Below are 54,712 nucleotides of genomic sequence, written 5' to 3'. Positions count from 1 at the left end.
GCGCGCGCATCGCCGGGCAGCCGATGTGGCTGGCCTCGGCGCTGGTGAAGATCGAGGGCGCCGCGCACCAGGTCCCGAACTTCGAGGCCGAGCGCAACCCGGCGACCGCGCACATGTTCATCATCAATCCGCTGTCGGGCCACGGCGTGGACAATCTGTTCGCGACCCATCCCTCGACGCAGAACCGCATCGCCGCGCTCCAGCGGCTTGCGGCTCAGCTCGGCGCACATGCGGCGCCCTCGGTCGGCGCCAACGAGAATTATCCGCCGCAGGGCCCGTGGGGCCGCTCGTCCTCGCGCGGGCCTTCCAATGGTCCTGCTCGCGGCCCTTGGGGCTGATGGAACCGATCAGGAATTGCGTCTGGCTTTGTGACCTGGCGCACACAGAATGGCCCTGGCCGGTGTTAACACGCAGGCGAGCCACTTCCTTCGAAAGGGGATGCGTGGCCGGCCTGCCGCCGGTCACGGTCGAAGATGACCAGAACTGCCGTACCATTGCTGATCGTCCTTTGCGTGCTCATCGGGCTGTCCACGCACATGGTCGTCAATTGCGGCGACGAGGATGATTCCGACATCTGCTCGGCTGTGATCGGCTTCTCGCCGCTGCGTGGCTCGCTGATCGCCTTTGCCTATGAAGGGCGCGGCCGGATCGCGATGCGCCATGGCGACTTCCGGCGGGCGATCGCCGATTTCGACGAGGCCATCCACCTCAATCCCAACCGCGCCTCGCTCTATCGCGATCGCGCGCTGGCGCGCCGGCAGAACGGCGATCTCGCGCTCGCCATCGAGGATTATGACGAGGCGATCGCGCATGATCCCAAGCTTGCCGCGCCCCTATCACCAGCGCGCCCTGGCGCTCGCCGCCCACCCGGCGACCCTCGACCGCGCCATCCTGAGCTACAACACGGCGATCCGCCCTCGACCCGTCGATGCGCAGGCCCGCCTCGACCGCGGCCCTTGCCTTCCTCGCCCGCGGCCAGGCCGACGGCCGCGCGGGCCAAGCTCGCCGAGCTCGCGAGCGCCGAGCCGGCCCAGGTGTCGGTGCCGAGAAGGTGAGGTCTCTATCCGCGAGTCCCGGAATCGTAGGGTGGGCAAAGGCGCACTTGCGCCGTGCCCACGATCTTTGCAATACGGCAACAGACGCGTGGGCACGCTTCGCTTTGCCCACCCTACGATGCTGAATGTGCGGGGCCACCTTCTCCCGCAAGGAGAGAAGGGAAGAACTCCGGCGCTACTTCGCCTTCTTCGCTTTTGCCTTCTTCGCCTTGGCCTTCTTCGCAGGCTTGTCTTCCTTCGGCTTCTCCGCCTTCACCGCAACCGGCGTGCTCGCGGCAACCCGCATCGACCTGGCGTAGCTGTCGGCGACGTTGTCGGCGGACATCTGCAGGCGCCTCGCGGCGGCGGTGGCCTGCTCCATGGTGGCCTTGGCCATCATCTTGAAGCGCTCGCCGGTCTCCTTGCCCTTGGCCTTGGCCGCAAGGCCGTTGAAGCGATCCCGCCGCTCCTTGGCGCGGGTCATCAGGCCCGTATGCAGCTGTCTGGCCAGTTGCCGGATCACGACATCCAGGTCGCGTCCGCCATGTTGTTCTATCCCCTTGAAAACAGTCTCGATGCGGGCGGGACTATGCAGATCGGGCCCCACCTTGGCAATTCCTCCCCACGCGTCATCCGCAGCTTCCGGTTAGCAAAACAAAAAAGCCGCGCTGTTGGCGCGGCTTTTGGGGTGTCTGAGGCAGACGCCTTATTTCAGCGAGGCGACCGGGCCGCTCGTGGCTGCCGGATCGGGATCGAAGCCGAACACGCCGACCAGATATTTGTAATAGTCCGGCATCTTCTCCTTGAGCGCCTCGCGCGACTTCGGGTCGTGGAATTCGCTTTTTCCCGCCAGGAAGATGCTGCCGGTCACGGCGAAGAATTCCATGGGATTCTTCATCGCATAGGATTCCTTGGGCAGGAGGTCCTTGGTCTTGGCCAGCGCATAATAGAGGATCACGCCCTTGTTGGCGTAGCCGTCCGGCAAGAGCCGGGCGTGATAGGCGTGCAGCAGCTCGTGCAGCAGCACAGCCTCCTTCTCGTAGCGCATCATGTCCGGTCGCAGCATGATGACGCCGAGGCCCGAATCGACCGCGAGGTCGACGGCGTTGGGATTGGTCCAGCGCTGCTTGTCATGGTCCCACACCGTCAGCGTCCGCGGCGCGCTGCGCTGGATGTCCGGGGTGACGCGGCCGTAGCAGGCGGTCGCGGCGCCCTCGTCGAGACAGGCGAGCTCGCTCGCGACGATCGGGACGGTGCGGAAGAAGCGCAGCACGCGCGGCGACAGGCCGGATGCTTCGACGACGTCGATCTGCTGCTTCACATTCTCGGTGAGCTTCTCGACGTCCTTGCGCTCGGAATTCTCCGTGAGGTCGAACATGTAGCCGCGGTAGCTCTGGAAGCCGGGCGGCAGCGGCTGCGCTGCGCCAGCGGCATCGAGCGAGCCGGCATGGGACGGATTGGCGAAAAGCGCGCCGACAATGGTTGCGGACAGCAGCAACGCAATGCGCATGATGAACCCCCTGATGTCACTTCGCCCGGCAGGATAGGCCACCGTTGTTTGCGAAAAGTGAGTGGGGCAACACTAAGGCACCGATGTTGAGGCGTGCTTAACCGCTGGTTGCAGATCGCGGCAGCTGATTAGGGCGGGGTTAACCAAGGCCGATACTGCGGGCGCAGGCTGTCATCCGTCACCCTGAGGTGGCCGCTTCTTCAGCGGCCCTCGAAGCGCGACGGCCCGGCTGCCGCATCGGGGCCGTGCATCCTTCGAGGCTCCCCCTGCGGTGCTCCGCACCGCAGGCCTCGCACCTTCAGCGACAACGGCTTCGCCGTTGCGCGGAGATGACGGGGCTGGCTGTCAGGTGTAGGTTGACGTTACCAAGCTTCAGACAGCCGGAAGGGAGGATGCCATGTATGCCGCCATCCGTCAGGCCAAGGCGAAAAGCGGGAGCGCGGAAGAACTGGCGCGCCGCATCAAGGACGGCGCCGTTCCGATCATCAGCGACGTCGACGGTTTCCGCGCCTATTACGTCGTCTATGCCGGCGACGACACGGTGACCGCGATCTCGATCTTCGACAAGTTCGAGCAGGCCGAGGAAGCGAACAGGCGCGCCATCGCCTGGATCGAGAAGGATCTGGGCCCGCTGCTGGCGGGGCATGCGAGTGCCGCCGCCGGGCCGGTGATCGTGCATACGCTGGCGTGAGGCGGGTCAGTCACGCCTCATTTTCCACTGTCATGCCCCGCGAAGGCGGGGCATCCAGTACTCCGCGGCGTCTCGGTTCAATCACAGCCGCTGCGGCGTACTGGATCGCCCGCCTTCGCGGGCGATGACAGCGGTGGGTGTAGCGGATGCCTTCCGCCAAACGCGAAGCAATGCCCGCGCGATTCCTGCCCTCACAACTCCCGCGCATTCGAGAACGCGAACGAACTCACCCGTCTGGTCGTCTCGTCCAAAATCAGCGTGCGCGTGATCGGCGGCTCGGCGCGCTGGGCGCAGTTTTCGCGCTCGCAGAGGCGGCAGTTGACGCCGATCGGCGTGCCCTCGGTCTTCTCGAGGTCCAGGCCGGCGGCGTAAGTGAGGCGCGCGGCGTGGCGGATCTCGCAGCCGAGGCCGATGGCAAAGCGCGGCTGCGGCAGCGGATGGGGTGCCACCGGCCGGCGCACCATCTGCGCAATCGAGAAATAACGCGTGCCGTCGGGAAGCTCGATCACCTGCTTGAGCAGGCGATCCGGCGTGTCGAAGGTCGAGTGCACGTTCCACAGGGGGCAAGTGCCGCCGAACTTCGAGAACGGGAATGTGCCGGACGAGAAGCGCTTGGAGACGTTGCCGGCATTGTCGACGCGCAAGAGGAAGAACGGAATGCCGCGCGCGTTCGGCCGCTGCAGCGTGGTGAGGCGGTGGCAGACCTGCTCGAAGCCGGAATTGAAGCGCTGCGCCAGCACGTGGATATCGTAGTTGAGCGCTTCGGCCGCCGCGAGGAACGCCGGGTAGGGCATCATCACGGCCGCCGCGAAGTAGTTGCCCAGCGTGATCCGGAACAGCCGGCGCGGCGCGTCGTCGAGCGGGCCGGCACGGCCGATGATGGTCTCAAGGGCTTGCGTGCATTCGCCAAGGCCGAGCTGGAAGGCGAGCTGGAACGCGCGGCCGGGCGGATCGACCAACTCCGAGATCAAGAGCTGGCGGCGGTGGCGGTCGAATCGCCGCAGCGTCTCGCGCATTACGTCCACAGGCATGATGCGGGTCTGGATCGAATGCTTTTCGCGCAAGCGCGCGGCGAGCGCGGCGTAGAGCCCTTCGGCCGGCACGTTCAATTCGTCGCGCAGCGTCTCCGCAGCCTGCTCCAGCTCCGGAAAATAATTGCGGTTGGCCTCGATCAGCTCGCGCACGCGCTCGACCGGATTGGCCTCGAAGCGCGTGCCGACGTCGCGGTCGGCCATCTGTGCGGCCGCCAGCGTCTCGCCCTGGCGCGCCTCGGTATAGGCCGCATAGAGCCGCTGCAGCGCGTGGGTGACGCCGGGGCAGAGCTCGGCGAGATCCCGCAGCTCCTGCTTGGGAACGTCGATCTGGCGGAACAGGGGATCGGAAAAAATCTCGTTCAGCTCGGCGAAGAAGCGGTCCTCGTCAGCGGTGGCGAGGTCGCGCAGGTCGAGATCATAGGTCTCGGCCAGCCGCAGCAGGATCTGCGCCGTCACCGGGCGCTGGTTGCGCTCGATCAGGTTGACGTAGCTCGGCGAGATCCCGAGCCCCTCGGCGATCTGGGTCTGCGACAGCCCCAATTGCTGCCTGATCCTCCGGAACCGCGGCCCGACGAACAGTTTCTTCCCGGATTCGGCGGGCATTTCTCAGGTCTCCATGCACGAAGGTCAGTTTTGTTGACCTATATTTACAAAATTTACAAAATAACATCTATTACATGTTCTGATGTTACATGACATCACCATTCGAATACAAGGCCTCTGTACGAACTTCCCTTTCTCGCGTTTAGCTCATGACACGCATTTCGCAATGCACTGTCAAAAATGTCGATGGCGAAGCCGAAGGCTCCGTCATCATCGAGAAGGATCAGGCACATGAATTACCAGCCCCGCGGCATTAGCGCTCTCGAGCGTCCGGCGTCCTATCAGAGCGAGATCGAGGCAGCCCAGGCGCTGCTTCAGACCAAGCCGACCTGGAACGGGGTGACGGCCGAGGCCGTCGCGCGCATGCGCCTGCAGAACCGCTTCAAGACCGGTCTCGACGTCGCCCGCTACACCGCGGCGCTGATGCGCGCCGACATGGCGGCCTATGACAAGGATCCGACCAAGTACACCCAGTCGCTGGGCTGCTGGCACGGCTTCATCGCCCAGCAGAAGCTGATCTCGGTCAAGAAGCATTTCGGCGGCAAGACCGATCGCACCTACCTCTATCTCTCCGGCTGGATGATCGCGGCGCTGCGCTCCGAGTTCGGCCCGCTGCCCGACCAGTCGATGCACGAGAAGACCTCTGTGCCGGCGCTGATCGAGGAGCTCTACACCTTCCTGCGTCAGGCGGATTCCCGCGAGCTCAACGACATCTTCCGCCTGCTCGACAAGGCGCGCAAGGAAGGCGACAAGACCCGTGAGAAGGAGCTGATCGAGAAGATCGACAACTTCCAGACCCATGTCGTGCCCGTCATCGCGGACATCGATGCCGGCTTCGGCAACGCGGAGGCGACCTATCTGCTCGCCAAGAAGATGATCGAGGCGGGAGCCTGCGCGCTCCAGATCGAGAACCAGGTTTCCGACGAGAAGCAGTGCGGCCACCAGGACGGCAAGGTCACCGTGCCGCACGACGTCTTTCTCGCCAAGATCCGCGCCTGCCGCCACGCCTTCCTCGAGCTCGGCGTCGAAGACGGCATCGTCGTAACCCGCACCGACTCGCTCGGCGCCGGCCTGACGCAGCAGATCGCCGTCAGCCACAAGCCCGGCGACATAGGCGACCAGTACAACAGCTTCCTCGACTGCGAGGAAATCACCGCTGAGAACGCCCGCAACGGCGACGTCATCATCAACCGCAACGGCAAGATGATGCGTCCGAAGCGGCTGCCCTCGAACCTCTACCAGTTCCGCCCGGGCACCGGTGCCGACCGCTGCGTGCTCGATTGCATCACCTCGCTGCAGAACGGCGCCGACCTGCTCTGGATCGAGACCGAGAAGCCGCATATCGAGCAGATCGCCAGCATGGTCGACCGCATCCGCAAGGTAGTGCCGAACGCCAAGCTCGCCTACAACAACTCGCCGTCGTTCAACTGGACCCTCAACTTCCGTTGGCAGGTCTACGACGCGATGAAGGAAGCGGGCCAGGACGTCAGCAAGTACAACCGTGCCGAGCTGATGAAGGCGGAGTACGACGACACCCCGCTGGCGAAGGAAGCCGACGAGCGCATCCGCACCTTCCAGGCGGATTCGGCCAAGCGCGCCGGCATCTTCCACCACCTGATCACGCTGCCGACCTATCACACGGCCGCGCTCTCGACCGACAATCTCGCCCGCGAGTATTTCGGCGAGCAGGGCATGCTGGGCTACGTCAAGAACGTCCAGCGCGCCGAGATCCGTCAGGGCATCGCCTGCGTGAAGCACCAGAACATGGCCGGCTCCGACATCGGCGACGACCACAAGGAGTACTTCGCGGGTGAGGCCGCCCTCAAGGCGGGCGGCGCCCACAACACGATGAACCAGTTCGGCTAACGCACCACGCGCTTCGAGAGGAGACTGACAATGACCAAAGGCAGCAATTTCTGGGTGATCGGCGGCGAGTTCGGCTCGATGAACTTCCACAAGCTCGTGGAAGGTTCGGCCCAGGTCAAAGGCCCCTTCAAGACCCGCAAGGAAGCCGAGGACTGCTGGCGCGAGGTCTCGGAAGAGAGCCGCCACAAGGCCGGCGTCCGCTTCTCGATCGTGGAAGAGCCCTCGCGCGTCTCGGCCTAAAGCATGATCCGGAAAAGTGCGAAGCGGTTTTCCGGAAAGATCATGCGTAAACAACAACCTGAAGCGCGATGACGATTCATCCAAATCTCAGCGCTTAAGAGCCCGGCCGCCAAGCTGAATTAAGAAGACGTCCAAGGACGGATGGTCCCATCCAGGCTCTGCCTGGGTGGGATCGTCTGTTTTTGGCACAATCAGTCGGCTGTGGGCGCCGTAAGTATCTGGAATTGTGGACCCTTTGCGGACGGTTTGGTTGCTGATAGGTTAACGTCAGCAATTCAGGACGAGGCCGACAATGTCAGAGCCCGAGACCAGCGTGACCCATCCCAGCCAGCCGCGCCCGGTGCGGCTGCGCGATGCGCTGCTGCGTGCGCGGATCGAGGCCGCCGACCGGACCGGCGTCGTCGTCGACCTCCGCGACGCCGAGGTGGCGCGGCTGGAGATCCTGAACGACGCGCTCGATCCGCTGTTCGCGCAGGTGCCCGACCAGATCGACCTGTTCGACCGCGGCATCAGCCAGGGCGAGACGCCCAGGCTCTGGATCGACGTGGTCGCGCACATCGTGATGGGGCGCGACAAGCGGCAGTACCGCTTCGTGCAGGACACGCGCTTCGGCCGCATCGTGCTCGCCGAATCGCACGACACCGCCGTGATCGTCGAGGCCGTCACCGACTATGTCGCGCGCCGCATGATCGAGCGCGAGCGCGCGATGGTGGTCCCGCCCGAGCCGGCGCCCGAGGTCGCGGAGATGCCGCGGCGGCCTTCGCGCGTCTGGCCGTTCGTGTTCGGCTTCATCCTCGGCGCCGCCGCGCTGTTCGGCCTCGCCGTGGTGGCGGTCTTGCGGAGCTGGTGAGGACGCACGCGCGAGCGCGCAAATCTCTCAGTTCGTCATTCCGGGATGCGTGCGAAGCACGCAGGCCCGGAATCCATAACCACTATCGTGAGTATGGATTCCGGGCTCGCGCTTACGCGCGCCCCGGAATGACAGTGACCTCAAATCAACCTCGCATGCTTGACCTGCTGGATCTGAAACCCAGCCCCGAGGCCCCGCACCGTCTGCTCGCAGCGCCAGCCGGCATTGTCCCTTTCGATCGTGAAGAGATTATACGCCGCCGCCGGATAGCGCCCATGCGCGAGCGCGGAGGCCGAGGGTACGCCGAGCGCGGGAATGTTGCCGTTGGGGCCGTCGAACCACATTGTCGAATGAATGTGGTCGTGCCCGTGCAGGATCAGCTCGACGCCGTGGCGCTTCACGAGCGCGAGCAGCTCGGCCGAATCGGTCATCCGCTTCTGGCGTGCGGCCGACTTCAGCGGATGATGCACCAGCAACACGCGGAAGACATCCTCGGCCGCGAGCCGCTTGAGCACCTCCGCGAGCGCGGCGAGCTGATCGCGCCCGAGCGTGCCGGTCGCCATCAACGGCAAGGTCGGCACCGCCGTCGACAGGCTGATCAGCGCGAGCGGCCCGCGCCGGCGCACGTTCGGAAAGCCGATGCGGCCGTCGTCGCCGGCAAGATAGGGCGCAAAGGTCTCGCCGAAGCGATGAAAGGTGGCGCGGACATAGGCGTCGTGATTGCCGGGAATCGTGGTGACGCGGTCCGGCGGCCCGACATCATCGAGCCAAGCGCGGGCAGGCGCGAACTCGGCTTCCAGTGCGAGGTTGACGAGATCGCCCGTCACCGCGATGTGGTCGGGCGCCTGCGCCTTCATGTCGGCGACGATGGCGTCGAGCACCTCGCGGCGCTGGTATTTGTGGCGGTTGCGCGTCCAGTTGACGTAACCGAGCACGCGCTTGCCCGCGAGCTCGACCAGCCGCGGCTTCGGCAATGGCGGCAGATGCGGGTCGGACAGGTGGGCGAGCGTGAAGGGGGCCAGCGTGTTGCAAGTCATGGCGCGCGATTGCCTCGCTATTCGTCCGCTGTAATGGCAAGGTCGCGGCCAGCGCGCAAGCCAAGCCTGGCAATCAAGCCTGACAAGCAAATCCTGAAGCGGAGCGTCAAGGAAGCCTGATGGGAGAACCTCTCGACCGGATGCGACGGAAATTCGAGCCGCTGCTGCGGCACGTCTTCCACACCTATTTCCTGTTCGTCCGCGGCATGACCCTCGGCGTCCGCGCCGTGGTGCTGGATGCCGAGAACAGGGTGTTCCTGGTCAGGCACAGCTATGTCAGCGGCTGGCATCTGCCCGGCGGCGGCGTCGACTATGGCGAGACCATGGAGCAGGCGATGCGGCGCGAGCTCAAGGAGGAGGGGGACATCGATCTCACCGGAGGGGCCGTGCTGCACGGCATCTTCCTCAACAGCCACATCTCCCGCCGTGACCATGTCGCGGTCTATGTCGTCAGGCAGTTCAGGCAGGATCGTCTGCCCGAGCCCAATCGCGAAATCGCCGAATGTGGTTTCTTCGCGATCTCGGCGCTGCCCGAGAGCACCACGCCCGGCACGCGGCTGCGGCTTGCCGAAGTGCTGGACGGCAGGCCGCTGATGACGACGTGGCGTTAAGCTGATTCTGCGCTAGGCAGTTTGGCGATAGCCCGCTCGAACGCCGGGCTGGCTGCCTTCTTCGCCTGCAGCTCCAGCGCGAGCAGGCTCTGCTCCTGGATCAGCGCGCAGTTCTGCCGCTCCAGCCGGTGCAGCCGCGCCGTCATGTTGTGCATGAACGCGAACACCACCAGGAACAGCGCGCCGAACATCACGACGAACGGGAACACGACGCCGGTCAGGTGGCTGAGGAGATAGGCGAGACTTGGAAACAGCGCGAAGCCCGCGGGGATGATCGCGACCATGGACAGCATCAGGAAGTCGTAGAGATCGAACTTGCCTTGCAGCGTCTTCTTCAGCAGCACCAGCATGTAGACCAGCGCGAAGACGGAGATGACGACGACTGTCTCGATGCTCGGAAGGACGTTTGTCACGGCCGCCTCCTCAATCTGTTCGATGAAATCGTGAAGTCGCAAATCGAAAACGAACGCGTCATGGCGATCTCGTGAGGCGCGCGAGCAGGATGTAGCCGAGGACGCGGATCATGTAGCTCGCCGATTTCAGCCCGTCGATCGAGCTGGCGCCGGCCTCCCGCGCCCGCATCTCGACTGCGACCTCGTTGACCGTGAGGCCGGCGCGCATCGCCCAGGCCAGCGAGATCGGCTCCGGAAAATCCGTCGGATAGGCTTTTGCGAAGAAGGCGATGGCGGCGCGGTCGAGCAGCCGCATGCCGCTGGTCGGATCGGTGATGCGGCCGCCGGTGCTGAAGAGGCTGTTGAGCGCGAGCACGATCAGCCTGATGCCGGCGCGGCGCATCCGCGTCGAGCAGAAGCCGGCATGGTCGATGAAGCGGCTTCCGATGGTGATGCTGGCGGGGTCCTTGCGATAGGCGTTCAGCAGCGTCTCGATCGCGCGCGGATCGTGCTGTCCGTCGCCGTCGATCTGGATGCAGAAATCGAAGTTCTGACGCGCTGCATATTTGATGCCGGTCTGCACGGCGCCGCCGATGCCGAGATTCTGCGCGAGGCGGGCGACCGGCGAGTGACGGCTTGCGACCGCGGAGGTTGCATCCGTTGAGCCGTCGTCGACGACCAGCGTGTGGTAGCCGCGGCCGGTCGCGGCGATCTCGTTCAGGAGACCGCCGATCGAGGCCTCCTCGTTGAAGCAGGGGATGATGAGCAGGATTCGCGCTGCGCCAGCACCGCTGCGGCACGTGTCGGTTGAACCGACGCCCAAGCCCAAGCCCAAACCCATGCCGATGTCGGCCACGTCCGCCTCACCCCCAAAATCCCCACTCTTGCTATACTTGCCGGTGCTTTTCCTGTACAGGCGGCAGAGCCCTTTTCAAGCTGTGGCGGCTCGCCCGGCAGGCATCCATGAGAGCTGTTAGAGTATTTTTTTCGCTTTTGTTTCTGGCAATTCTGGCCAGCAATGTTCGGGCGATCTCGCACTGGAGCGAGAGCCGTGGCGTCTATGACGACATCTGCTATCTCCGGCAGGCGCATCTCTTCCAGCGTTTCGGCTGGACCGGCATCGATACCAGTCTCGCCCACGAAACCGACGGCTATCTCGCGGGCAAGTTGCGTAGCATCGATTTTCCGAATTGGAACGAGCCGACCCGGGCGCCCTGCCACACCGAGACCGCCGACGGCAGCAAATGGGTGATGACGCCGCCGCCGGGCACGGGTTTTGTGCTGGCGCTGTTTCCGGAAGGGTTCCAGGTCATTCCGCTCTATGTGCTGGCCAATGTCATCATCGCCGGCTTTGCGCTGTATGGACTATGGCGGGCGCGAGAGCCCGGGTCCTTGACGCTTGCAGCAGTGTTCGGCGCGCTCGCGATCTACTTCATGATCAATCCGACCAAGGCGAGCTATTCGATGGCGCCGACCATGGTCGTCTGCGCGTTGACAGGTCTGTTGACTGCAAGACTGTTCATTGGCGACAGAAGGCGTCTGCTGATGATCGCCATCGTCGGTCTTCTGCTCAGCCTGTCCGTGAGCTTCCGGATCGCCAACATCGTTCTTGCGGCCGGCTATTTCCTGTTCTTCGGCGTGTCGTTCCTGGTCTGGCGCACCCGCGAGAGCTTCGTGTCGGGCCTTGCGCTGGGTCTTGCATTCCTTGTCGGGCTGCTGCCGGTGTTCGCCGCGAACCTCGTCAATTCGGGTCATCCGCTGGTCTCGGCCTATGGCGGCCAGGATACCGCGGCACCATATCTCGATCCCGCGGTGCTGGCCGCCTATCTCCGCGACCCGCAGTTCCCGTTGATGGTGGTCGCCTGTGCCGGCACCGCGCTGCTGTGGCGTTTCGGTGACCATGCGGGCGTCAGGCAACTCGCGTTGCTCGTCGCCGGAAACCTGGCGCTGAATCTGGCATTCTTCGCCACGCATCCGGTCTTCACGCAGTATTACATCATCCCGATCCTGATGCTGTCCCTGTGGACGCTGCTGTTCGCCGCCGTCCTCACCCGCGGGCCGGCGCGGGGATTTATCGCCCAGAAGTCCGATGGACCGCGGCCGCGCGAGATGTTATCCCGCATCCCGCATTGACGCGTTTTCCGAACGCGAACAGGTCCACTTCGCTCGAAGACGCATGCCGACATGAATGATCTCTCGCTCTCCATCCTTCCAGAAGCCGCCGGCGACGCCCAGGCCATCGAGCGGCTGCATGAGCGCACTTTCGGCCCCGGCCGTTTCGTGCTCAGCGCCTATCGCATCCGCGAGCATGTCGATCATCTGCTCGACGTCTCCTTCACCGCGCGCATCGGCACGCTGCTGGTCGGCTCGGTCAGGCAGTTGCCGATCCTGATCGGCGAGACCAAGGCGCTGATGCTCGGGCCGCTCACCGTCGAGCCGCCGTTCCGCGACCGCGGCATCGGCCGTCAGTTGATGGAGCGCGCGTTGAAGGACGCGAAGGAGAAAGGCCACGCCATCGTGCTGCTGGTCGGCGACGAGGCCTATTACAGCCGCGTCGGCTTCAAGCCGGTGCCGAAGGGCCGCGTCATCATGCCGGGCCCGGTCGATGCCGCCCGCGTCCTGGTGTACGAGCTGGTTGAAGGTGCGTTCGAGGGCGTGTCGGGGACGGTCGTGCCCGATTGGAGCAAGGCGCGGGGGTAGCGGTGCGGGTCGAAAGGAATGTGTTCGCTACTGCTTGTTGCGATTTTTGCTCGCACCTCTGAGCGGCGGGGGCGATGACAGCGCACTCGCCGTCTCCGTCATCTGGATGCAGGTAAGTAGATCGACATAGCTCTGGGATCCCGCTGATACCGCCTCGCCCTCGCAGGCATCACGGACAGTGGACTTGGTCGTCGCCCACACCGTGCCGAGCTGTTGCTGCGCTGCCGTCTCGTCTAGCTCTCCATCTCTAAAACTGTCCCGGCTGCGCCGGCGGAGCCGGCCAATCAGACCTGACATTGTTGGGAGCGGCGCGATCGAACAGATCCTGTCGCAACACAAAGCCGCGTGCTGCCGAAGGGGCATCGAGCGCAAATGGCACCTTGGGTCTGGTTGTGCCGATCGTATTCTTCGGTGAAGCATGAGCTGCCGTTCCGGCAGATGCGGTGTCGGTCGTTGCGAGAGCGGCAACAGCAAGAATGAGGACGTACGATGCATTTGAGAACATATGAATTCTCCTGCGATCAAATCCACGTCCCGGGCAGAGGGCCACGGCATCTCGTGAAAGAGGTTGATTCAGATCAATATCGACGGACGCAGAAAATGCTCCCAGCGCGCCTCGCACCAGGCTCTCGGCGGTCCGCAGCGCTGGCCGGTCGCGATGCCGCAGAAGCGCAGTTTCGTACTTCGACTGTCTAGCCTCGTAGCCCGGATGGAGCGAAGCGCAATCCGGGAAACGTTTTGCTGCAGAGGTGCTGTCCCGGATTTCGCTTCGCTCCATCCAGGCTACAGCGCTCGCAATGACCTAGAACTTGAAGTTCGCGAACGCCCGGACGCCGATGCCGGGCATCAACACTTCGTCCTTGGTGTAGGACACCGAGTTGCGGATGCTCTCGTTGAGGAGATTGTTGCCGACGATGCCGGCCATCATCTCGCGCGCGCCGAACCAGTTGCGGTCGAGCTTGGTCTTGTAGCTGACCTCAGCCTTCAACAGGTTGTAGCCGGGTGTCGGCGTCTCCGCGACCGGGGCGATGTTGTTCTGCGCGAAGGCGTGCAGCAGGTTGACCCGCATCAGCCAGTTGTCGTCGCGCCAGAACACGCCGCCGCCCATGCGCAAGGGCGGAATGCGCGGCACGTTGGTGCCGTCGCTGAAGGTGGCGCGGACCACGTCGAGCTGGTTCTCGATGCCCCAGATGCCGCCCTGGAACGCGCCGACATCGAGCTGCGACTGGAATTCGCCGCCGCGGAAATTCGCATTGCGCTGCGAATAGACCGCCTGGTTCAGCTCGGCGCCGGGCGCACCGCAGGAGGCAAAATCGTTGTCGCACATCACGCCGGTGAGGCGGCGATAGATGAAATTGTCGAAATGCGTGTAGTAGGCGGTGGCTTCGAAGCGGAACGGCCCCGTCGCCTTGCGCACGCCGACCTCGATCGACTTCGCGGTCTCGATCTTCAGGTTCGGATTGCCGATGTCGAACGTCGCGGTTGCATCATGAGCGCCGCGCGAGAACAGCTCGGCCGGCTTCGGCGCGCGCTCGACATATTGCGCGGTGATGCTGCCGACCATGCCGCCCGGCAGGTCCTGCAACAGGCCGATGCTGCCGCTCTTCGGCGTGAACGACGGATTGCGCGCGATTGCCACCTGCGGCGTGCCGTCGGGCAGGTAGTCGGCCGGGAAATTCGGCGTCGTGCCGCGCAGCTCGACATGCTCGATGCGGCCGGCGATCTGGGCTCGCGTCGCATCCGTGAACTTGAACTCGTTGAAGGCGTAACCGGCAACGCGCGTGTTGTTGTTGGGGTCCCACAAGCCGTTGAACAGCGTGCCGGGATTGTCGGGGCTCGGTGCGGTCAATTCCTGGTGTCCGACCTGGAAGCCCAGTGCCGTCGTCACCTCGGCGAAGCGCGCGTTGAACGGCATCAGCTGCACCTCGGTGCGGATCTCCTGCTCCTTGTTGGTGAAGGTCTGCCGCACACCGTCGGTGTTGGGATCGGCGGGATCGGCGAGGCCGATCTCGTTGTGTCGATAATCCGTGGCGCCAGCCCAGAAGCGGATAGTGTCGATCGCGGTGGCATCGGGCCGGTACTCGCCCTTGACGTTGATCTTGGTCTGGTGACCGTCGATCCGCGTGTTGTGGTCGGCGCCGTCGATGCCGGGGATGTAGTAGAGCGAGTCGTTCTGCGTGATTGCCGCGCCGATATAGCCGCCCTGGAAGAAGTAGGAGCCGCCGATCGAGGCGCCGTCCGACCGCGTCGCCGAGTTGGGCTGGCGGCCGTTGGTAATGATGCGCGTCTGGTCGGTCAGGTAGGGATAGCTCGGAATGCCGTAGTCCGTGGTGCTGCGGCCATAGGCGTCGGCATGGAAGGCAAAATTGCCGCCGCCGGTGTCGAGCAGCACACCGCTTTCGACGCCGCGATCGACCGAGCTGAAGGCGCTGCGGGTCTCGGCGGTGACGCAGGGCGAGGTTCCGGCGGTTGCGAGCGGCGCCTTGGTCGGCAGGCCGTAGCTCTGGAACGAGGGAGCGCAGGACGGCAGCGCATCCGGAATCCGGTTGTTGGCAGCGCTGACGACGCCGCCGATCGAGGTCGAGCCGTAGCGCAGCGCGGCCGGCCCGCGCACCACCTCGACCTGGTTGGTCGCGAGCGTATCGATCGGGACGAAATGATCCTCGCCGAGATCGGAGGCGCCGCCGGAATTAGTGCCGTTCTCGACGATGCCGACGCGGTTGACGTCGAGACCCCGGATGATCGGCCGGCTGGAGGCGCCGGGCGCAAAGCTCGATCCGGTGATGCCCGGCTTGGAGAACAGCAAATCGCCGAGCTGGCCGCCGCCCTCGCGGCGGATCTCCTCGTTCGGCACCACGGTGACGGTGGCGAACTGGTTGGTCACAATAGGCAGAACACCCTGCTGAGGCGCGGCGGCCGTTCGCGGCTTCGCACCCGCGCGGTTCGTGTGGCGCGGCCGGGGGTGCGGGACGGCACCACCACTCTGCGCACGATGGGGCTCGGGGCCGTCACGGTGACGGACGGAAGCTCGGTGGCCACCGGCTTGTCCTGAGCCAGCGCCGGGGTGGCGGCGGCACCGAGCAGGAGCAGGCTCGCTCCGCCGAGGCGCTGCGCGCGTCGCAATTCAAATGACATGGTCCTGATTCCAGTCAGGCGCCGTCCGCGTGATGGTGTGCTGATCGGAGGCGGCCTGCCGTCGCGGCGCGACGGAATTCGACTTCAACGGCTCCCAGGCGATCGCCTGAAAGCGGCGAGCCCGGGTGTGATCAAGCGATGTTGGAAGTCAGGACGCGGGAGGGGCGCGGGGCTGGAACGCCGTGCGGGCCGATTCCAGATGGATGAATTCGGCGTCGAGGGTGCGGTAGAGCAGCTCGGTCGCCTGCGGCAGCTGCAACAGGGGCGGCGTCGCAAACACGACGGTGCCCGCCATCGCGACCACGGCGCAGATCGCGCAATTGTCCTCGCCCGGCTGCTCGCGGTCGGGGCTTCCGGGCGATTGCTTCTGGACCCCGGCGCGGTCGGTCGAAGCGACGGCCTTGCCGTTGTCGGTCTGCTGAAGCGAGGCTGCCGCAAGCGGCGTGGCCTGCGCGAACCAATGGCTGTGGCCGAAGGTCAGCGCGAGCTGCACCAGCATCGCGAACAACGCGAGCCGGGCGCCGTGCCTGATATTCGACCGGAACCACTTCATCTGCAGACGCCACCCCGCATCGCGAGCCGCCGATTTCGAGCGGTCGCGATGTTATAATGTAACATCGCCTGATCGGTGAGGGGATGTCAACGGTGAGCGGAGCCGCGCACGCAGGCGGCCGGCCCGATGTGTCGTTCGGGCAACTCTAGTGCGATGAGAAGATGAACTCGAATCGAGTTGGGCCAACAGCGTTGCTCTCTCCGTTCCCTCCCCCCTTGTGGGGGAGGGGCAGGGAGAGGGGTGCCGCACGGGGACTCTTTCCGTCGCGCACCCACACGCGACGCATCGCCAACGTCCGGCACCATTTGCTGGGCTACCCCTCTCCCTAGCCCTCCCCCACAAGGGGGGAGGGAACGCACCGGCGTTGGGGGCGCCAAGCAGATCCAATCAAACGTTAGGAAATCACCGCCCCTCGCGCACCCACGTCGCCGCAAACGCGCCGAGCAGCAGCAACAGTCCGATCAGGCCGGCGAAGATCGGCAGCACGCCGACGCCCTTCACGACGCTGGCGTCGCGCATCCGCACGCCCATCCAGCCGTCGCCGGCGAAGACGCTCGCCGAGCGCGACGGCACGATGCGCGGCAGCTCGACGCTGTTGCCGTCGACGACGCGCACGGCATTGCCGCCGGTCGCCTGCGTCAGCGGCTTCAACGTCTCGGTGGTGGAGGTGACTTCCGAAAACTCCTTCGGATTGGTCGGGCCGACATTGATCAGCGCCTTCAGCGTGCCGTCGGTGGCCTGCCACAGGCCGAGCTCATTGGCCGGCAGGCTGGCACGCCACTCGCCGGGATCGCCGGCGCTCAGCGTCAGGTCGCGCGACACGCCCGACGGCGAGGTCACGCTGACAGGGGGAACGCTGTCCGCCATGGTCTGGCGCACCACGACGAGATCCTTGCCCTGCACCTGGAGGCGCAGCGCCTCTTCGTCGAGATCAGGCTGCTTCATCAGCCAGTGCGACATCCGCCTGAGCAGATCGAGATGCGGGCCGCCGCCTTCATAGCCGCGCGCCCACAGCCAGATGTGGTCGGAGAGCAGCAGCGCGACGCGGCCCTCGCCGAAGCGCGACAGGAACAACAGCGGCTTGCCGTCGACGCCCGTCATGACAGGCGGGTTGACGGCGTTGCGGGTGTCGACGGTGCGGAAGAACCGGCTCCAATGCGGCGGCTCGCTGGCCGAGCCTTCCAGCCCGCGCGTGACGGGGTGGCGTTTGCCGATGTCTGAGAGATGCGCATAGAACGGCTTCTCGGTCACGCCGACGGGCTCGGCCGGCAGCACCGAATCCAGCGGCGTGCGCCAGATGCTGGTGTTGGAGGCATAGTCCGGACCGGCCGAGACCAGCACCGCGCCGCCGCTGCGCACATAGCGCGCAATGTTGTCGAAATAGGCGATCGGCAGCACGCCCTGGCGGGCGTAGCGGTCGAAGATGATCAGCTGGAATTCGTTGATCTTCTGCTGGAACAGCTCGCGGGTCGGAAACGCGATCAGCGACAATTCATTGATCGGCGTGCCGTCCTGCTTCTCCGGCGGACGCAGAATGGTGAAGTGCACGAGGTCGACGCTGGCGTCGGACTTCAAGAGGTTGCGCCAGGTGCGCTCGCCGGAATGCGGCTCGCCCGAGACCAGCAGCACGCGCAGCTTGTCGCGCACGCCGTCGATCGCGACCACGGCGCGATTGTTGACCGGCGTCAGCTCGCGTTCCAGCGGCGAGGCCTCGATCTCGACGATGTTCGGGCCGGCATGCTTGATGTCGACCTCGACGCTGGCGGTCTGGCCGCTCGAGAGCGTGCGCTCGTTGATGGTCTCGCCGTCGCGGCGGACCGTGACCTTGGCGCGCTCGCCGGAGACGCCCTGGTCGTCGAGGCGGTAGGTGATGGTCTGGCTCTGGCCGACGATGCCGAAACGCGGCGCCGCCGTGATCGCGATGCGGCGGTCGCGCTCGTCCTTCTGCCCGGTGATCAGCGCGTGCACCGGTGCCTGGAAGCCGAGTGCGGCGGCACTGGCGGGAATGTCGTGGACGCGGCCGTCGGTGATCAGGAACGCACCGGCGACACGGTCGACCGGCACGTCCGACAGGGCCGAGGCGAGGGCGCCGAACAGCCGTGTGCCGTCGGTCTCGCCGTCGGCCTGTCCGGCGTCGACGACGCGGACCTCGAGTCCTTTGATTTTCTTCAGGCCGTCGACCAGCGCTTCCTGCGCCTGGGCTGCCTCGCGATTGCGGTTGCCGAAGTTCTGGCTCGGGCTCTTGTCGACGACGACGGCCGCGACCGAGGTGAGGGGATCGCGGTCTTCGCGGGTGAAGGACGGATTGGCGAGCGCCAGCAGGAACAGCGCCAGCGCCGCGACGCGCACGGCCGCGCCGCGCGCACGCGCCACCAGCAGCAGAAGCGCGATGACCACGATCGCCGCGAGCGCGATCCACAGCACGATCGCGGGAACAAGCGGCGTGAAGGCGATGCCGTAATTCATATCGATCCTATTGCCCCAACCGTTCGATTAGGGCCGGTGCGTGCACCTGGTCGGCCTTGTAGTTGCCGGTCAGCGTGTACATCACGATGTTGGCGCCGGCGCGGTAGGCGAATTCGCGCTGGCGGGGGTCGCCTCCGACCACGGGCAGCATGGCCTGGCCGTCGGGCCGCACAGCCCAGGCGCCGGCGAGATCGTTGGAGGTGATGATGATCGGCGAGACGCCGTCACCGCCGCGCGCCGGCCGCTGCGCAGCCTCGTCATCCTCTTCGCGCGGCAGGGTTTCGACCCAGGTCTGGCCGGTGCTGAAGCGGCCGGGGAAGTCGCGCAGCAGGTAGAAGGTCTTGGTCAGCACGTGCTCGCGCGGCACCGGCTCGAGCTCGGGGACGTCGAGCGAGGACAGGATCTCGCGCAACGTCCGCATCGCCGGGGTCTGCGACCCGCCGTTGTCGCCGGGCGCGGCCTCGATGGCGTCGCGGGTGTCGAACAGCACGGTGCCGCCCTGCTTCATGTAGGCGTCGATCTTGTTGATGGCGTCCTGCGGCGGCTTGGGCGCGCCGGGCACGATCGGCCAGTAGATCAGCGGGAAGAAGGCGAGCTCGTCGCGCGCCGGATCGACGCCGACGGGATCGCCGGCCTCCAGCGCGGTGCGCTGCGCCAGGAACAGCGTCAGTCCGGACATGCCGGCCTTGACGATGGAATCGACGTCGGCATTGCCCGTGACGACATAGGCGAGGCGGGTCTGCGAGGTCGCCTTCATCGCGAAATCGTCCGCGGCGCTGTCGGCGCGCGACGGCGAGGGCGAGAGCGACGCGAGGCCTGCGAGCATGAGGCCAAGCACGATCGTTGCGGTCGCGGCGCGGCGGCGCAGCAGTGCGGCGAGGCCCTTCTGCCGGACCATAGAAGCCGGCGGATGATCGGGGGTGGCGCGGTCGCGGTAATCCGCAGGCAGCGGCTTCGCGGTCGCCGGCGGCGGGCCGAAGGCGCCAAAACCGTCGAGGATGTGCAGCGGCGCCACCGTCTCGGTGGTGGCCTCGGCGGCAACGCCAGCGCCTGGCTTGGCGGTGTAGCCGGACATGTCGACGACGCGCCTCAGCATTTCGACGAAGGTGCCCGACATCGGCAGATCCGACCAGCGCATGTCGGCGCTGACGTGGAACAGGCTGACAAGGCCCTTGCCGCGATGCTCGCCGGTGACGAGCGGCGTGCCGTCCTCCAGCGAGGCCCAGCTCTTGGTGGCGAGCACGGCGTCCGGCTCGGCCAGAACCTGCCGGTTCACGGTGACGTCCTTCGGCACGACGACGCCGGCGAACGGACCGTCGGCGGCGAAGGAGGCGAGATGCTGCGGCTTCTCCCAGGTCAGGCTGCCGCCGAGCGTGCGGCCGCCCTTGCGCAGCTTGACCGGCACGAGATCGTCCTCGGCCTGCGCGAGGCGGGGCCCTGCAAACCGCACCAGCACGCCGCCTCCGTCGATCCAGGCGTTGAGGCGTTCGCGCAGCTCCGGCGCGATGGTGCCGACATCGGCGAGGATGATCATCGGCAGCTTCTGGTCGAGGAACTGCGTGATGCCCTGCTGCGGCGAGCCCTGGCGAAGTTCGTTGGGACTGTGACGTAGTGTGAGCCGCGCTACGCGCGAACGCATCGCCGCGCCTGCCGCAGGGCGGGGCGCATCGTCTTCATCGGCAGCCGCACCGCCTCCGGGCGCAGGCCGGCCGCGGCCAATATGCCGCGACCAAGGCGGCGCTGGTGGCGATGGCGCGGTCCTGGGCGATCGAGCTCGCGCCAAGGGGCGTTACCGTCAACGTCGTCGCACCGGCGGCGACCGAGACGCCGATGCTGAAGGACCCCGCGCGCGCCGATGTCGCGCCAAAACTGCCGCCGATCGGCCGCTACATCCGCGCCGAGGAAGTGGCGCATGCGGTGGCATTCCTGCTCTCGCCGGAAGCGGCCGCCATCACCGGACAGCAGCTCGTCATCTGCGGCGGTAGCTCGCTCTAGAGCCGGTTCCGTTGCGATGTAACGGGTTCTCTCAATATGGGTCCTCGCTTGCGGGGACACCCTCTCCCCAACCCTCTCCCGCAAGCGGGAGAGGGAGCGCGCCTCCCTTCTTCACGTGAACCGGTGTCCGCTTCGCTCAAAAAGGCGCTAGATGATCCCACCTTGCCGGAGCGCTGCGATCGCAGCCTTGTCATAGCCGAGCTCGGCCAAAACGACATCAGTGTGCTCGCCAAGCGTCGGCGGGCGGCTCGCGATTGCGCCGGGTGTTTCCGACAGGCGGACCGCGGCGCGGGCGACCGGGGCCTGTTTCGGCAGGCCCGGATAGTCGACGTCCTGCAAGAAGCCGGCGGCGCGGATGTGCGGATGATCCAGCGCCTGTTGCGGGCTCAGCACCGGCCCGGTCGGGATCATCGCCTCGCCCAACGCGTCGACGGCCTCCTGCGTGGTGCGCATCGCGCACCAGCGCGCCATCCGCTCGCTGATGACGGGGCCGTTATTGCCGCGGTTGATATCGTCGGCAAAGCGCGGATCGTTCAGCCAAAGCTCCTCCTCGCCCATCAGCCTTGCCCAGCGCTTGAACAGCGGCTGGCCCGTGACCTGGCACAGCACCCAGCCGTCCTTGGTGCGGTAGATGTCGGCGGGCGCGGCGGTCTGGCCGAGATTGCCTGTCGGCACGCGATTGACGTTGATGACGGCCTGCTCGATCAGCGTGGCATTGGTGAAGGACAAGGCGGTTGCGAGCAGCGCACCCTCGACGATCTGCCCGCGTCCGGACTTGCCGCGCTCGATCAGCGCGGCGAGCGTGCCGAAGGCACAATGCAATGCGGTGCCGAAATCGACCCAGTTCACCGCAGCGCGATAAGGCGGATCGCCCGCGCCAGTCATATAGACCGCGCCCGACATGACCTGGCCGACGCCATCGAAGCCGACCCGGTCGGACCACGGCCCCGGCCCGCCGAACGCCGTCGCCGTGGTCAGGATGATGTCGGGCTTGATCGCCCTCAGCGAGTCGTAGTCGAGCTTCATCGCGCGCAGGGTCTGTGGCGGCAGGTTGGCGACGACGACATCCGCGGTCGCGATGAGGCGGCGCATCACCTCCTGCCCTTCAGCCTTCATCGGGTCGAGCGTGATGCACTTCTTGTTGCGGTTGACCTGGAGGAACAGCGCGCCTTCGCCGTTCTCGCCGACCGGCGCAACGAAGCGATCCTCGCTGCCGTCGCGCTTCTCCACGCGGATGACCTCGGCGCCGAACTCGGCCAGCAAGGTCGCGCAGTAAGGACCTGCGATATAGCGCCCGAAATCGAGGACGCGCACGCCCGCCAAAACTCCTCCCATCGATCCCTTCCCTTATTTTCTTCTATTCCCGCCAGATTACAGGGACTGGCTGCCGCGGCAAGGCGGCGACGGGCATCCTGCCCTGCGCCGAAGATGTGATCGCGAACCCGTTTCGGCTGGCGGAAATTCTGCTTTAGAATGAGCTGCCCGTCCCCCCTGAAGCGAGAAGCGCCCGGCCATGCCGCAACAATTCGACCGATCCGCAGAAGATCTCGGCAACGCGATCCATTTCGAGCACGTCAACATCCAGGTCCCCGACCAGCGCCTCGCCACGCTGTTCTACGTCACCGGGCTCGGGCTCACCCGCGATCCCTATCTGATGGTGTCCGACACCAACATGTGGATCAATGCCGGACGCAGCCAGTTTCACCTGCCCAGCGGCAAGGCGCAGGTGCTGCGCGGCCACACCGGGCTGGTGATCGAGGGCCGCGAGGCGCTGCTGGCGCGCCTGGCATCGGTTGCGAAGAAGCTCGAGGGCACCGCGTTCGCGTTCACCGAGCACAATGATCACATCGAGGCGATCTGTCCGTGGGGCAACCGGATGCGATGCTACGAGCCGGATGCGGCGCGCTTCGGCCGCATCGCGCTCGGCATTCCCTATGTCGAGTTCGACGTGCCCGTGGGCACCGCGAAGGCGATCTGCGCGTTCTATCCCGAGATCATGGGCATGCCCGCGACGATGCGGAATGGCGACGGCACGGTCGCCGCTGTGCAGACTGGCCGCGACCAGCATCTGCTGTTCCGCGAGACCGACCGACCGCAGGGCGGCTATGACGGCCATCATGTGCAGATGTACATCACCGACTTCTCCGGCCCCTACCGCAAGCTGCTGGCGCGCGAGCTGATCTCGCGCGAGGACAACCAGTACCAGTACCGGTTCTGCGACATCGTCGATCTCGACAGCGGCAAGCACCTGTTCACGGTCGAGCACGAGGTGCGCTCGGCGACCCATCCGATGTTCATGCGGCCGATGGTCAACCGCAACCCGACGGTGAACAACCGCAATTATGCCTACGGACACGATCAGACGTCATGGGCGATGGGACTGGATCAATACGAGGGATAGAGGGCGTGCCGTCTGGGCATTCGATGATTCGGGACGCATTTGGAAAAAGCACGACGCTGGCGGGCCGTGCTCTTTGAACGATCGAAAGAGCTGCTATCTTGTCGCAATGCAAATTCAGCATAGGCTTGTGGCCGCGCCGTGCCGGACAGCCCTAGCCCGGAGACATCGCGATGAAGAAGTGCGTCTATTGGGCCGCGGCGGCGGTCTGTCTCGCCGCCTCCAGCTCCGCAGCCGAGGCTCGCTCGGCTTATGACGGCGCCTGGGATCTCATCTTCGTGACCCAGCGCGGTGCATGCGATCAGAGCTACAGTTTCACCGTCAACATCACCGACGGGATCGTGACGCATCCGAACCTGGTCCGGTTCAGGGGCTACGTCGCAAGATCCGGGGCGGTTCGCGCCTCGGTGACCGTACAGGACAAATTTGCCTCGGGCAGCGGCCGGCTTTCGGGTAACGCCGGCCAGGGACGGTGGAGCGGTTATTCCGGGACCGCGCGTTGCTCCGGATATTGGACCGCACGGCGAAACTGATCAGCGGCCCTGCCGAGAGGCTTCGGAGCGGCACAACGCGGCGGACGAGACTTTACAAGTACGACATGGAAAGCCGCTATCCCGGTCGAGAGCCAAGGGGATCAGTTCATGGACACGCCGACCTCCGACACGGACAGTCAGGCCAAGGACGTTCAAGCCAAGGACAATCAAGTCAGGCCTGACGCATTAGGCGACGATCACAAGCCGGGCCCGCGCAGCGCGACGCGCACGCCTGCCATCATCGTCGCCATCGTGGCAGCCGTCGTCGCCGGGCTGTCGATCTTCTATCTGCTGCGGCCGGAGCCGCTGCTGGTCCAGGGCGAGGTCGATGCGACGCGGCTGGACATCGCGGCGCGCGTCGACGGCAGGGTCAAGGAGATCCCGGTCCAGCGCGGCCAGAACGTTGCTGCGCAGGCGGTGCTGGTGCGGATCGACAATCCGGAGACGATCGCCAAGCGCGACCAGATGAAGGCGGCAAAGGCCGTCGCCGACGCCCAGCTCGCCAACATCATGGTTGGAACGCGCGTCGAAACCGTCGCCGCGCGCAAGGCGGAGATGGAGCGGGCGCAAGCGGCGGTGGTGCTGGCGCAGAAGACATTCGACCGCACGCGGACCCTGACCGAGCAGGGCAACGCGCCGCAGGCCCGCCTCGACCAGGTGACCGATGCGCTGCACGAAAGCGAGCGCGCGGTCGATCAGGCCAAATCGGCCTATGAGCAGGCCGTCAACGGCTACACCAAGGAGGAACGGGCGATCGCGACGGCCAATGTCGAGAAGGCCGATGCCGATATCCAGAGCGTCCAGTCCATCATCGACCAGCTCGTGGTCTATGCGCCGGTCGCCTCCCAGATCTACCAGCGCAATGTCGAGCCGGGCGAATATGTGTCGCCGGGCGTGCCGCTGGTCACCCTGATCGACCTCGGCGATGTCTGGGTTCACTTCGACCTGCGCGAGGATCTGGTCAAGAGTCTGAAGGTCGGCGATCGTTTCGACGTCCGCATTCCCGCGCTCGACGACCGCAGCGTCACCGTCGAGGTCAAGCTGATTGCGACCAAGGGCGAATATGCCAGCTGGCGCGCCACGCGCGCCACGGGCGATTTCGATCTGCGCACGTTCTCGATCCGCGCCTATCCCGTGAAGCCGGTGCCTGAGCTGCGGCCCGGGATGAGCGCCTATCTCGACTGGCGGTCGCGGCAATGAAGCTTGCCACAAAGCCCGGATTCTGGCTGGTCGCGCGGCGCGAATGCCGCTGGCTGTTTCATGACCGGGTTGCGCTGCTGCTGATCTTCGGCGTGCCGCTGTTCGCATTCGTGGTGCTGACCACCGTCTTCAGCCATCCTGTCATCCGCGGGCTCGGGGTCACGGTCGTCGACGAGGACAAGTCGGATGCCTCGCGCGCGCTGGTGGAATATGTCGCGGCGTCTCCGAGCCTGAGGATCGTCGACCGTTCCGGAACGCTGTCCACGGCCGTCGAGGACATACGCTCCGGCAAGTCGATTTCGGCGGTCCTTATCCCGGCGGATTTCGAGCGCGACCTGAAGGCGGCGCGCCGCCCGCAGATCGTCGGATTCTACAATCAGCAGTTCTTGACGCCTTCCGGCATCGCATCCTCGGGCCTCAGCGACTCGCTTTCCGCAGCGGCAGCCGTGGCCGCGCCTGCCAGCCGCGCGGCGCCTGCGCCGTCGTCTTTGGGAGCGCTCAAGGCGGAGACCATGGCGCTGGTCAATCCGCAGAAGAACTATGCGCAGTTCCTGCTGCGCGCGCTGCTGCCGACGATCATCCATGTGGTGATCACGCTGGCCGCCGGCTATTCCGTCGGCTCCGAATTCCGTCGCAGGGACGCGCGGGCCTGGCTCGCAAGCGCCGGCGGCGATCCGCTCGTCGCGCTGGCCGGCAAGCTCGCGCCGCTGTTCTGCATCTTCTTCCTGGTCATGCTGGTCGAGCCGCTGTTCCTGGAGGGTGTGCTGGACATCCCCTTCAGGGGCGACCTGCCGTTGATGATCGCGGCGGCCTCGCTGCTGATCATCGCCTATCTGTCGATCGGCGCCCTGCTCCAGCTTCTGGTCGGCGATCTCGCCACCGGGCTCGGGCTCGCGGGTCTCATCGCCTCGCCCGCGTTCGGCTATGCCGGCGTCGGCTTTCCCACCATCGCCATGAATACCTTTGCGCAAGGCTGGAGCGCGATCCTGCCGCTGCGCTGGTACATGGCCGTCCTCTTGGGGCAGGCGGCGCGCGGATTGCCGGTCGCCGATTCCGCTCTTCCCTTCGCCGTGCTTGCAGGCCTTGCTCTGCTCTTTGCCGGCCTCGCATGGCTGCGCATGGCGAACGTCACCCGCAAGGGCTGGTTTTCGACGGCACGACCTGCCGAGCCGTCCGAAACGGAAGAAGTACCCGCGGGCGTCGGCGGTGCCTTCAAGGCCGAGTGGCGGCGAGTGCTGGGAACGCGGAGCGCCTTCACGCTGCTGTTTCTCGCACCCCTCATTTACGGCATCTACTATCCGCAGCCCTATCTGAACCAGATCCTGCGCAAGCTTCCGATCGCGGTCGTCGACAATGATCTCAGCGATCTCAGCCGGCAGATCGTCGAAACGCTGGATGCGAGCGGCGCATTAAGCGTGACGGTTCGCGCCCGAACGCTCGTCGAGGCGCGCTCCGCGATCGATCGCGGGCACGCCTTTGCCGTCGTCGAGATTCCGCCCAACACCGAGCGCGACGTGCTCAAGGGCATCACCGCGCACATCCCGGTCTATGCGGACGCAACCTATCTGTTCATCTTCAGAACGAGCGCCAGCGGGCTGGCCACCGCCATCGGAACGTTGGCGTCAGAGCTCGTTGCGCGCGGCGCGCGCCCGGATGGCAGCCTCGTCAAGGCCAAACTTGCGAGTTCGAGCCCGGCCGATGTCCTGCTACAGCCGATCTTCAACCCGGTAGGCGGCTATGCCAGCTACATCGTTCCGGCGGCGTTCATCCTGATCCTGCAGCAGACCCTTCTCATCGGCGCGGCGATGCTGACCGGCACGGCGCTCGCGGCCGGAGGCGGAGCCTTTGCCGGCGTGCTCGGCCGCGGCATCGCCCATCTGACCGTCTATCTTCCCGCGCTCGCGCTCTATGTCATCGTGCTGCCGCGCATCTACGGCTTCTCGACGCTCGGCCATCTCCCGCAGATCCTCGCGCTCGGGACCGTCTTCCTGCTGGCGACGAGCTTCATGGGACAGGCGGTCGGCGCCTGGTTCACGCGGCCGGAGAATCCGACCATCCTGCTGCTGGCGACCAGCCTGCCGCAATTCTTCATGGCCGGCTTTGCCTGGCCGCGCGAGGCGATCCCGGACGTGGCGCTCGCGTTCGGACGGATTTTCCCGGCGGACTCGGCGATCGACGGCCTCGTGCGCATCAACCAGATGGGCGCCAGCATCTGGGAGGTCGCCCATGACTGGCGCGTGCTGTGGGGTCTGGCGCTCGGCTATTTCTTGCTCGCGGTGATCTCGGCATTTGCCTTCAGGAGAGGACACCGACATGCGCAACCTTAGAGCTGCCGCCTTCCTCGCAACTCCGCTCGCCCTCGTCGCAGCCGCACTGATCTATGCCACGCGTCACTCCGAACTTCCCGCGACCATCGTCGGCATCGTGCGCGCGACCGAGGTCAGGGTGGAGCCGGAGGTGAGCGGTCAGCTCGCCGCGATCGCGGTCGAGAAAGGCGCCCACGTGAAGGCGGGCGACGTGATGGCGCGGCTCTCGGCGGTGGAGCTGACGGCGCAGGCGGACCAGGCACGTGCCGCGCTCGCCTCTGCCGTCGCGAACCGCAACAACGTCTATGCCGGCGTCCGCCGCGAACAGGTCGAATCCCTGAAGGCCGCCATAGCCAAGGCGCGCGCCCGCCTCGACTATGTGGAGGCCCAGCTCACGCGCACCAGCACGCTGGCGCGGCAGAGCTTCGAAACGCAGCAGGCGCTCGACCAGGCCGAGAACGACGTGGCGGCCGCGCGTGCCGGCGTCGCGGAGGCCCAGGCCAATTACGATGCGGCGGTGGCGGGTCCGACCCGCGAGGAGCGCGCCATCGCCGACACGCAGGTGCAGGCCGCAGCGCGCCCCGCCGACGGCACGGTCAGCGTCATCGCGGCGGAGGTCGGCGAGAATGTCCGCGCCGGCCAGCCGATCCTGATGGTCACGGCCGCAGGCCGGCAATGGCTCTCATTCAACGTGCGCGAAGATCATCTCGGCCGGGTCGCGATGGGGACCACGGTGAACGTGGCGCGGACCGGAAGCGACGCCGCGACGCCGGCAGTCGTGACCGAGCTGCGGCCGCTGGGCGTGTTCGCCACCTGGCAGGCCGAACGGGTCATCGGCGATCATGACCGCAACACCCTGCGCCTGCGCCTCGATCCCGCGCGCGAGACGGCTGACCTCGAACCGGGAATGACGGTCTGGATCGCGCAGTGAAGCTGCGCACTTGCGCCCCTGCCAGAGCCTCTCGCGTCATCCTTTCATCGGCTGCACGCCATAGGTCCGATAGGCGTCGCTCTGCAGCTCCTCCTCGCTCCGCTCAGGAAAGAACAAATAGCTCGGCGCGAGGATCGGCGACGCGCGCTCGATGCGGACGGAGATCACGTGGCGGATCGGAAACTTGTCTGCGGTCATCCGAAGCAGTGGCGCGACCAGCTTGGTGAAATCCGGATGATCCGGAGCGATAATCTCGGCTGTGCCCTCCAGCTTTCGGCCTCGCTGAAGGAAGATGTCGATCACACTGACGCACACTGCCGGATTGGCTCTGATGTTCTGCACGCTGCGCGCCGAAGCGATATCGGCAATGACAAGCAAGCCGTCGCCGATCTCTGCAAAAATTTCCTTGGGTGTCACATTGGGCCTGTTGCTGGCGTCAACCGTTGCAAGCCAGCACAAGACCACCTCTTCGGCCTTCGCAAATCTCTTCGTCACGCTCGCCTCTCCGACATGAACCGAATCCCCAAGCAGCGTCACTGCCGACGCTATTCGAACAGCGCTTTGACCACCGTTGGAGTTTCCGTAAGTCCCTCCCATCGCGTCTCCAGCAGCAGACCTGGCGTCGGCCGCACCCGCGACAAGGCTCCGAGCCCCAGGCGATCCCCGGCCCGTAGCCTCACGCCGCGAATGTGCAGATCTCGAACAAGCCAAAGCACCGCGTTGAGGGGGCCTCCCATCATGGCGCTGGCCGATTGGCTGTCGATATGGCGTCCGGTGCTTGAGTCTGTCGTGGTCACGACGAGCGAATTGAGCGCTCGAACAGCTTTCTCCGAACCATCGAAAGCGATAGGCCGGCCCAGGATCGCCGCGCGTGCGCCGACATTGTAGAGCATCAGGATCGGCGCCGTGAGCTTTTGCCCGATGTCAGCGAGAGAATCCCCAAGCTCGATGCTCGGTAAGATGTACGCAATGTGCTTCGCTGCGTCTTCGATCGTCTTCGCGTCGTTGATGGCATCGTCCCTGACCGCAACCATCAATTTCGCCTCGACGATCGGCCGATTGCCGTAGCTGACCGGGACCGCAGCGCTGCTCTCGAAACTGAACATTCCGGCCAAGTATGTGCCGCCCAACGGCTCCTTGATGCCCAGATCTCTCTGTGCCGGCGGCGTTATCGCCGCGACCTTATATCCCAGGGGAGCACCCAACAGCGGCTGAATGAGACTCAGGAATTTGTCTCTGGCGCACAGCGCCTTTTCCATGGACAGGCTCTCATCGATCAATGGAAGAGATCTGCGTTCCAGCCAGCAGCTCGCCACAAGCTGTCCCAATTCCTCGCACGAGGCTCGACCAATCCTTGTGTCTTCTGCCCGCACAGTATTGGCCGCGCTGGCCAATGTCGCACCTGCCATGACGCCACCTCACCTTACCGCAGCGACTGGGAGCCGCTCAGTGCCCGGCTGGTCGGACCGGAACCAAGCCTCCACTTGCGACATACACACCACCAGAAATCAGAAACATCGCGATCCAGTCACCCGTTGCTGGCCATTCGCCGAGGAGCGGGACGGACACGAGGGCCGTCACGGCAGGGCTTAGGGCTGCGAACGCCGAGCCGTTCGATGCGCCAAGAATGCTGACCGCGCGCCCGTAAAGCCAATACGAAACAATCGGCGTGAGAAATCCCTGGACAAGAACTTGCAGAGCGACGTCGCGCCAGGGTGCATTGAGCAGATTGGCACCTGGCATGACGGCGTACACCGGCACGTAAACGACCAATGACCCGACCGCGGCAATAGCGGCGGCGTGGAGCCCGTCCAATCTCGCTTTCCGCATCGCGACGGTATAGCAGGCCCACAGCATGGCCGCGCAGATGAACATGGCATGGCCGATGTTTTGCCGCGATCCGATCGTGCCACCCGCGCCACCGACGATGAGCAGAGCCCCAGTCACGATCAAGGCAAGTCCGATCTGCCTTGAAAGCGTGAATGCCTCGCCAAGCACGACAGCGGCCAAGATCGCAACGAGCAAGGGGATGAGTGCGGTGAATAGCGATGCCGCATGGGCCGCCGGAGCGAACTGCAGGCCTCCATAGGCGACCAGCACCATCGGCGCCCCGCCGCCCAGCACAATCGCCGCCAGCCCCGGTCCCCCCAGCCGGCCGACGGGAACGCCCACCTTCAGTAGATACGGCAGCAAGATCAGTCCAGAGACACCACAACGAATGGCCGTAATGTCAGAGGGGGTGAGGCTCGTTCTGAGCCCAAGCCGCGCGGCCACGATCCAGGATACCCAGATGCACACGGTCGCAAGGCCGTAAATTGCACCACGCAGGTACTCGGAGCTTGATGGCTGCGACAAGGGATGAATTTCTGTGATCTGCGGCAGGGGTCACAATAGCCGGCAAGTGCAAGCCGGTCAATATTTCGGACATATGTCCGATAAACGGACAAAAGCCGAATCCTTGAATTGCTAGGCGGTTTGTCCGATAAGCGGACGATGGGAAGTCGACAATGAAAACGATCAGGACGGCCAAGCGCGCTGGCCCAGCCAAACAGCCGAGCTATTTCATCCAGGGGCTGCAGCGAGGACTCGAGGTGATCCGGGCCTTTGACCGTGATCACCCGTCGCTGACGATCAGCGAGGCTGCGCGGCAAACGGGCTTGAGCCGGGGCACCGTCCAACGCTTCCTCCTCACTTTGAATGATCTTGGCTATGCCAGCTTCGATGGGAAATCATTCACCCTCAGTCCAAAGGTATTGGACCTGGGGTTCGCGTATCTGTCCTCGCAAAATATGTGGGAAACGCTGGAGCCTTTCGTCGAAGAGGTCGTGAACGAGTTGAACGAGTCCTGCACCGTGGGGGTGCTGGATTGGCCTGACGTCATCTACGTGGCGCGGGTCCAGGCTCGACGGGTCGTCAATGCCACTCTCAGTGTCGGATCCCGCATTCCTGCTCACGCTTCCTCTCTGGGACACATCGTCCTCGGAGCTTTGGACCCCGCCGCGCTGGACGAGCTGCTTGGAAAAGCGAAGCTGGCGAAGCGAAGTCCAAACACCATCACCGACCCGGCGCGACTGAAGAAGGCGATCGCGCTTGCGCGTCAACGAGGCTGGGCTTTGGGCGATCAGGAATTCGAGGAGGGCGTGCGCTCGGTCGCCGTTCCCCTGTTTGACCGGAACGGGAAAATCGTTGCCGCGATGAAGGTGGTGGCGCCAACCAGTCGCGCGTCGATCGAAGACCTCCAGCGACGCTTCTTGCCGGTCTTGCAACGTGCCGCGGAGAAGGCCCACGACGTTCTTCGCGTTCGCATGTGAGCCACCTGGCAAGCCGCAAGGCTCATGCGCCGAACGGACTGCCATTTCCAAACGCGCGCGAAAGATCCGGCGGGGAGCAGAGCTGCTTCAATCACATTCTTATAACCGAGCCGGCAATCTTTGCCGGTGACGCCGCCGAGCCGGCAATTTCTTCGCACCGATTAGAGCTCCCCCCTGAGCGCGAGACTGGATACATCGGGAAATCGAAAGAAACAATTTGGCATGCCCGTTGCTTCTCCTTCGCGATCGTCTTAAGGGGCCGAACATGCAAGTCACGGCGGGAGCTTCAATCTTCAGCTACCAGCCTGCTAAAGCAGGCTCATCGACCGCTGCATCGAAGCCCTCGGCTACCGACAATGGGGGACTCTCGCAAGCAAGCGAAGATGGCGCATCGGGCGACAGCAGCGTCGTGCAGGATTTCCTAAACTACGCGAAAATGAATCCTTTCGACCGAATGCGGGCCAGCATTCTGAAGAACATGAATCTCACCGAGGCCGACCTCGCCAAAATGACCCCGGAACAGCAAGCGGCGGTCGAGCAGAAGATCAGGGACGCCATCGAAAAGCAGCTGGAGAAGAAGGGCCAGCAGCCCGGCAGTCTGATCGACCGGTCGGCGTAGCGACCGCAAGTCACCAGTGGAATGTCGCGCCCTTTCCAATCGCGCAGTCGAATGCCGCATCCTTGAGAACAGCGTTATTGACCGCATCCGAGGTCATCGTCCGCGCTTCGATCTTGCCGTTTGAATGCACCCTGAACGAAAGGAACTCCCTGACCGCCCTGTCCGGTCTCATCGTGAAATGGGTCGTTGCGAAAGCGATCGTTCCGTCGGGCTGGATCATGTATCCGTCAAACCGCATGCTCGCCTTGATCGGAGGCCCCGCCGCGTTCGTGCCGTGAACTTGACAGGCCGAGAGGTCGACGAGCATGCAAAATTCCTTCCCCCCGGCAATCGCCTCGCTCAGCGCCGCACACTCCACATTTGGGGTTCGGCCGCGATCGCCTGGTGCGTCCAGAAACCAGATACGAACACCAGAGCGGCGGCGCAATTGCGTAGACAGTAAGACAAGTGTCGCTCCGAGAGATAACGGCTGCGGGCTCCCGTGGTACCGAAGCAGGCATGCGAGGCATTCGCCCCTAGCTGGCGCCGAATTCGAACTTCGCCGCCTCGTGATTGGTGACGACTTCTCGCACCACCAAGGCATGCAGCTTCTGGGTAAAATCCGGATCGAGCCCGCTCTGGGCGGCGAGAGTGCGAAGCCGCTTCAATTGCGCTGCTTCACGTCTGGGATCTCGAGAGACCAGTCCATGTCTGGCCTTGAGCTCTCCGATCGCATGAGTACAGCGAAAGCGTTCTGCAAGCAGGTGCACCATCGCCGCATCGAGATTGTCGACGCTGCGGCGCAGCTTGGCCAGATCGCCGGCGAACTCCTGGTGATCATCCGTCATCGATAGGCACCTCCAGACAGCGTCGCCGCGGACAACCCGCCCTTCTGCAGAATGAAGCCCGCGATCTCATCGACGCCTTGGCCATTCTTCAGATTGGAGAAGATGAAGGGCCGCGTGCCTCGCATCCTCCGTGCATCCGCTTCCATGATCTCCAGATTGGCGCCCACCAGGGGAGCGAGATCGATCTTGTTGATCACCAGCAGGTCGGATCGCATGATCCCCGGCCCTCCCTTGCGCGGGATCTTCTCTCCAGCCGCAACGTCGATCACGTAGACGGTCAGGTCCGCAAGCTCGGGGCTGAAGGTGGCCGCGAGATTGTCACCGCCAGACTCGACGAAGCAAAGCTCCGCGTTCGGAAACTTCAGGTTCATGTCATGGATCGCCGCCAGGTTCATCGAGGCGTCCTCCCGTATGGCCGTATGCGGACAGCCCCCAGTTTCCACCCCCATGATGCGCTCTGCCGCCAGTGCTTGCGCGCGGGTGAGAATGAGCTGATCCTCCTTGGTGTAGATGTCGTTGGTAATCACGTAAATCTCGTAGAAATCGCGCAGGTGCTTGCAGAGCGCTTCGACTAGCGCCGTTTTTCCAGAACCGACCGGACCGCCGATTCCGACGCGTAGCGGCCCGTTGGTTGCAGCAGGTGCGTAGAGAGACCCACTCTCGCGTTCAATCGTCTTCATGACCGAAACAACCTCGTATACTGGAGCTCGTGCGCGATGGACGCGAGCTCAGCCATCACGCCCGCCGAGCCGAGATCATCGACCGTCTCGCGGCTTGCGATTTCACAGCGCGACAGGATCGTGTGCTCGAGCGCCGCGATGGCAAGCTGACCGTCGGTCTGACCGAGAGGCACCAAACGCACGCCCGCGCTCACCAGATTGGCGACGGAGCTGTGCAGGAACGCCGGCAGCGCGATTTCGACGGCAATACGTTCGCGCGCCGCCCGTGCTCCGAGCAGGACGGCCAACACGGGCGGGCATTTCGGGTCGGAGAAAATGTCCAGAATTCGATCCGGCCACACGCTGCGAAGGGTCGTAAGGCACGCAGACGATTGTTGTGCGGATTCGAGCACGAATTCGGACGTGCCGCGCGACGCAGCGGCGAGTTCTGCCAGCTGCGGAAGGACTTCCTCGGCGCCCTCGGCCACGCATCGATAGGCTTCGCTGAAAAAGATCGCCTCGTTTCGGCCGGAGCCATAGCAAAGGTCGGCCTCGAGCCAATCGATCAGGCTGCGCCGATCGGAGACATAGCCGGCCTCCACAGCCCATTCCAGCCCGTGCGAGTAGCTGTAGGCCCCGTTCGGGAACGACGGCGAAAGCCAGCTCTGCAGCCTCAGGAATGCCAGCGCCGTATGTCCATAACTCTGATCTGTCATCGCACCACCATGCCGGCAACGCGTCAGTACATGAAATAGCGCTGCGCCATCGGGACCACATTCACCGGCGGACAAGTGAGAAGCCGTCCGTCGGCCCGCACCTCGTAGGTTTCGGGATCGACCTCCATGTGAGGCAGCGCGTCGTTGAGGATCATGGAATGCTTGCCGATCGATCGCGTGTTCGAGACCGGCAGGAGTTGCTTTGCCAGGCCCAGCTGTCTCGTCGTTTCGAGCGAGGCCTGACTGACGAACGTCACTGAATTTTTGCCGGGAGAACGGCCAAAAGCACCGAACATCGGCCGGTAATATTCCGGCTGAGGCGTCGGTATCGATGCGTTGGGGTCGCCCATGATCGCGGCGACGATCACGCCGGATTTCAGGACCATGTCGGGCTTGATCCCGAAGAACGCCGGGTCCCAGACGACGATGTCCGCGAGCTTTCCGACCTCGACCGAACCAACATAGCGTGACATTCCCTGCACGATGGCTGGATTGATGGTATATTTCGCGACGTAGCGTCGGGCCCTGAAATTGTCGTTCTGTCCGGTCTCCTCCGACAACCGCCCGTACTGCTTCTTCATCTTGTCGGCGGTCTGCCAGGTGCGCGTGATCACCTCGCCGACGCGCCCCATCGCCTGGCTATCCGACGACACGATCGAGAACGCGCCGATATCGTGCAGAATGTCCTCCGCGGCGATCGTCTCCTTTCGGATGCGGCTCTCCGCGAACGCGACATCCTCCGGAATGCGACGATCCAGGTGATGGGTCACCATCAGCATGTCGAGTGCCTCGTCGAGCGTGTTCGCGGTGTAGGGACGCGTCGGATTTGTCGAGGCTGGAATGACGTTCCTCTCGCCGCAGACCTTGATGATATCAGGCGCATGTCCGCCGCCGGCCCCTTCCGTATGAGCCGCATGGATCGTCCTGTCCTTGAACGCCGCGATTGTGCGTTCGACAAATCCGCCTTCGTTCAGGGAATCGGTGTGGATCATGACCTGCACGTCCATGTCGTCGGCGACAGAGAGGCAGCAGTCGATCGATGCGGGCGTTGCGCCCCAGTCTTCGTGCAGCTTCAGGCCACATGCGCCAGCTTCGATCTGCTCGACCAGACCCGCGGGCACGCTCGCATTGCCCTTCCCGAATACGCCGAAATTCATCGGGAACGCGTCCAATGCCTCGAGCATCCGATGGATGTGCCATGGCCCCGGCGTACAGGTCGTCGCCGTCGTCCCTGCGGCAGGTCCGGTGCCACCCCCCATCATCGTTGTCACACCGGAGAAAAGCGCTTCCTCGATCTGCTGGGGACAGATGAAATGGATGTGCGTATCCATTCCGCCGGCGGTGATGATCTTGCCCTCGCCGGCAATGATTTCCGTCCCCGGCCCAATGATGATCGAGACACCTGGCTGAATGTCGGGGTTGCCCGCCTTGCCGATGGCGGCAACGAGCCCGTCCTTGATCGCAATATCGGCCTTGACGATTCCCCAATGATCGAGGATCAGCGCGTTGGTAATGACCGTATCGACCGCACCCTGTGCGCGCGTGAGCTGCGATTGTCCCATGCCGTCGCGGATGACCTTGCCGCCGCCGAACTTGACCTCTTCGCCATAGATCGTCAGGTCCTTCTCGGGCCCAATGAACAGATCGGTGTCTGCAAGACGCACCCTGTCGCCGACCGTGGGGCCGAACATCTGCGCATAGGCTCTGCGGCTCATCGTGTGGGACATGTCTTTCTCACCTTATTCGTTGGAGCCGGACGCATCGGTTCCTGAGTCCAGAGGTCCCATCACGCTGCCGCTGAATCCGTAGATGCGACGCGCTCCGGCGAACGGAATCAATGAAACCTCGCGCGACTGACCTGGCTCGAACCGCACGGCCGTTCCGGCCGGGATATCGAGGCGACATCCGCGAGCGGCGGATCGATCGAACACGAGTGCGGCGTTCACTTCGGCGAAGTGATAATGGCTGCCCACCTGGACGGGCCGGTCGCCGGTGTTGGATACGGCAATCGATAGACCCGTCCTGTCCCCGTTCAGGACGATGTCGCCGTCATTCGAGATGACTTCTCCGGGAATCATGCCACGCCTCCGAGCAGCAGTAGCCCGGCAAGGCCGGCACAGACACCCGCTGCGCGAAGCAAGCCTCTCCTGGCCGCGCTTCTTCCCCAGTGCCCAGCGACCATGCCGATGAGGAGAAGGGCACCGGTCGCTGCTGTAAAGCCGACAGCGTAGGGAACAAGCATCGAGGCCGCTTCAGTTCCGTGTGCGTGACCATGGAAGAATGCGAACAGGCCGACGGCCGCCGCGCCAAGCATGACGGGCATCCTGAACTCGAACGCAACGAACGCTCCCAGCGCCGCCACCGAGAGGCTGATCGCCGCCTCCGCAAAGCCCATCTGAAGCCCCACGCTTGCCGCGGCGAAGCCGCCCAGCATCGCAATCAGAAAGGTCACCGGCCACACGGCTCTCGCAGAGCCGCCCACGAGCGCGCTCCACGTTCCCACCAACGTGATCGCAATCAGATGATCGACGCCGCTGAACGGATGGACGAGGCCGGCGTCGAACGAATGGCCCATGCCCGGGACAGGATGAGCGAAAGCTGGCGAGGCAAGCACGCTCAACACAGCGACGCAAAGCGGGACGATACGCATCATCAGCTCCTATCGGATCGGGTTGTGCACCGGGACAAGCTTGGTCCCGTCAGGAAACGTCGCCTCCACCTGGATCTCGCGAATCATCTCCGGGATGCCCTCCATGACCTGGTCGCGGCAAAGGAGCCGGCCACCTTCGGACATCAGGTCCGCGACCGATCGTCCGTCGCGAGCGCCTTCCATGATGGCATCCGAGATCAATGCGATGCTTTCGGGATAATTCAGCTTGACGCCTCGCGCGAGCCGGCCACGCGCAACGATCGCAGCGAGCGCGATCATCAGCTTGTCTCGTTCCCGTGGCGTCAGATTCAAGGTGCTTCTCCCACTTGGCCGCGCTGCTAACAGGACCACATCTTCGGCACTCCGAAGGGCCCGTATCCGAGTTCATGGTTGAGTTGATCGAGGAAGCGGCGCAGACACCGCCTGAGGTCCACGCTGGCAATCGCGGCTACCCGGATCACGATGATCGCGCCCACCATCGTGACGCCGCACGCGCATTCAAGCGAAGCACCAATCTCCCGCAATCGCTCGAGCCTGGTCTCAAGACCCGGACCGAAGTAGATCATCGTCGCGATCGCCTTCCAGTTCGAAAGCAGAGCCGTCTTCCGAAGCTGCGGGAACACCTGGTCGGACACCAGGAAGCCATCCGCCCATATCAGACGGCCGTCGAGCCTGATGCGCCAGCTGTCCAGGACGTGTCCGCCAAGAACCTCCTCGCCGCTCTCGATGCGGCCAAGAACCAGCCACTCGAGAGCGATCAACTCAGTGCCTGAGCTCACATCGATCTCGGTCCGCCGCGCGATGCGCGCCTGGTTGAAGACGATCGTCTCTTGCGGAAGCCACGCGAGCCGCGCGGCTCCCTCAGCCCGCAACCGGGTCAGGATTCGGGCGGGCCGATCCAGGGCCCGATAGACTTTCTCCGCGGCCTGGGTGGTCACCGCGACCGACGCATTACCTCGAGCGACCACCTCGACCCTGATCTCGTCGCCGCCTGCGACACCCCCCGAGGTGTTGATGAGGATGGCCTCCTTGTGCCGACGATCGTCGACATTCGGGAAGGCAACGGCCATCGGAAACTTCCGATAGACGTCAATGATCTCGGTGCCGCCTGCGGCGCTGGAAAACACCACGCGAGCTTCTCCGACGGCGCGCTGCAGACCGCATTTTTCCGTGACGCCCTGCCCTTCTCCCGGATGGCCGGGATGGGCCGCAAGCGTCCCGCGAGGGCGCTCGTGAACTGCTTCAAACATCCGTCTCGGGGCTCATGATTGATCTTGTGCGTGTCGCATGTCGGCGCGGAGAGGCCCGGGCGCGGAACGGCAATGCCGACCACGCCCGGACCTCGTATCGCGAAACCGGGATCAGAAACCCGCAAGCCCTTGGGGGCTGTTGTACGGGATCTTGACGCTGCCAATCTCCTTCAACGAGCCATCCGGCTGGGTGCTGTAGCTGACCAGCTTGGAGGCATTGCCGTAGATCTGATAGAGATAGGCGCCGTCCGGCGAGATCCAGCTATCGCTGGGACCGCTCGTCACAGTTCCGTTCAATCCCCTCGCGGTGCCGTCGCCGGGGACCTTCGGGCACGCCGGATCGCACGCAATCTCCAGGCCGCTACCATTGATGCGATAGCTGCTGATGTTGCTGTAGCCAAAATTCGTCGCGTAGATCGTGCGATCGTCGGGAGCGATGGCTAGCCAGCACAGCTCGGTCGGCACGCCTGCGCTGGTGTCGATCTTGACGAGCGGGCCGATCTTGATCGAGCCGTTCTTTTCGACGGTGCAGATGGAGCATCCGTCGCCGACGGCATAACCGATCACGAACGTATTCGGACGCTGGTGCAGGAAGGCGATGTAGAACGGCGAGCCGGCCTTCGCGTCGTAGAACCTGGCAGTACCGAGCGAGCCGTCCTTTTGCAGGGCGAACACGGCGAGGCCGTCCGGATCCGGCGCATTGGAAGCGATCGAATGCAGCGCGCCGCCGGCGCGCTGGACCCAAAGAATGGGCGAGCCGTCCGGATACAAGCCCGTAAGCGCAATCGGCTCATCGAAAGTGGTGCCGACGAGCACCAGATCCTCGTTGGGCGAGACCACAACCATCGTGGAGACGCGGTTCCGCTTGCTGTACGTGTTCACCGTGTATCGCTCGGGCCGCGTCTTGAGCATGCCTTCGGCATCGACCGACATCAGCCGAAGATGATCCGGCCCGAACGAGTGCAGCACGAAGAGGGTGCGCGTCGACGGAGCGAAAGCCAGCGATTTGGCCGTGCCGCTCCTTCCATCGACCGGGTTGCCCGTCGACTTCACGTCGAGCAGCGTTGGACGACCATCGCTATCCAGGCGGAAGCTCGAAACGGAATTGTCTCCACCATTGGTTGCAAACATATAGCGCCGATCGGATGTGATGATGACGCTCCCCGCGCCCTCAAAGGAGTTGGGCGCGCTGTCCTGGCCGCTGATCGGCTTGAATTCGCCGGAGCCGGCGCCGCCCGTCTTGATGCGCGCGACCTCGACCAGCTTGCCGTCCGCCTGCCGCGTGTAGTGAATAATGGCATTATCGATTTCGTTGGTCTGGATGTAGAGATGGCCAGTCTGTCCTTTCGACATCCCCATCTCACTCGCCGTCGCTTCTTTAGCCATCTTTCGCTCCTTTGATGATTGGCTTTGGTTAAATCGAATGACTTTCCGTGCTTCCACCGATGCTAATGCTTCAATGGCGGGTAACCATCGACGTAAACCCAATCGGAAGCGCGCGCGGGCACATGGCACGCTAGACATTGGGCCCTGTAATTCGTCGTCGTCGTTTTTGAGCGATCGCCCGCGTCGAACCAGGACCATCCCCAGCCGTCGCCCCACAGCGCGCTCTCCGGATGACTGTTCGCGGTGTCCTTCACCATGACGAACCACCCTTTCAAAGTGTCGGCACGGCTGACGGTACCGGTCGTCATTTCGGAGGTTGCCGCGTTGAACACCTCCTTGATGAGCACTGCACCGTTCGGGAAGCGCTTGTCTCTCCGATAGGCGTCGATCACGCCTGGCGAGGCGTACACGACGTGAACCTCCTTCGAGCCGTGTCCGTCCTCTCCCGCAATCGCCCAGCTTCCGAGAAGCTGATAGGTCGTGCGATAATCGTCGGGCACATGCAGATGCCCGTCGCGGTCGGCTACACTCGCGCCGGGCGAAACGCCATCCGCTGCATTCGCCCGCATCTGCAGCTGCCAGACCGCGGACGTGATCCCGAGGATCACGACGAAGGCGATACAAGCGGCCTTGAGGATTTTCATGCCTATCTCCCGCCGATTACGCGGTCATCGCGCGTCCTTGTTGTCGAGCAGCGGATAGAACTGGGTCCAGACCTCATCCTTCTTGGCGTTGGCGATGTGGCAGTAGGCGCACTCGTCTTTCGACTTCACCTTGGCCATCAACGCCTTGGGTTCGTGGTGATTGAAGTTGAAGTAGCCCCACCCGTTGGTGTCGGCGAAGCGCTTCGAATCCTTGACGGTCACGTCGGCACCGTTCCACTTGCCCGGGAAGTAGCCACGTCCCGACGCTTCCGTTCGCGAGCCGTCGGCATTCTCCTGCGGCAGCGTCAGCTGCAGCTCCTTGAACAGGATCGTCCCCTCGGGGAATTCGCCGGTCTTCTTGTAGATCGCGTACGAGCCCGGCTCGATATAGACGTTGTGGAATTCCGGGAAATTCGCCTGCCCGCCATTGAGGGCATTTGGCGTCAGCGGCGAACCGACATAGACCCACTCGTGGAAGTTCTTGGGCAGGAGCAACTGCCCGTCCGCAGTATATTCGGGCAGATAGCGCGTATTGCTCTGGGCATTGCCATCCTTGAGCGATCCGAAGAACAGGATCGTTGCGACCGCGCTGCCTACGATGACCGCCGCTGCTGCCTGGACTCTCACGCGCATTGTCTTCTCCCGCGACTGCGGCCGACGCGCGAGGCGTCGGCACGATTGACCTGTCGAGAGATGACTTAGCCAGTCGCGAAAGATCTTGCGCGCTGGGGATTGCCCCCGCTTTGGCCATCTTGATGCATTCCGTGCCGATCTTGCGATCGGTGAGGAGCTTCACGCTTCGAAAGAAAGAGGCGCCGCCCATCGATGCCGCGACCGCGGCGCGGACGTCCATGCAAACGACCGAGAGATGCAAGGTCAGCGAGTGATATCTGGAAGCGAGGCCGTTCTCAGGTGATCGTCCGCATCACCCGAGAACGTTCGCTACACAGCGAGGACTGCTTCGCCCTCAAATGGCTTGCCATTGACCTGGAGACCGATTCGAAGTCTCGTCAGGCGCGAAGCCGCCGGACATTGATGCCGTGGGAGGGTTGACTGATGGATCACGGAGATCGTCCGTCACGCCTCCAGCGGTCGTTCGCGGCAGATCCGGTAATTGTCCTGCCAGGGGCGAAGCCGCTCGAAAGCCGCGCTGGCGGCCAGCACGTCGAAGTCCGCGTTTCGCCGACCTATAATTTGCATCCCGACCGGAAGACCGTCGGACAAGCCCGCTGGAATCGAGGCTGCCGGATGACCAGTGAAGTTGACGAAGTAGGTCAGGCACCATCCGATGAGAGGATCGATCTCGACACCATTGATCGACTTCGGCCCAATCGTGTTGCCGTCGCTTGCGTTGTCGACCGGCGGACACGCGAGGGTCGGCGTGACGAGCAGATCGAATCTGCCGAGGATGTTCTGGAAGGCATCGTAGACCTCCGACCGGACGGCCTGGTCCCGGAAGAAATCCAGGCCGGACATGCGATTGGTCTTCTCGACCCAATCCATGTATTCAGGCGGAAAGTCGTCGCGATGCTTGCCGAACAGATCGATGCCATCGCGCTTCATGTTCTCGATCGCCTGCAAGTTCAGTAGCATGTAGAGACGCGACCAGACGTCGCTCAGCTCACGTTGCGAGCGTGTGATCCCGAGTTTCACCTCCTCCACCTGAGCGCCGGCTTCCTCGAACGCCCGTAACGCGCGGCCGACCGTCTCCGCGACTTTTCCGTCGACGGGAAAGACGTCGAGATTGGGACTATAGGCAATCTTGAGACCTCGGATCGACCGACGGGTCGCGGCGGTGAAGTCGACGGGCGCTCGATCAGGCTGAAGGGATCTCGCGGATCATGCCCGGCAAGCACGTTCAACGCGATTGCGGCATCTTCGACCGTCCGTGTGATGGGCCCTTCGAACAGGAACGGGGAGTCGGCCGTGCCGAACGCGTTGGGACGCACGAGGAACGGCACTCGGCCGAATGACGCCTTGTAACCATAGACCCCGCACCAGGCGGCGGGGACTCGTATCGAGCCGCCAGCATCCGTACCTTCTGCAATGGGCAGCAGTCCATCGGCGACCGCCGCCGCGCTTCCCCCGGATGACCCGCCGGTGTTCTTGGCGAGATTGAAGGGGTTGCGCGTGGGACCAAACAGGTAATTGTCGCAGGTGCCCCGGAATCCCATGAGAGGGCTGTTGGTCTTGCCGAGGAACACCGCTCCGCCGCGCTTCTCCATACGCTCGCAGAACACGCAGTAGCCGTTCACGACGTGGTGCTTGAGCGCACGTATACCGCCCAGGCTCGCAGGCCAACCCGGCTTGAAGTCGAACAAGTCCTTGAGCGCCGACGGAATGCCGTGCAGCGGCCCGAGTGGTTCGCCGGCCACCAATGCGCGTTCGGCCTCTTTTGCCCGGATGCGAGCGCCGTCGAAATCGAGATAGACGAGCGCGTTCAGGCTCGGGTTGCGCGCTTCGATGCGCCGGATGAACGCATCGACCACTTCAACTGGCGACAGGTCACGTCGCCGGATGCGAGCCGCCAATTCATGCGCGGCGAGGTAAGCGAGTTCGTCGGAATGCAGGGTCCGGCTCATGCTCGACATCGTTTCCTCCTTTTGAACCACCTCAGGACGAAACCGCATTTGATATTGAACCGGTCCATGCCTGCGCAGTCGCGATTGCTTCGTCTTTCGCGATCTTGATGCATTCTCCGCCACAGCCATCGACAAGGCATCGATCAGGGTTCATCTGCGCTGGTGCGGGCTGCACGGTATGCCGACACATCCGGACATCCTGCGCGTCACTGCACGAGGGCACACTGCAATGGATCGACCTCCCGTTTCTCGCGGCTTCAAATCAAAGCGACAGGCATCCGACGCCGCTCGACTGCCGCCGGGTCAGTATCTGACGACCGACTTCCCGGTGCTGTCGGCGGGCCCCACGCCGGTTATCCGTGTCGCCGACTGGAAGATCGCGCTTCAACTTGGCGGCTCGTTGCTGGGGAAATGGACCTGGGACGAGTTCGAGGCGCTGCCCCAGACCACGATCACGGTCGACATTCACTGCGTCACCAAATGGTCCAAGCTCAACACGGTCTGGCAGGGCGTCAGCTTTGACGATCTTCTCAAGGCGGTCGGGCTGAGCGAGCCGCCCGACGCCTATGTCATGGCGCATTGCGACGGCGGATACACGACGAACCTTCCGGTACCCGACCTGGTCGCGGGAAAGGCGATGATCGCGACCCGCTATGAGGGTCTGCCGCTCGCCCCCGCGCACGGTGGCCCCGCCCGTCTTCTGGTGCCGCATCTTTACTTTTGGAAGAGCGCAAAGTGGCTGCGAAGGCTCCGCTTCATGCCCAAGGACGAGCCTGGGTTCTGGGAATCGCGTGGCTATCACAACTATGGCGATCCCTGGCGGGAGCAACGTTATGACGGCGACTGATGGGCCTCTGGAGCGGCCCAGGATCGAATGGCAGACAGGTCGCGTGCAGGCCATCGTGGTCGAAACAAGCCGGGTGAAGAGCATCGTCCTGCAGCCGGCCAACTGGTCCGGGCACTGGCCCGGCCAGCACGTCGACATACGTCTCACCGCCGATGACGGCTATCAAGCCGAGCGAAGCTATTCGATCGCGTCGCCACCGGAAGACCAACTGCTCACCCTCACCGTGGAACGGGTCGAGGACGGCGAGGTTTCCTCCTATTTGCTCGACGAATTGCGAGTTGGCGACGCTCTCGAATTTCGTGGCCCCATCGGGCGGCATTTCATCTGGAGCCAGGCGCGTGGTGGACCGATTTGCCTGGTCGCGGGCGGCACGGGAATCACGCCGCTGATGGCCATGTTACGCCACCGCAAGAGGTCGCGCCCACGCATCCCGGCATCATTGATCTATTCTGCACGCAGCCTTGCCGACGTCGTGTACGGTGATGAACTCGATGCGATGGCTCGCGGCGATCGCGACCTGCGTCTGGTCTATGCGCTCACCCGCGAGCAGCCGGGCGACTGGAGCGGACTTCGGGGGCGGGTCAACGAGGCTCTACTCGCAGAGAACAGTTTTGCGCGCGAGCAAAATCCCACGTTTTTCGTTTGCGGGCCCACGGGGTTCGTCGAAAGCATTTCGAGCATGCTCGTGAAGCTCGGTTTTGATCCCTTCACCATCAAAACCGAACGTTTCGGACCATCAGGAGGATGATCGCCATGGCAGACAACATCGCCGACCTCATTCTTGGCGGTGATCCAGGCACCCACCTGCTTCAGGAAGCCTTTGCCTTTGACATCACCCTGACCAAGATCCGGTGCGCGGCATGCAACACCGTGTCCGGCCTCGGCTCCCTGGCCGTCGACGGCGGCTCCCTGGAGGCGCTCGTAAAGTGCGCCGAATGCGGAAGCGATCTCATGAGGGCGAGGCGAACTCAGAAGGGGTGTGTCCTTGAAATGCAAGGTGCCCGGCACCTGTACTTCTGAATGTCACGTCACCCGCCAAACTCCGAGTTCAAAGACCCGCCATGCACGGTGAAGACATCCACCTCGCTGAAATCGAGCGCCAGATTGCCGCCACAACAGCAAACCTTCGCGAATTGATCGAACAGGCCGCCTCATATTCTGCCGCGATGAACGAAGAGCTCGTCGGCCAGCGAATCGACGATCAGGCCGCGCGGCTCGAGATGCTGATCAGGCGTCGCGAAGAGTTACTCAGATCCAGAGCTGGAGAAGACTGACGAGGTCCGGCGAACGCGGGTGCACCAAGCAGGTCTGGACGGTCAGCTGGGGCAATCGCAACCCGTCGACGATCGCGTCGATCACGCTGCGTTCAGCGCCAATCAGATCGATTTCACCTCGCCGCCATCCATTCGCAACGCCGAGCCGGTCATCCAGCGCGCGCCGGGCGATACGAGGAATGCCATCAATTCGGCAATCTCCTCCGGCTCGCCGTAACGCGCGATGCCGGCCTCCATGGGAAACTTCGCCGTTGCCTCCTCGACGGTCATGTTGTGCAGAGGCGCCCAGTGCTGAAGGTAGGAGCGGCGGCGGCCCGTCATCACCGGCCCCGGCAGGACGCTGTTGACCTGGACGCCATCGCTGATTCCCTTGTCGGAGAATGCCTTTGCCAAGGCGACAATTGCAGCGTTGATGGTGCCGACCGCCGCATAGGGTGACTTGGGGAAGGAGGCTGAATTTCCTGACATCAAGACCACAGCCCCCTTCGATGCCATGAGCGACGGCCAGGCCGCGATCGTAAGCCGGCGCGCGCCATGCAGCTTCAAGGCTAGTCCTGCTTCCCACTGTGCCTCCGTCGTCTCGAATAAATCGACCTGCGGCACCGCGCCAGCGATATTGAGCAGGGCGTCGATCCGGCCGAAAGCCGCTAACGTCTGAGCAACGACAGCTCGAGCGGCGTCAGGTTCGGCCAGGTCGGCATCGATCACCAGCACCTCTGCGCCGGCGGCCCCGACCATCTCTGCCGTGTCTTCAAGATTGGTACGATTTCGTGCAACGAGCACCAGGGCCGGGAAATCGCGCGCCAGACGCACCGCGGTCGCACGGCCGATTCCCTGGCTCGCCCCCGTCACGATGGCGACTGATTTCAACATAGGAGTTCTCCCGGATCTAAAGCTTACAAATGCCAATCGCGAACAACGACCATCTTCCCGGCCGCCTCGTTCGCCTCCATGACGCGATGCGCCTCGCGAATCTCTTCGAAGGGAAATATCCGCGCCGGCATGACGTCCAGCCGGCCAGCGGCAACGTCGGCGGCGATGTCCCGCAAGGGAACGTCGGAAAGCGGAAACCCGGGCGTGCCGAACATGAAGCTCCCGAAGAAGGTCAGATAGACGCCGCTCGGCATCTGCAGCAGCGGATTGAAATCCGGAATCGGATCAAGCCCGCCGAGCCAGCCCGCGAGACAGGAACGGCCGCCGCGGCGAAGCATGGCGAGGGAGTCCAGCACGACACTGTTGCCGACGAGGTCCAGAACGGCGTCGACCTGCTTCGCTTCGGGCAGATGTTTTGAGAGATCCCGCCGTTCGATTTCGCAGCGCGCGGCTCCGAGCTTCTCCAGCATGGCGAAGCGCTCACGGCTGCGCGTCGTCGCGATGACCCGCGCGCCTGCACCGACCGCGAGCTTGAGCGCCGCTTGACCAAACGAGGATGTCGCCCCGCGGATGACGAGAAGCTGACCTCTCTGGAGCTCGAGGTTACGGAAGAGACAGGTCCATGCCGTCGCGAAGGTTTCGGGTATCGCTGCGAGCTCGGCCCAGGGCAAATCTACATCGATCAATGCGACGTTCGAGACCGGAGCACGGGTGTATTCAGCGTAGCTGCCGTTGATGGTGCGGCCGAGACCGCCCATCAATGCGGCCACCTTGGCGCCTACCGGAAATTCTCCGCCCGGGCACGACTTCACGAGACCGACGCATTCAATGCCGCTGATCGGCGCCGCTTCGGCCCATTCGCCCCGGCGCATGTGCATCTCCGCATGGTTGATGCCGAATCCTTTGACCTGAATGACGACATGACCAAGCTGCGGCTCCGGCTCCGGAACGTCCCGATAGACAAGGCTGTCCAAGCCACCGAATTTTTCAAGAACGATGGCGCGCATGACGGTCCTCCTGGCATTCCTCGCGGCGACGAAAGCGCCAATCACGCATTTGATATCGGCTGGGCAAGAAATTCACCGATCGCCGTTGCGATCTCCCGGGCATGAGTCTCGAGTGCAAAGTGCCCCGTGTCGAAGAAGCGCACTACAGCATCCGGCATGTCGCGCTGGAACGCCTTTGCGCCCGCCGGCAGAAAGAAGGGATCGTTCTTGCCCCAGACCGCCAGGAAGGGTGGCTTGTGCTTGCGGAAGTAGGCTTGGAATTCCGGATACATGGCGACGTTGGTCCTGTAGTCGCCGAAAAGATCGAGTTGGACCCCATCGGCGCCGGGACGCGCGAGATAATGGTTGTCGAGCGTGTATCCGTCAGGGGAGATCAGGGAGGCGTCAGGCACTCCGTGGGTGTATTGCCAAACCGTCGTCTCCGGCGAAAGGAACGATCGCAACACCGTCCGGTTCGCTTGCGATGGATCCTGCCAATAAGCACGGATCGGGCTCCAGCCTTCGCTCAATCCCTCCTCATAGGCATTGCCATTCTGCGAGATGATGGAGGCGATACGCTCGGGTTGTCGAACCGCCAACCGAAAGCCCGTCGGCGCGCCATAGTCGAAGACGTAGAGCGAGAAACGAGCAAGTCCGATGACTTCCGTGAACCGTTCGATCACCTGCGCCAACGCGGCGAACGTATAGGCAAAGCTTTCGCGAGCCGGCATGTCGGACTGGCCAAACCCGGGCAAATCCGGCGCCACTAATCGGAAGCGGTCCGAGAGCGCGGGGATCAATTCGCGGAACATGTGGCCAGCCGTCGGAAATCCGTGAAGCAGTAGCAAGGCGGGCGCGTCCACCCGGCCAGCCTCCCGATAGAATACGTTCAGTCCGTCCACGTCCGCCTTGCGGTATCGAATGCTCGTCATCTGCGGTCCCTCGCGGTCCCCCTCGACACCTGGTTCGCCCAGTGAAAACGATGATCCGTTGGCAGCCGATCCGAGGCGGCCTCACATAGCTATTTCGTGGCTCGGGACGATCCGGTTACAGACGTCCGGGATTCTTCTGCCCGGCACGGGGCTGCCTGTCGCCTCCTCTGCCCGATCGATCGCCTCATTCGAACTCCCTGCGATAGTTGGTGGGAGTCCAACCCGTCGCTTTGCGAAAGGCGGAGCTGAAGGAGCTCGTTTGCGCATAGCCCAGGCTGAGTGCGATGTCCGTAATCGATACCGCGCGATCCGCCAGTCGCAGCTTGGCGAACTCCATGCGTCGCTGAACCTGATATTGGTAGGCCGGGATTCCGAACGACTTCTTGAATGCACGACAAAAGTGGTGAACGCTGAGCCTGGCAAGCTCGGCGAGCTTCAGCAGGCAGACTTGCTCTCCCAGATGCTCCTCGACGTACTCGACCACGACACGCTTCTGCCAACCTGCCAGACCTCCACGGCTGACCGGTGTCGGCTCGCGAACAAGATCGTGATCAGACCTGGAAAGCTCGTGGGCAAGCACCCCGCAGAGCGCCTCGAGGTAGGGCGTGCAATTCGTCTCCGCGCTCTCGATCGCCTTCTTCAGTTTGGAGGCAGTCTCCCAGACTAGCGGATCCTCGAAATATATTCTTGGCGCGAGCCCGCTCTTGCTGTCGTCGGACTTGTGAAGCGCAGCGGGATCGAAGTAGAGGAAAGTCACCTGCGCAGTTGAGGCGGTCTCATACCATTCCCGATAAGCGCGTCCCGCCGGGACAAAGGTCAACCTGTGCTCCGAACCTCGCAGCTTCGACGAACTGAGACCATCGATGGAGGTCTCGCCGCTTTTCCGTGCTCCCTCGTTGTACAACGCCAATAGGTGTCTCGATCCCTGAAAGCGAAATTCAATCCGGTTGCCGACCGGAAGGTGAATGCTCTCCGAAAACCACCAGCGCCAGCCTATCCCAAGGCGCTTCACCGGCTCGGAAGGCGTTATGCTGACCGTCGGATGAAGCGCCGCCTCGGACGGCCAGGAAAGTTGCGTCTGGTCCACCCGACTGATTGGCGAAGCGGAGACAGCCATCCGCGGCGTACTCTCACTCGAATTTGATACATACATCCCCATCGTCGTCGCCCTGTTCTGTGCTCCGGCTGGCTGCATCCAGTCGTCAACGAACTTCTGCACGGAGGAGACGCCTTGATCGCCCGGATACGGGCGTTGAAGCCGCAAGCGGCAAATGGCGTCATCCCTCCGGTCAAGGCGAACTGCCAACGCCGGATGGCAGCACCGCATAGGAACAACATGCTTTTCATCGCTCTGGCGGACAATCTCACGCTTGTGCTGTTTCGGCCCATACCTAGGTATGGGTCGCATGCAGGGACGGCGCCGAGATGATTTAGCTCCGAGATGCAGCCTCGGAGGCGACGCTTCAGCCTTGAAGTTGGAGCGCTTCAGCCATTCGAACGAGCATTGCCGCGGTTTTTGCACCCAGCTTCCGCATCACGCTGCCACGATGCATCTTGACCGTCGCTTCGCTGATCGAGAGCTCGCTGGCGACCTGCTTGTTCATCAGACCGGATGCCACCAGCGTCATCACTTGCCGCTCGCGGGTGGTCAGAAGTGCAAACTTTTCCTGCAACTGCGCAAGGTGCGCGTTGTCGTCGCGTCGATCGATGTCCTTTCGGATCGCGGCAGTGACCGCATCGAGAAGATCCTGATCCCGTATCGGCTTGGTGAGAAAATCGACCGCCCCGAGCTTCATGCCTCTTACGGACATGGGAATGTCGCCGAAAGCGGTCATCAGGATCACCGGAATTCCGACGTTGACCTTCGTCAGGTACTCCTGCAGCTCCAATCCACTCGTACCCGGCAATCTGACATCGAGTACAAGGCACGCGGGAGCATCCGAAAGTTCAACCTTCAAGAAATCCGAAGCAGATCCGTACAGGGCGACCTTGTAGTGCAGGGACTCAAGCAGGTCGCCAAGGGACTCGCGAACAGCGCGGTCATCGTCGACAATATGAACAACGCCAGAAGGAGGCATGTCTACCGGCTTTCCGACGTCTGAACGGCCTGGCGAAGCGGGAGAGCGAAGATGAACCTCGCTCCGCACCTCCCGTTTTCTTCCACCCATAGCTGCCCTCCGTGGAGTTTCACTATCTTGCGGCAGATCGAAAGTCCGAGACCCAGTCCCGCCCCCTTCGTCGTGTAAAGCGTCTCGAAGACCCGCTCTCTCTCAGCCGGGCTGATGCCACCCCCGGTATCCGCGATTGCCACGGAAATCATACCATCAGAGACCCCCGAAGAGAGAACCAAAATACGGTTCCCGTCTTCAACCTCGGCCATGGCCTCGATGGCGTTGCGCACGAGGTTGAGAGCGACCTGCTGGACCTGAACACGGTCTGCTTCGACTTGAGGCGATGATCGATCGAAGTCGGTCCGGACGATGACCCCGGCTCGCTCGATCTCCCTTTTCGACAGCAGCAGAACCTCCGCAACCGCCTCGTTGATATCGAACTCGGCAAAATGGACCTGCGTTCCCCTGAGAAGAGATCGGACCCCGGTCACAACCTCCGCGGCTCGACGTGCCTGCTTGATAATGCGTGCGACCGATTTCCGCGCCTCCGCGGCTTGAACGGGTTCCCTGCCGAGCCACCGGAGGCAAGCTTCCGCACTCATGATCGTCCCAGTCAGCGGCTGATCGATCTCATGGATGATCGAGCCGGCGAGCTCGCCGAGGGACGTCAAACCCGACGCCCGCGCCAACTCGTTTCGCGCGTCGGCGAGAGCCTGCTCCGCCGCCCTCCGCTGCGTGACATCCGTGATGATCCCTTCCAGCTCGAGGTCGCCGGTCGGTCCCTCATCGAATTGCCCGACGGCTGCGACATGCAACGTCTTGCCGTCCCGGTTGACCACACGGTACTCGTGGGCAAATGGGGACTTCGTGCTGATCGCCTCGGTGAGAGCCTGCTCCAGCGCGGGATAATCCTCGGGATGGACCCGGCTCCTGAAGACCTCGAATGGCACGGGGTTTACATCCAGGTCGATATCCAGAATCCGGTAACATTCGCGCGATCCACGGGAGAGCAAGGTCCGCGTGTTCCACCGATAGCTGCCCATGCCGCCGATCTGCTGGCCTCTGACCATCCACATATTGGTCTCGCGCAGCGCCTCGAACAGCCTTACCGATTCGAACGAGACGGCGGCCTGATTGGCAAGCAAGGAAATCACCCACACGCACCGCGGCGTGAAGACATCCGCCTCTCCATCCGCTTCGAGATGGAGGACGCCAATCGCCCAGTGCTGGTGAATCAGCGGCAGGCACAGCTGGGCTATCTTTCCAGACGGTGCCTTCGCAGGGTCGATCAACGCCGAGCTCTCTGCGCCGGCTTGCCTCACGACCGTTTGCTTTCGATCGAACACCTCTTCGGCGAGGTCGCTCGGCAAGCGGAATTCGGCGTGCGGCGGGAAGGAGGCGAGGAAGTTTGCCCTCTCGCGCGGGAAGCTCGCATCGGCTTTGGCAAGCAACTCTCTTTGCCCGCTGAGCAAGATCGCCCCCCGACTAGCCCCCGAATAACTCAGCGCCTCCATGAGGAGAGCCTTGGCCAATCCCTGATAGCTGATTTCTCTCGAAATGATCTGAAATGCCTTGGCGACCAGATCCAGCTCATGCGTCTCGTTATCAAGCCTCATACTGAGATGTCTCGTCGTGCCCATCATATCCGGACGTCTCGACGCTCACCCCGCGGCTTGTACGTCGAGGGGTTAGGACGAGAGCGCGTCAGTACGTCGCAACATCTAACGGGACTTGCGAACGTTGCCAAGTTTGGCTGCGCGGAGCCACGGTTCACGAACCAGCAACAGACAATTCGCTGCACACCATATTTTTTCGTAGCAGGTGTAACCAATCCGACAGTTGCTCCGAATGTCCACGAAAGTGCAGAAGGGCGGCTTTGCGCCCTGCTGATCGTTGGCTGTTCAGCCCCGATCGGAGCGTCGCGACCGCCGCGGCGCCGGCATATTCGCCCTGGTGAACGCGACCTATCTGCTGCTGTGCTGGGAGGCCGTCGACCGGCCGGCGATCGAGGAGATCCCGGCCCGCGCGCGCATGATGATGCGCATGCGATCCTTGACCACCCTGCTTGGCTTCGTCGCCGCGGTGGCCGTCTCGATGCAGCATCCCATGTTCGCGCTGGCCACGATCTGCGCCTGTCTGGCCGTGTATCTCAAGCCTCAAGTGGCCTCAGGACGCGCGCCGCGTCCTGCTTCAGCAGATACAACGACACCGCAAGCAGTACGACATCCTTCATCAGGAACGGAACGTTGCCCGTCATCGCCGGAAAGCCTCCGGCTGCGGCGTCCCAACCATCCGGCATGAACGGAATGATCGTGACTGTCGCGATAAAGGTGCCGGTAGATCCAAGGGCGCCCAGAATGCCGAGGCGCTTGCTCCAGAAGCCCGCGAATATCAAGGCGCCAAAGGTCCATTCGGAGACGCCGAGAAACCAACTGGCACCTTGATGGCCGAAAGCGGGATAGAGCCACCAGATCAGGGGACCGTTGCTGATGAACGGCTCCAGACGATCCGCCTCGTATGCCCACCATTTCTGATATCCGAAGAAGAAGAACAGGATCACCATCGACGCTCGGACTATGTGGTAATCCAGATCTCCCGTAAGCAACTCCGATATCGGCAACCTGCTTGCGAACGCTTTCCGCGGGACATTCGTCAATGTACTCATTGTGCAGATCCTCCTGACCCTAACTGGCTGCCCCCTGCTTGGCCGGCGTCCGGCCGAGATCAAGTAGAAGTCGGCAGACAAGACCATCGGGAGCGAAGTCGAGATCGACCTGCGCGCCCGGCAACGCCCTTGCAATCAGTTGCGTACCAAAGCCTCTGCGTTCAGGCCGGGTCACCTTCGGTCCGCCGCGCTCGCGCCATTGGACGGCAAGACCATGTCCGCCGAGATAGGGGGACCTCTCCCAAATCACCTCGACGGCTCCCGCAGTCGATGTCAGCGCGCCGTACTTGCTCGCGTTCGTCGCCAGCTCATGAATGATGACGTTCATCGACAAGGCGATGTGCGGCTCCAGCATAAGGTCCGGCCCGGCCAGCAGAATGCGGCCCTTGTGAGACATCGCGTGTGGCTTGAGCGTTCGCTCCAGCAGCCCCGCGAAAGACACCCGCTGTTCTCCCGCGGATTCGATCATCCTGTAAGCGTCGGACAGGGTCGCGATCCGCGCCGAGAGCGCCGCACGAAAATCGGCGGCCGTATTCGCATCGGTATTGTTCACGAAGCACAGAACGATGCTCAGAATATTGCGCATCCGGTGCTGCAATTCCCTGACCACAAGCTCGAGCGCGTCATCCCGGACCGGGGCGATCCGCTCGTAGTCCGCGCAGCCGCTTCCGACGTGGGACGAACCGGTGACAGTGCGCATCATGTGCGGACCCATTGCTGTTTGGCTGAACCCGGATATCGATCAACACCCGCGGCAGATCTTCAGCTTTTTATCGAGATCTGCGTCCAGGTTCTCCTGCTTCCGATTGAAGTCCGTGATGCGCTTCTGCAACTCATCTTCGACAGGTGAATTCGGCATGAATGCACTCCCGCGTGGCTGCACGTGAACGCTCTCAGGCGCGCTCGGCGCTTTCGGCGACGGCGCGGGAGCCGGATCCGCCAGGGCGGTTAGAGGAATGGCGGCTAGGCTCAAGATCAGGGAGGAACGGAGTTGCATGGTCGCGCCTCGACGCAGTTGATCACCATGAAGACACGCGCAGTATGCAGGATATGCTGGGGCCTCGCTGTTCGTGGATTGCGCCGATTGAGGCGATATTGTCGGAATGACTCCCGTTTCGCGTTCGATACGACCTAGGGAGCCGCGCGCGCGGGCCTTCGCTCCGCGAGAATGACCGAGAAGAGCTCCCTGTCGTCGGTCCAATCGGCGATGGGATCCCATCCGCCGGCCTGCAGCAGAACGAAGGCATCCCTCCGTCCGTATTTGAGGCTGTTCTCCGTGTGGATGGTCTCGCCCTTTGTCAAGAAAAAGCCCCTACCATCGACCTCGAAGCCGACATCGCGAATGGCTTCCAGATGCATCTCGATACGCGCTTCCGCATCATTCCACCGCGCCAAGTGGCGAAACGCGCCCAGGGGAATCGAGCCGCCCAGCTCGCGGTTGATCCGATGCAAGAGGTTTAGATTGAACGCCGCCGTCAGCCCTTGCGTGTCATCATACGCCGGCAGCAGAGTATCCTGATCCTTGATACGATCGATGCCTATCAGCAGCATCGATCCGACGCCCAAGGTCGTTGCCGTTGCCCGCAACAGATCGACCGCCGCAGAGACGGTCAGGTTTCCGATCGTCGACCCCGGAAAGAAGCCGAGGCGCGCAGTCGACGCAATCTCTTCCGGCAGCGTAAAGGGATAGGTAAAGTCGGCCTCGGTTGGGTAGATCGGCAGCCCAGGGAATGCATACGACAAGCCTGCCGCAACCTCCCGGAGGAATTCACCCGAGATGTCGATCGGCACATAGGCGGAGGGCTCCGTCTCCGCCAGCAACAGTCGCGTCTTTGCCGAGGAGCCCGAACCGAACTCTATGACTGCGCGGCCCGGCCCCGCGAGGGCGGAGATTTCCGATACTGCCGAGGCGAGGATCGATCGCTCGGTTCGCGTCGGGTAGTACTCCGGCAGCAGCGTGATCGCTTCAAACAGAGCCGATCCGCGGCGATCGTAAAGCCATCTCGCCGGAATTGCCTTTGGCGCGAGACTTAACCCTTCCATGATGTCGTAACGGAATGCCGTCGTCGGGTCGGCCGCGCCGGATCGCACCTCGTTCTGGAATTGAAGCAATTTCGCTTTTCGTTCGCGCGACGTCTTGTACGGCCCGGGCCGCGGCCGCAATGACGTCAAGAAACCAACGCCGCCAATTTCTTCAGCCCACGGTGGATATTGATCTTGACCAGGGCCGCCGACTGACCGGTCGCGCCGGACGCTCGCGCGATGCTGAGACCATTGATTTTCACGAGACGGATC

General features: G+C 63.6%; 59 protein-coding genes and 3 pseudogenes (2 of these 62 only partly in view). 21 read left to right on the top strand and 41 right to left on the bottom strand.

Translation table 11 applies throughout. The features are described 5' to 3' along the window. Together htpX and FOM02_RS34705 are read left to right on the top strand one after the other, a co-directional pair. Positions 1-338: the 3' end of a zinc metalloprotease HtpX gene (gene htpX / locus FOM02_RS34710; RefSeq protein ID WP_027564324.1), read on the top strand. Its footprint begins 622 nt before the window's first position; only the last 338 of its 960 coding nucleotides appear in the window; its start codon lies off the left edge, out of view; it ends in the stop codon at positions 336-338. Positions 339-473: 135 nt separating this feature from the next. Beyond that, positions 474-1,055, top strand: a pseudogene (locus tag FOM02_RS34705) (tetratricopeptide repeat protein). A 175-nt stretch (positions 1,056-1,230) separates the two neighbouring features. Here the strand turns inward: FOM02_RS34705 and FOM02_RS34700 are convergent. Both FOM02_RS34700 and FOM02_RS34695 read right to left on the bottom strand, forming a co-directional pair. After that, the gene (locus FOM02_RS34700) at positions 1,231-1,518 is read right to left on the bottom strand and encodes a hypothetical protein (RefSeq protein WP_265442233.1); all 288 of its coding nucleotides are present in this window, start codon (positions 1,516-1,518) and stop codon (positions 1,231-1,233) included. Between the two features lie 222 nt (positions 1,519-1,740). Then, entirely contained in the window at positions 1,741-2,544 is an 804-nt protein-coding gene (locus FOM02_RS34695; protein WP_027564327.1) for a hypothetical protein, read from the bottom strand. 397 nt (positions 2,545-2,941) lie between these two features. Between FOM02_RS34695 and FOM02_RS34690 the strand changes: the two genes are divergently transcribed. Beyond that, on the top strand, positions 2,942-3,235 hold the full coding sequence (locus tag FOM02_RS34690; RefSeq protein WP_014497428.1) for an antibiotic biosynthesis monooxygenase: 294 nt from the start codon (positions 2,942-2,944) through the stop codon (positions 3,233-3,235). Between the two features lie 191 nt (positions 3,236-3,426). Here the strand turns inward: FOM02_RS34690 and FOM02_RS34685 are convergent, their stop codons facing one another. Then, positions 3,427-4,872 (bottom strand): helix-turn-helix domain-containing protein, encoded by a 1,446-nt coding sequence (locus tag FOM02_RS34685; RefSeq protein WP_027564328.1) that lies wholly within the window; start codon positions 4,870-4,872, stop codon positions 3,427-3,429. Positions 4,873-5,103: 231 nt separating this feature from the next. Here FOM02_RS34685 and FOM02_RS34680 point away from each other — a divergent pair, with 231 nt between their 5' ends. From FOM02_RS34680 to FOM02_RS34670, 3 genes are all read left to right on the top strand, one after another. Next, entirely contained in the window at positions 5,104-6,738 is a 1,635-nt protein-coding gene (locus FOM02_RS34680) for an isocitrate lyase (protein ID WP_027564329.1), read from the top strand. A gap of 30 nt (positions 6,739-6,768) precedes the next feature. After that, complete coding sequence (locus FOM02_RS34675; protein WP_008560963.1) at positions 6,769-6,978, top strand: hypothetical protein; 210 nt, start codon at positions 6,769-6,771, stop codon at positions 6,976-6,978. Between the two features lie 292 nt (positions 6,979-7,270). Further along, positions 7,271-7,828: a hypothetical protein gene (locus FOM02_RS34670; RefSeq protein WP_027564330.1), complete on the top strand. Its 558-nt coding sequence runs from the start codon at positions 7,271-7,273 to the stop codon at positions 7,826-7,828. Between the two features lie 140 nt (positions 7,829-7,968). On the opposite strand, the gene FOM02_RS34665 is transcribed toward FOM02_RS34670, so the two are convergent. Next, positions 7,969-8,850 carry a metallophosphoesterase family protein gene (locus FOM02_RS34665; protein ID WP_027564331.1) on the bottom strand — a complete coding sequence of 294 codons (882 nt, stop codon included), beginning with the start codon at positions 8,848-8,850 and terminating at the stop codon, positions 7,969-7,971. Positions 8,851-8,984: 134 nt separating this feature from the next. Here FOM02_RS34665 and FOM02_RS34660 point away from each other — a divergent pair, with 134 nt between their 5' ends. After that, on the top strand, positions 8,985-9,476 hold the full coding sequence (locus FOM02_RS34660; protein WP_027564332.1) for an NUDIX domain-containing protein: 492 nt from the start codon (positions 8,985-8,987) through the stop codon (positions 9,474-9,476). Here the strand turns inward: FOM02_RS34660 and FOM02_RS34655 are convergent. Both FOM02_RS34655 and FOM02_RS34650 read right to left on the bottom strand, forming a co-directional pair. Further along, on the bottom strand, positions 9,473-9,889 hold the full coding sequence (locus FOM02_RS34655; RefSeq protein ID WP_051378518.1) for a DUF2304 domain-containing protein: 417 nt from the start codon (positions 9,887-9,889) through the stop codon (positions 9,473-9,475). The genes FOM02_RS34660 and FOM02_RS34655 overlap by 4 nt on opposite strands. Before the next feature lie 58 nt (positions 9,890-9,947). Next, on the bottom strand, positions 9,948-10,724 hold the full coding sequence (locus FOM02_RS34650) for a glycosyltransferase family 2 protein (RefSeq protein ID WP_027564333.1): 777 nt from the start codon (positions 10,722-10,724) through the stop codon (positions 9,948-9,950). Between the two features lie 107 nt (positions 10,725-10,831). On the opposite strand from FOM02_RS34650, the gene FOM02_RS34645 reads away from it, so the two are divergent. Both FOM02_RS34645 and FOM02_RS34640 read left to right on the top strand, forming a co-directional pair. Beyond that, positions 10,832-12,001, top strand: coding sequence for a hypothetical protein (locus tag FOM02_RS34645; RefSeq protein ID WP_027564334.1), 1,170 nt, complete (start codon positions 10,832-10,834; stop codon positions 11,999-12,001). Positions 12,002-12,052: 51 nt separating this feature from the next. Beyond that, positions 12,053-12,568, top strand: coding sequence for a GNAT family N-acetyltransferase (locus FOM02_RS34640; protein ID WP_027564335.1), 516 nt, complete (start codon positions 12,053-12,055; stop codon positions 12,566-12,568). A gap of 247 nt (positions 12,569-12,815) precedes the next feature. Here the strand turns inward: FOM02_RS34640 and FOM02_RS34635 are convergent, their stop codons facing one another. The 5 genes and pseudogenes from FOM02_RS34635 to FOM02_RS34615 all read right to left on the bottom strand — a co-directional run. Further along, positions 12,816-13,346: a hypothetical protein gene (locus FOM02_RS34635; protein WP_156950877.1), complete on the bottom strand. Its 531-nt coding sequence runs from the start codon at positions 13,344-13,346 to the stop codon at positions 12,816-12,818. Between the two features lie 24 nt (positions 13,347-13,370). Then, positions 13,371-15,703 (bottom strand): annotated as a pseudogene (locus FOM02_RS34630) (TonB-dependent receptor). Between the two features lie 148 nt (positions 15,704-15,851). Then, positions 15,852-16,256: a DUF2946 domain-containing protein gene (locus FOM02_RS34625; protein ID WP_027564337.1), complete on the bottom strand. Its 405-nt coding sequence runs from the start codon at positions 16,254-16,256 to the stop codon at positions 15,852-15,854. A 402-nt stretch (positions 16,257-16,658) separates the two neighbouring features. After that, a complete protein-coding gene (locus FOM02_RS34620; protein WP_027564338.1) occupies positions 16,659-18,722 on the bottom strand; it encodes a membrane protein in 2,064 nt (687 codons plus the stop codon). Positions 18,723-18,729: 7 nt separating this feature from the next. Further along, positions 18,730-20,307: pseudogene (locus FOM02_RS34615) on the bottom strand (DUF4159 domain-containing protein); the annotation flags it as partial. Between the two features lie 164 nt (positions 20,308-20,471). On the opposite strand from FOM02_RS34615, the gene FOM02_RS34610 reads away from it, so the two are divergent. Further along, the gene (locus FOM02_RS34610; protein ID WP_265442232.1) at positions 20,472-20,717 is read left to right on the top strand and encodes an SDR family NAD(P)-dependent oxidoreductase; all 246 of its coding nucleotides are present in this window, start codon (positions 20,472-20,474) and stop codon (positions 20,715-20,717) included. Between the two features lie 147 nt (positions 20,718-20,864). Here FOM02_RS34610 and FOM02_RS34605 read toward each other — a convergent pair whose 3' ends face one another. Beyond that, positions 20,865-22,052 carry a CaiB/BaiF CoA transferase family protein gene (locus tag FOM02_RS34605; protein ID WP_027558376.1) on the bottom strand — a complete coding sequence of 396 codons (1,188 nt, stop codon included), beginning with the start codon at positions 22,050-22,052 and terminating at the stop codon, positions 20,865-20,867. 178 nt (positions 22,053-22,230) lie between these two features. Here FOM02_RS34605 and FOM02_RS34600 point away from each other — a divergent pair, with 178 nt between their 5' ends. From FOM02_RS34600 to FOM02_RS34580, 5 genes are all read left to right on the top strand, one after another. Then, positions 22,231-23,118, top strand: coding sequence for a hypothetical protein (locus tag FOM02_RS34600; RefSeq protein WP_027558375.1), 888 nt, complete (start codon positions 22,231-22,233; stop codon positions 23,116-23,118). A gap of 170 nt (positions 23,119-23,288) precedes the next feature. Next, on the top strand, positions 23,289-23,648 hold the full coding sequence (locus FOM02_RS34595; RefSeq protein WP_027558374.1) for a hypothetical protein: 360 nt from the start codon (positions 23,289-23,291) through the stop codon (positions 23,646-23,648). Positions 23,649-23,756: 108 nt separating this feature from the next. Beyond that, on the top strand, positions 23,757-24,848 hold the full coding sequence (locus FOM02_RS34590; protein WP_051378017.1) for an HlyD family secretion protein: 1,092 nt from the start codon (positions 23,757-23,759) through the stop codon (positions 24,846-24,848). Further along, positions 24,845-27,175: an ABC transporter permease gene (locus FOM02_RS34585; protein ID WP_027558372.1), complete on the top strand. Its 2,331-nt coding sequence runs from the start codon at positions 24,845-24,847 to the stop codon at positions 27,173-27,175. Before FOM02_RS34590 ends, FOM02_RS34585 begins: the two co-directional genes overlap by 4 nt. Next, complete coding sequence (locus tag FOM02_RS34580; RefSeq protein WP_265440655.1) at positions 27,162-28,085, top strand: HlyD family secretion protein; 924 nt, start codon at positions 27,162-27,164, stop codon at positions 28,083-28,085. The genes FOM02_RS34585 and FOM02_RS34580 overlap by 14 nt, the downstream gene beginning before the upstream one ends. 36 nt (positions 28,086-28,121) lie before the next feature. On the opposite strand, the gene FOM02_RS34575 is transcribed toward FOM02_RS34580, so the two are convergent. From FOM02_RS34575 to FOM02_RS34565, 3 genes are all read right to left on the bottom strand, one after another. Then, positions 28,122-28,622, bottom strand: coding sequence for a pyridoxamine 5'-phosphate oxidase family protein (locus FOM02_RS34575; RefSeq protein ID WP_199820229.1), 501 nt, complete (start codon positions 28,620-28,622; stop codon positions 28,122-28,124). Positions 28,623-28,630: 8 nt separating this feature from the next. Next, the gene (locus FOM02_RS34570) at positions 28,631-29,344 is read right to left on the bottom strand and encodes a hypothetical protein (protein WP_141262959.1); all 714 of its coding nucleotides are present in this window, start codon (positions 29,342-29,344) and stop codon (positions 28,631-28,633) included. A 187-nt stretch (positions 29,345-29,531) separates the two neighbouring features. Continuing rightward, positions 29,532-30,440 carry a DMT family transporter gene (locus tag FOM02_RS34565; protein WP_084334219.1) on the bottom strand — a complete coding sequence of 303 codons (909 nt, stop codon included), beginning with the start codon at positions 30,438-30,440 and terminating at the stop codon, positions 29,532-29,534. 152 nt (positions 30,441-30,592) lie between these two features. Here FOM02_RS34565 and FOM02_RS34560 point away from each other — a divergent pair, with 152 nt between their 5' ends. Together FOM02_RS34560 and FOM02_RS34555 are read left to right on the top strand one after the other, a co-directional pair. Next, on the top strand, positions 30,593-31,396 hold the full coding sequence (locus FOM02_RS34560) for an IclR family transcriptional regulator domain-containing protein (RefSeq protein WP_035730043.1): 804 nt from the start codon (positions 30,593-30,595) through the stop codon (positions 31,394-31,396). 265 nt (positions 31,397-31,661) lie between these two features. After that, entirely contained in the window at positions 31,662-32,015 is a 354-nt protein-coding gene (locus FOM02_RS34555; RefSeq protein WP_027558366.1) for a hypothetical protein, read from the top strand. A 10-nt stretch (positions 32,016-32,025) separates the two neighbouring features. Here the strand turns inward: FOM02_RS34555 and FOM02_RS34550 are convergent, their stop codons facing one another. The 14 genes from FOM02_RS34550 to FOM02_RS34485 form a co-directional block, all read right to left on the bottom strand. Beyond that, positions 32,026-32,598 (bottom strand): VirK family protein, encoded by a 573-nt coding sequence (locus FOM02_RS34550; RefSeq protein WP_084334217.1) that lies wholly within the window; start codon positions 32,596-32,598, stop codon positions 32,026-32,028. Next, complete coding sequence (locus tag FOM02_RS34545; protein WP_027558364.1) at positions 32,531-32,842, bottom strand: chorismate mutase; 312 nt, start codon at positions 32,840-32,842, stop codon at positions 32,531-32,533. Before FOM02_RS34545 ends, FOM02_RS34550 begins: the two co-directional genes overlap by 68 nt. Then, positions 32,839-33,522, bottom strand: a complete 684-nt coding sequence (gene ureG, locus FOM02_RS34540; RefSeq protein WP_027558363.1) for an urease accessory protein UreG — start codon at positions 33,520-33,522, stop codon at positions 32,839-32,841. The genes FOM02_RS34545 and ureG overlap by 4 nt, the downstream gene beginning before the upstream one ends. Then, the gene (locus tag FOM02_RS34535; protein WP_027558362.1) at positions 33,519-34,217 is read right to left on the bottom strand and encodes an urease accessory protein UreF; all 699 of its coding nucleotides are present in this window, start codon (positions 34,215-34,217) and stop codon (positions 33,519-33,521) included. Before FOM02_RS34535 ends, ureG begins: the two co-directional genes overlap by 4 nt. A gap of 23 nt (positions 34,218-34,240) precedes the next feature. Next, complete coding sequence (gene ureC / locus FOM02_RS34530) at positions 34,241-35,944, bottom strand: urease subunit alpha (RefSeq protein WP_265440654.1); 1,704 nt, start codon at positions 35,942-35,944, stop codon at positions 34,241-34,243. Between the two features lie 12 nt (positions 35,945-35,956). After that, on the bottom strand, positions 35,957-36,295 hold the full coding sequence (locus tag FOM02_RS34525; protein WP_027558360.1) for an urease subunit beta: 339 nt from the start codon (positions 36,293-36,295) through the stop codon (positions 35,957-35,959). Then, positions 36,292-36,870, bottom strand: coding sequence for a HupE/UreJ family protein (locus FOM02_RS34520; protein ID WP_035730047.1), 579 nt, complete (start codon positions 36,868-36,870; stop codon positions 36,292-36,294). The genes FOM02_RS34525 and FOM02_RS34520 overlap by 4 nt, the downstream gene beginning before the upstream one ends. 6 nt (positions 36,871-36,876) lie before the next feature. Further along, the gene (locus FOM02_RS34515) at positions 36,877-37,179 is read right to left on the bottom strand and encodes an urease subunit gamma (RefSeq protein WP_027558358.1); all 303 of its coding nucleotides are present in this window, start codon (positions 37,177-37,179) and stop codon (positions 36,877-36,879) included. Between the two features lie 26 nt (positions 37,180-37,205). Continuing rightward, positions 37,206-37,997, bottom strand: coding sequence for an urease accessory protein UreD (locus FOM02_RS34510; RefSeq protein WP_027558357.1), 792 nt, complete (start codon positions 37,995-37,997; stop codon positions 37,206-37,208). 231 nt (positions 37,998-38,228) lie between these two features. Further along, the gene (locus tag FOM02_RS34505; RefSeq protein ID WP_231164300.1) at positions 38,229-39,560 is read right to left on the bottom strand and encodes a beta-propeller fold lactonase family protein; all 1,332 of its coding nucleotides are present in this window, start codon (positions 39,558-39,560) and stop codon (positions 38,229-38,231) included. 5 nt (positions 39,561-39,565) lie between these two features. Next, complete coding sequence (locus FOM02_RS34500) at positions 39,566-40,147, bottom strand: cytochrome P460 family protein (RefSeq protein ID WP_027558355.1); 582 nt, start codon at positions 40,145-40,147, stop codon at positions 39,566-39,568. Between the two features lie 24 nt (positions 40,148-40,171). Then, a complete protein-coding gene (locus tag FOM02_RS34495; protein ID WP_027558354.1) occupies positions 40,172-40,780 on the bottom strand; it encodes a cytochrome P460 family protein in 609 nt (202 codons plus the stop codon). Positions 40,781-41,224: 444 nt separating this feature from the next. Beyond that, complete coding sequence (locus FOM02_RS34490; protein ID WP_265442231.1) at positions 41,225-41,908, bottom strand: amidase family protein; 684 nt, start codon at positions 41,906-41,908, stop codon at positions 41,225-41,227. Further along, complete coding sequence (locus FOM02_RS34485) at positions 41,797-42,738, bottom strand: amidase (RefSeq protein ID WP_265440653.1); 942 nt, start codon at positions 42,736-42,738, stop codon at positions 41,797-41,799. Before FOM02_RS34485 ends, FOM02_RS34490 begins: the two co-directional genes overlap by 112 nt. A gap of 220 nt (positions 42,739-42,958) precedes the next feature. Between FOM02_RS34485 and FOM02_RS34480 the strand changes: the two genes are divergently transcribed. The 4 genes from FOM02_RS34480 to FOM02_RS34465 are packed head-to-tail and all read left to right on the top strand — an operon-like array spanning position 42,959 to position 44,850. After that, positions 42,959-43,576: a sulfite oxidase-like oxidoreductase gene (locus tag FOM02_RS34480; RefSeq protein ID WP_027558352.1), complete on the top strand. Its 618-nt coding sequence runs from the start codon at positions 42,959-42,961 to the stop codon at positions 43,574-43,576. Next, positions 43,563-44,324 (top strand): ferredoxin reductase, encoded by a 762-nt coding sequence (locus FOM02_RS34475; RefSeq protein WP_027558351.1) that lies wholly within the window; start codon positions 43,563-43,565, stop codon positions 44,322-44,324. The genes FOM02_RS34480 and FOM02_RS34475 overlap by 14 nt, the downstream gene beginning before the upstream one ends. A 5-nt stretch (positions 44,325-44,329) precedes the next feature. Beyond that, complete coding sequence (locus tag FOM02_RS34470) at positions 44,330-44,596, top strand: DUF6510 family protein (protein ID WP_231164299.1); 267 nt, start codon at positions 44,330-44,332, stop codon at positions 44,594-44,596. Positions 44,597-44,637: 41 nt separating this feature from the next. Beyond that, complete coding sequence (locus FOM02_RS34465; RefSeq protein WP_027558349.1) at positions 44,638-44,850, top strand: hypothetical protein; 213 nt, start codon at positions 44,638-44,640, stop codon at positions 44,848-44,850. Between the two features lie 102 nt (positions 44,851-44,952). Here FOM02_RS34465 and FOM02_RS34460 read toward each other — a convergent pair whose 3' ends face one another. From FOM02_RS34460 to FOM02_RS34405, 12 genes are all read right to left on the bottom strand, one after another. Then, positions 44,953-45,723, bottom strand: coding sequence for an SDR family oxidoreductase (locus FOM02_RS34460; protein WP_265442230.1), 771 nt, complete (start codon positions 45,721-45,723; stop codon positions 44,953-44,955). Between the two features lie 23 nt (positions 45,724-45,746). Further along, on the bottom strand, positions 45,747-46,730 hold the full coding sequence (locus FOM02_RS34455) for a zinc-binding alcohol dehydrogenase family protein (RefSeq protein WP_027558347.1): 984 nt from the start codon (positions 46,728-46,730) through the stop codon (positions 45,747-45,749). A 41-nt stretch (positions 46,731-46,771) separates the two neighbouring features. Next, complete coding sequence (locus FOM02_RS34450) at positions 46,772-47,641, bottom strand: alpha/beta fold hydrolase (protein WP_027558346.1); 870 nt, start codon at positions 47,639-47,641, stop codon at positions 46,772-46,774. A 184-nt stretch (positions 47,642-47,825) separates the two neighbouring features. Continuing rightward, positions 47,826-48,860 carry an AraC family transcriptional regulator gene (locus tag FOM02_RS34445; RefSeq protein WP_231164298.1) on the bottom strand — a complete coding sequence of 345 codons (1,035 nt, stop codon included), beginning with the start codon at positions 48,858-48,860 and terminating at the stop codon, positions 47,826-47,828. A gap of 244 nt (positions 48,861-49,104) precedes the next feature. Further along, entirely contained in the window at positions 49,105-49,719 is a 615-nt protein-coding gene (locus FOM02_RS34440) for a response regulator transcription factor (RefSeq protein WP_027558344.1), read from the bottom strand. A 2-nt stretch (positions 49,720-49,721) separates the two neighbouring features. Then, positions 49,722-51,368 (bottom strand): ATP-binding protein, encoded by a 1,647-nt coding sequence (locus FOM02_RS34435; RefSeq protein WP_265440652.1) that lies wholly within the window; start codon positions 51,366-51,368, stop codon positions 49,722-49,724. A 154-nt stretch (positions 51,369-51,522) separates the two neighbouring features. Continuing rightward, the gene (locus tag FOM02_RS34430; protein ID WP_141262956.1) at positions 51,523-51,855 is read right to left on the bottom strand and encodes a hypothetical protein; all 333 of its coding nucleotides are present in this window, start codon (positions 51,853-51,855) and stop codon (positions 51,523-51,525) included. Positions 51,856-51,901: 46 nt separating this feature from the next. Further along, positions 51,902-52,417 (bottom strand): YkgB family protein, encoded by a 516-nt coding sequence (locus FOM02_RS34425; RefSeq protein ID WP_027558342.1) that lies wholly within the window; start codon positions 52,415-52,417, stop codon positions 51,902-51,904. A gap of 19 nt (positions 52,418-52,436) precedes the next feature. Next, a complete protein-coding gene (locus tag FOM02_RS34420) occupies positions 52,437-53,120 on the bottom strand; it encodes a sensor histidine kinase (protein ID WP_159073918.1) in 684 nt (227 codons plus the stop codon). Between the two features lie 39 nt (positions 53,121-53,159). Further along, the gene (locus tag FOM02_RS34415) at positions 53,160-53,414 is read right to left on the bottom strand and encodes a hypothetical protein (protein WP_027558341.1); all 255 of its coding nucleotides are present in this window, start codon (positions 53,412-53,414) and stop codon (positions 53,160-53,162) included. A gap of 134 nt (positions 53,415-53,548) precedes the next feature. Then, positions 53,549-54,529: an L-histidine N(alpha)-methyltransferase gene (gene egtD, locus FOM02_RS34410; RefSeq protein ID WP_051378510.1), complete on the bottom strand. Its 981-nt coding sequence runs from the start codon at positions 54,527-54,529 to the stop codon at positions 53,549-53,551. A 56-nt stretch (positions 54,530-54,585) separates the two neighbouring features. Next, positions 54,586-54,712: the final stretch of a sigma-70 family RNA polymerase sigma factor gene (locus tag FOM02_RS34405; RefSeq protein ID WP_084334214.1), read on the bottom strand. 533 nt of this gene lie beyond the right edge of the window; 127 of the gene's 660 nt are visible here — the last part of the coding sequence; the start codon falls outside the window, past its right edge; it ends in the stop codon at positions 54,586-54,588.

This window comes from Bradyrhizobium sp. SEMIA (assembly GCF_014844175.1).
GTDB lineage: Bacteria > Pseudomonadota > Alphaproteobacteria > Rhizobiales > Xanthobacteraceae > Bradyrhizobium > Bradyrhizobium arachidis.
Note: the sequence above shows the minus strand (reverse complement) of the source record. Positions and strands in the feature narration are given on the sequence as shown.

Excerpts from the sequence above, each read along its gene's own strand:
- FOM02_RS34700 (WP_265442233.1), bottom strand. The coding sequence starts at position 1,518 with ATGACCCGCGCCAAGGAGCGGCGGGATCGCTTCAACGGCCTTGCGGCC.
- FOM02_RS34695 (WP_027564327.1), bottom strand. The coding sequence starts at position 2,544 with ATGCGCATTGCGTTGCTGCTGTCCGCAACCATTGTCGGCGCGCTTTTC.
- FOM02_RS34690 (WP_014497428.1), top strand. The coding sequence starts at position 2,942 with ATGTATGCCGCCATCCGTCAGGCCAAGGCGAAAAGCGGGAGCGCGGAA.
- FOM02_RS34685 (WP_027564328.1), bottom strand. The coding sequence starts at position 4,872 with ATGCCCGCCGAATCCGGGAAGAAACTGTTCGTCGGGCCGCGGTTCCGG.
- FOM02_RS34680 (WP_027564329.1), top strand. The coding sequence starts at position 5,104 with ATGAATTACCAGCCCCGCGGCATTAGCGCTCTCGAGCGTCCGGCGTCC.
- FOM02_RS34675 (WP_008560963.1), top strand. The coding sequence starts at position 6,769 with ATGACCAAAGGCAGCAATTTCTGGGTGATCGGCGGCGAGTTCGGCTCG.
- FOM02_RS34670 (WP_027564330.1), top strand. The coding sequence starts at position 7,271 with ATGTCAGAGCCCGAGACCAGCGTGACCCATCCCAGCCAGCCGCGCCCG.
- FOM02_RS34660 (WP_027564332.1), top strand. The coding sequence starts at position 8,985 with ATGGGAGAACCTCTCGACCGGATGCGACGGAAATTCGAGCCGCTGCTG.
- FOM02_RS34645 (WP_027564334.1), top strand. The coding sequence starts at position 10,832 with ATGAGAGCTGTTAGAGTATTTTTTTCGCTTTTGTTTCTGGCAATTCTG.
- FOM02_RS34640 (WP_027564335.1), top strand. The coding sequence starts at position 12,053 with ATGAATGATCTCTCGCTCTCCATCCTTCCAGAAGCCGCCGGCGACGCC.
- FOM02_RS34635 (WP_156950877.1), bottom strand. The coding sequence starts at position 13,346 with ATGGAGCGAAGCGAAATCCGGGACAGCACCTCTGCAGCAAAACGTTTC.
- FOM02_RS34625 (WP_027564337.1), bottom strand. The coding sequence starts at position 16,256 with ATGAAGTGGTTCCGGTCGAATATCAGGCACGGCGCCCGGCTCGCGTTG.
- FOM02_RS34620 (WP_027564338.1), bottom strand. The coding sequence starts at position 18,722 with ATGAATTACGGCATCGCCTTCACGCCGCTTGTTCCCGCGATCGTGCTG.
- FOM02_RS34610 (WP_265442232.1), top strand. The coding sequence starts at position 20,472 with ATGGCGCGGTCCTGGGCGATCGAGCTCGCGCCAAGGGGCGTTACCGTC.
- FOM02_RS34605 (WP_027558376.1), bottom strand. The coding sequence starts at position 22,052 with ATGGGAGGAGTTTTGGCGGGCGTGCGCGTCCTCGATTTCGGGCGCTAT.
- FOM02_RS34600 (WP_027558375.1), top strand. The coding sequence starts at position 22,231 with ATGCCGCAACAATTCGACCGATCCGCAGAAGATCTCGGCAACGCGATC.
- FOM02_RS34595 (WP_027558374.1), top strand. The coding sequence starts at position 23,289 with ATGAAGAAGTGCGTCTATTGGGCCGCGGCGGCGGTCTGTCTCGCCGCC.
- FOM02_RS34590 (WP_051378017.1), top strand. The coding sequence starts at position 23,757 with ATGGACACGCCGACCTCCGACACGGACAGTCAGGCCAAGGACGTTCAA.
- FOM02_RS34585 (WP_027558372.1), top strand. The coding sequence starts at position 24,845 with ATGAAGCTTGCCACAAAGCCCGGATTCTGGCTGGTCGCGCGGCGCGAA.
- FOM02_RS34580 (WP_265440655.1), top strand. The coding sequence starts at position 27,162 with ATGCGCAACCTTAGAGCTGCCGCCTTCCTCGCAACTCCGCTCGCCCTC.
- FOM02_RS34570 (WP_141262959.1), bottom strand. The coding sequence starts at position 29,344 with ATGGAAAAGGCGCTGTGCGCCAGAGACAAATTCCTGAGTCTCATTCAG.
- FOM02_RS34560 (WP_035730043.1), top strand. The coding sequence starts at position 30,593 with ATGAAAACGATCAGGACGGCCAAGCGCGCTGGCCCAGCCAAACAGCCG.
- FOM02_RS34555 (WP_027558366.1), top strand. The coding sequence starts at position 31,662 with ATGCAAGTCACGGCGGGAGCTTCAATCTTCAGCTACCAGCCTGCTAAA.
- FOM02_RS34550 (WP_084334217.1), bottom strand. The coding sequence starts at position 32,598 with ATGCCTTGGTGGTGCGAGAAGTCGTCACCAATCACGAGGCGGCGAAGT.
- FOM02_RS34545 (WP_027558364.1), bottom strand. The coding sequence starts at position 32,842 with ATGACGGATGATCACCAGGAGTTCGCCGGCGATCTGGCCAAGCTGCGC.
- ureG (WP_027558363.1), bottom strand. The coding sequence starts at position 33,522 with ATGAAGACGATTGAACGCGAGAGTGGGTCTCTCTACGCACCTGCTGCA.
- FOM02_RS34535 (WP_027558362.1), bottom strand. The coding sequence starts at position 34,217 with ATGACAGATCAGAGTTATGGACATACGGCGCTGGCATTCCTGAGGCTG.
- ureC (WP_265440654.1), bottom strand. The coding sequence starts at position 35,944 with ATGTCCCACACGATGAGCCGCAGAGCCTATGCGCAGATGTTCGGCCCC.
- FOM02_RS34525 (WP_027558360.1), bottom strand. The coding sequence starts at position 36,295 with ATGATTCCCGGAGAAGTCATCTCGAATGACGGCGACATCGTCCTGAAC.
- FOM02_RS34520 (WP_035730047.1), bottom strand. The coding sequence starts at position 36,870 with ATGATGCGTATCGTCCCGCTTTGCGTCGCTGTGTTGAGCGTGCTTGCC.
- FOM02_RS34500 (WP_027558355.1), bottom strand. The coding sequence starts at position 40,147 with ATGAAAATCCTCAAGGCCGCTTGTATCGCCTTCGTCGTGATCCTCGGG.
- FOM02_RS34495 (WP_027558354.1), bottom strand. The coding sequence starts at position 40,780 with ATGCGCGTGAGAGTCCAGGCAGCAGCGGCGGTCATCGTAGGCAGCGCG.
- FOM02_RS34485 (WP_265440653.1), bottom strand. The coding sequence starts at position 42,738 with ATGTCGAGCATGAGCCGGACCCTGCATTCCGACGAACTCGCTTACCTC.
- FOM02_RS34480 (WP_027558352.1), top strand. The coding sequence starts at position 42,959 with ATGGATCGACCTCCCGTTTCTCGCGGCTTCAAATCAAAGCGACAGGCA.
- FOM02_RS34475 (WP_027558351.1), top strand. The coding sequence starts at position 43,563 with ATGACGGCGACTGATGGGCCTCTGGAGCGGCCCAGGATCGAATGGCAG.
- FOM02_RS34470 (WP_231164299.1), top strand. The coding sequence starts at position 44,330 with ATGGCAGACAACATCGCCGACCTCATTCTTGGCGGTGATCCAGGCACC.
- FOM02_RS34465 (WP_027558349.1), top strand. The coding sequence starts at position 44,638 with ATGCACGGTGAAGACATCCACCTCGCTGAAATCGAGCGCCAGATTGCC.
- FOM02_RS34460 (WP_265442230.1), bottom strand. The coding sequence starts at position 45,723 with ATGTTGAAATCAGTCGCCATCGTGACGGGGGCGAGCCAGGGAATCGGC.
- FOM02_RS34455 (WP_027558347.1), bottom strand. The coding sequence starts at position 46,730 with ATGCGCGCCATCGTTCTTGAAAAATTCGGTGGCTTGGACAGCCTTGTC.
- FOM02_RS34450 (WP_027558346.1), bottom strand. The coding sequence starts at position 47,641 with ATGACGAGCATTCGATACCGCAAGGCGGACGTGGACGGACTGAACGTA.
- FOM02_RS34440 (WP_027558344.1), bottom strand. The coding sequence starts at position 49,719 with ATGCCTCCTTCTGGCGTTGTTCATATTGTCGACGATGACCGCGCTGTT.
- FOM02_RS34435 (WP_265440652.1), bottom strand. The coding sequence starts at position 51,368 with ATGAGGCTTGATAACGAGACGCATGAGCTGGATCTGGTCGCCAAGGCA.
- FOM02_RS34430 (WP_141262956.1), bottom strand. The coding sequence starts at position 51,855 with ATGCTGCATCGAGACGGCCACCGCGGCGACGAAGCCAAGCAGGGTGGT.
- FOM02_RS34425 (WP_027558342.1), bottom strand. The coding sequence starts at position 52,417 with ATGAGTACATTGACGAATGTCCCGCGGAAAGCGTTCGCAAGCAGGTTG.
- FOM02_RS34420 (WP_159073918.1), bottom strand. The coding sequence starts at position 53,120 with ATGATGCGCACTGTCACCGGTTCGTCCCACGTCGGAAGCGGCTGCGCG.
- FOM02_RS34415 (WP_027558341.1), bottom strand. The coding sequence starts at position 53,414 with ATGCAACTCCGTTCCTCCCTGATCTTGAGCCTAGCCGCCATTCCTCTA.